53 protein-coding genes (1 of these 53 running past the window's edge) are annotated in these 57671 nt (G+C 41.4%); 17 read left to right on the top strand and 36 right to left on the bottom strand.

Annotated elements, in window-relative coordinates; translation table 11 throughout:
• A protein-coding gene (locus B2727_RS10680) for an AraC family transcriptional regulator (RefSeq protein WP_033134141.1) crosses the window boundary here: on the bottom strand, window positions 1–416 show its 5' portion. It extends 385 nt beyond the left edge of the window; the window shows 416 of its 801 coding nt (coding positions 1–416); it begins with the start codon at window positions 414–416; its stop codon lies beyond the left edge, outside the window.
• Between the two features lie 107 nt (window positions 417–523).
• Here B2727_RS10680 and B2727_RS10675 point away from each other — a divergent pair, with 107 nt between their 5' ends.
• Window positions 524–1429: a DMT family transporter gene (locus B2727_RS10675; RefSeq protein ID WP_033134140.1), complete on the top strand. Its 906-nt coding sequence runs from the start codon at window positions 524–526 to the stop codon at window positions 1427–1429.
• A 26-nt stretch (window positions 1430–1455) separates the two neighbouring features.
• Here B2727_RS10675 and B2727_RS10670 read toward each other — a convergent pair whose 3' ends face one another.
• Window positions 1456–2706, bottom strand: a complete 1251-nt coding sequence (locus B2727_RS10670; RefSeq protein WP_033134139.1) for a YihY family inner membrane protein — start codon at window positions 2704–2706, stop codon at window positions 1456–1458.
• Window positions 2707–2819: 113 nt separating this feature from the next.
• On the opposite strand from B2727_RS10670, the gene wrbA reads away from it, so the two are divergent.
• Window positions 2820–3419: an NAD(P)H:quinone oxidoreductase gene (gene wrbA / locus B2727_RS10665; protein ID WP_033134138.1), complete on the top strand. Its 600-nt coding sequence runs from the start codon at window positions 2820–2822 to the stop codon at window positions 3417–3419.
• On the opposite strand, the gene B2727_RS10660 is transcribed toward wrbA, so the two are convergent.
• The gene (locus B2727_RS10660; protein ID WP_033134137.1) at window positions 3416–3790 is read right to left on the bottom strand and encodes a hypothetical protein; all 375 of its coding nucleotides are present in this window, start codon (window positions 3788–3790) and stop codon (window positions 3416–3418) included. The two genes, wrbA and B2727_RS10660, sit on opposite strands and share 4 nt — an antisense overlap.
• 105 nt (window positions 3791–3895) lie before the next feature.
• On the bottom strand, window positions 3896–4708 hold the full coding sequence (gene lgt, locus B2727_RS10655; RefSeq protein WP_004657788.1) for a prolipoprotein diacylglyceryl transferase: 813 nt from the start codon (window positions 4706–4708) through the stop codon (window positions 3896–3898).
• Between the two features lie 110 nt (window positions 4709–4818).
• On the opposite strand from lgt, the gene B2727_RS10650 reads away from it, so the two are divergent.
• The 4 genes from B2727_RS10650 (at window position 4819) to B2727_RS10635 (ending at window position 9621) form a co-directional block, all read left to right on the top strand.
• Window positions 4819–5601 (top strand): NRDE family protein, encoded by a 783-nt coding sequence (locus B2727_RS10650; RefSeq protein ID WP_033134136.1) that lies wholly within the window; start codon window positions 4819–4821, stop codon window positions 5599–5601.
• 142 nt (window positions 5602–5743) lie between these two features.
• Window positions 5744–7336, top strand: a complete 1593-nt coding sequence (locus tag B2727_RS10645; protein ID WP_033134135.1) for an alkaline phosphatase — start codon at window positions 5744–5746, stop codon at window positions 7334–7336.
• Window positions 7337–7356: 20 nt separating this feature from the next.
• Window positions 7357–8892, top strand: a complete 1536-nt coding sequence (locus tag B2727_RS10640) for an alkaline phosphatase (protein ID WP_033134134.1) — start codon at window positions 7357–7359, stop codon at window positions 8890–8892.
• 78 nt (window positions 8893–8970) lie between these two features.
• Window positions 8971–9621, top strand: a complete 651-nt coding sequence (locus B2727_RS10635; protein WP_033134133.1) for a hypothetical protein — start codon at window positions 8971–8973, stop codon at window positions 9619–9621.
• A gap of 230 nt (window positions 9622–9851) precedes the next feature.
• On the opposite strand, the gene B2727_RS10630 is transcribed toward B2727_RS10635, so the two are convergent.
• The 4 genes from B2727_RS10630 to tatA form a co-directional block, all read right to left on the bottom strand.
• Entirely contained in the window at window positions 9852–11837 is a 1986-nt protein-coding gene (locus tag B2727_RS10630) for a PhoX family protein (RefSeq protein WP_033134132.1), read from the bottom strand.
• A gap of 182 nt (window positions 11838–12019) precedes the next feature.
• Window positions 12020–12784: a twin-arginine translocase subunit TatC gene (tatC, locus tag B2727_RS10625; RefSeq protein ID WP_033134131.1), complete on the bottom strand. Its 765-nt coding sequence runs from the start codon at window positions 12782–12784 to the stop codon at window positions 12020–12022.
• Window positions 12781–13221 (bottom strand): Sec-independent protein translocase protein TatB, encoded by a 441-nt coding sequence (gene tatB, locus B2727_RS10620; RefSeq protein ID WP_033134130.1) that lies wholly within the window; start codon window positions 13219–13221, stop codon window positions 12781–12783. The genes tatC and tatB overlap by 4 nt, the downstream gene beginning before the upstream one ends.
• A 12-nt stretch (window positions 13222–13233) precedes the next feature.
• Window positions 13234–13449 carry a Sec-independent protein translocase subunit TatA gene (tatA, locus tag B2727_RS10615; RefSeq protein WP_004678519.1) on the bottom strand — a complete coding sequence of 72 codons (216 nt, stop codon included), beginning with the start codon at window positions 13447–13449 and terminating at the stop codon, window positions 13234–13236.
• Between the two features lie 152 nt (window positions 13450–13601).
• Between tatA and B2727_RS10610 the strand changes: the two genes are divergently transcribed.
• The gene (locus B2727_RS10610; protein WP_033134129.1) at window positions 13602–14489 is read left to right on the top strand and encodes a permease; all 888 of its coding nucleotides are present in this window, start codon (window positions 13602–13604) and stop codon (window positions 14487–14489) included.
• Window positions 14490–14506: 17 nt separating this feature from the next.
• On the opposite strand, the gene rdgB is transcribed toward B2727_RS10610, so the two are convergent.
• The 10 genes from rdgB to B2727_RS10560 form a co-directional block, all read right to left on the bottom strand.
• Entirely contained in the window at window positions 14507–15130 is a 624-nt protein-coding gene (rdgB, locus tag B2727_RS10605; protein ID WP_033134128.1) for an RdgB/HAM1 family non-canonical purine NTP pyrophosphatase, read from the bottom strand.
• 76 nt (window positions 15131–15206) lie between these two features.
• A complete protein-coding gene (locus B2727_RS10600; RefSeq protein WP_033134127.1) occupies window positions 15207–15647 on the bottom strand; it encodes a hypothetical protein in 441 nt (146 codons plus the stop codon).
• Between the two features lies 1 nt (window position 15648).
• Complete coding sequence (locus B2727_RS10595) at window positions 15649–16230, bottom strand: class I SAM-dependent methyltransferase (protein ID WP_033134126.1); 582 nt, start codon at window positions 16228–16230, stop codon at window positions 15649–15651.
• 156 nt (window positions 16231–16386) lie between these two features.
• Window positions 16387–16974, bottom strand: a complete 588-nt coding sequence (locus tag B2727_RS10590; RefSeq protein ID WP_004804208.1) for a tetratricopeptide repeat protein — start codon at window positions 16972–16974, stop codon at window positions 16387–16389.
• The gene (metW, locus tag B2727_RS10585) at window positions 16971–17564 is read right to left on the bottom strand and encodes a methionine biosynthesis protein MetW (RefSeq protein ID WP_016651551.1); all 594 of its coding nucleotides are present in this window, start codon (window positions 17562–17564) and stop codon (window positions 16971–16973) included. The genes B2727_RS10590 and metW overlap by 4 nt, the downstream gene beginning before the upstream one ends.
• Entirely contained in the window at window positions 17564–18724 is a 1161-nt protein-coding gene (gene metX / locus B2727_RS10580; protein ID WP_004804212.1) for a homoserine O-succinyltransferase MetX, read from the bottom strand. Before metX ends, metW begins: the two co-directional genes overlap by 1 nt.
• A 126-nt stretch (window positions 18725–18850) precedes the next feature.
• A complete protein-coding gene (gene leuA, locus B2727_RS10575) occupies window positions 18851–20548 on the bottom strand; it encodes a 2-isopropylmalate synthase (RefSeq protein WP_033134125.1) in 1698 nt (565 codons plus the stop codon).
• A 457-nt stretch (window positions 20549–21005) separates the two neighbouring features.
• Complete coding sequence (locus B2727_RS10570) at window positions 21006–21689, bottom strand: Fe2+-dependent dioxygenase (protein ID WP_033134124.1); 684 nt, start codon at window positions 21687–21689, stop codon at window positions 21006–21008.
• Between the two features lie 101 nt (window positions 21690–21790).
• Complete coding sequence (locus B2727_RS10565; protein WP_033134123.1) at window positions 21791–24070, bottom strand: TonB-dependent receptor; 2280 nt, start codon at window positions 24068–24070, stop codon at window positions 21791–21793.
• A 272-nt stretch (window positions 24071–24342) separates the two neighbouring features.
• Entirely contained in the window at window positions 24343–26547 is a 2205-nt protein-coding gene (locus tag B2727_RS10560; RefSeq protein WP_033134122.1) for a TonB-dependent receptor domain-containing protein, read from the bottom strand.
• Window positions 26548–26795: 248 nt separating this feature from the next.
• Between B2727_RS10560 and tig the strand changes: the two genes are divergently transcribed.
• The 4 genes from tig (at window position 26796) to B2727_RS10540 (ending at window position 31308) form a co-directional block, all read left to right on the top strand.
• Window positions 26796–28127: a trigger factor gene (tig, locus tag B2727_RS10555; RefSeq protein ID WP_005318089.1), complete on the top strand. Its 1332-nt coding sequence runs from the start codon at window positions 26796–26798 to the stop codon at window positions 28125–28127.
• Between the two features lie 352 nt (window positions 28128–28479).
• The gene (clpP, locus tag B2727_RS10550; RefSeq protein WP_004775790.1) at window positions 28480–29085 is read left to right on the top strand and encodes an ATP-dependent Clp endopeptidase proteolytic subunit ClpP; all 606 of its coding nucleotides are present in this window, start codon (window positions 28480–28482) and stop codon (window positions 29083–29085) included.
• Between the two features lie 42 nt (window positions 29086–29127).
• Window positions 29128–30438, top strand: coding sequence for an ATP-dependent Clp protease ATP-binding subunit ClpX (gene clpX / locus B2727_RS10545; protein WP_004804224.1), 1311 nt, complete (start codon window positions 29128–29130; stop codon window positions 30436–30438).
• 153 nt (window positions 30439–30591) lie between these two features.
• Window positions 30592–31308 (top strand): DUF2846 domain-containing protein, encoded by a 717-nt coding sequence (locus B2727_RS10540; RefSeq protein WP_033134121.1) that lies wholly within the window; start codon window positions 30592–30594, stop codon window positions 31306–31308.
• A 14-nt stretch (window positions 31309–31322) separates the two neighbouring features.
• Here the strand turns inward: B2727_RS10540 and B2727_RS10535 are convergent, their stop codons facing one another.
• The 3 genes from B2727_RS10535 to B2727_RS10525 all read right to left on the bottom strand — a co-directional run bounded on the left by B2727_RS10535 (window position 31323) and on the right by B2727_RS10525 (window position 34508).
• Window positions 31323–31865 (bottom strand): DUF2059 domain-containing protein, encoded by a 543-nt coding sequence (locus B2727_RS10535; RefSeq protein WP_033134120.1) that lies wholly within the window; start codon window positions 31863–31865, stop codon window positions 31323–31325.
• A 107-nt stretch (window positions 31866–31972) separates the two neighbouring features.
• Entirely contained in the window at window positions 31973–33499 is a 1527-nt protein-coding gene (locus tag B2727_RS10530; protein WP_033134119.1) for a fumarate hydratase, read from the bottom strand.
• Window positions 33500–33647: 148 nt separating this feature from the next.
• Window positions 33648–34508, bottom strand: a complete 861-nt coding sequence (locus B2727_RS10525; protein ID WP_033134118.1) for an AraC family transcriptional regulator — start codon at window positions 34506–34508, stop codon at window positions 33648–33650.
• 183 nt (window positions 34509–34691) lie between these two features.
• On the opposite strand from B2727_RS10525, the gene B2727_RS10520 reads away from it, so the two are divergent.
• Together B2727_RS10520 and B2727_RS10515 are read left to right on the top strand one after the other, a co-directional pair.
• Window positions 34692–35606 (top strand): DMT family transporter, encoded by a 915-nt coding sequence (locus B2727_RS10520; RefSeq protein ID WP_033134117.1) that lies wholly within the window; start codon window positions 34692–34694, stop codon window positions 35604–35606.
• A 50-nt stretch (window positions 35607–35656) separates the two neighbouring features.
• Window positions 35657–36265: a class I SAM-dependent DNA methyltransferase gene (locus B2727_RS10515; RefSeq protein ID WP_033134116.1), complete on the top strand. Its 609-nt coding sequence runs from the start codon at window positions 35657–35659 to the stop codon at window positions 36263–36265.
• 53 nt (window positions 36266–36318) lie between these two features.
• Here B2727_RS10515 and pta read toward each other — a convergent pair whose 3' ends face one another.
• From pta to B2727_RS10500, 3 genes are all read right to left on the bottom strand, one after another.
• Window positions 36319–38454 carry a phosphate acetyltransferase gene (pta, locus tag B2727_RS10510; protein WP_005201102.1) on the bottom strand — a complete coding sequence of 712 codons (2136 nt, stop codon included), beginning with the start codon at window positions 38452–38454 and terminating at the stop codon, window positions 36319–36321.
• A 29-nt stretch (window positions 38455–38483) separates the two neighbouring features.
• Complete coding sequence (locus B2727_RS10505) at window positions 38484–39659, bottom strand: acetate/propionate family kinase (protein WP_033134115.1); 1176 nt, start codon at window positions 39657–39659, stop codon at window positions 38484–38486.
• A gap of 295 nt (window positions 39660–39954) precedes the next feature.
• A complete protein-coding gene (locus B2727_RS10500) occupies window positions 39955–41220 on the bottom strand; it encodes a glutamate-5-semialdehyde dehydrogenase (RefSeq protein WP_033134114.1) in 1266 nt (421 codons plus the stop codon).
• 354 nt (window positions 41221–41574) lie between these two features.
• Here B2727_RS10500 and B2727_RS10495 point away from each other — a divergent pair, with 354 nt between their 5' ends.
• Window positions 41575–42885 (top strand): alpha/beta fold hydrolase, encoded by a 1311-nt coding sequence (locus tag B2727_RS10495; RefSeq protein WP_033134113.1) that lies wholly within the window; start codon window positions 41575–41577, stop codon window positions 42883–42885.
• 59 nt (window positions 42886–42944) lie between these two features.
• On the opposite strand, the gene B2727_RS10490 is transcribed toward B2727_RS10495, so the two are convergent.
• On the bottom strand, window positions 42945–43787 hold the full coding sequence (locus tag B2727_RS10490) for a class I SAM-dependent methyltransferase (protein WP_033134112.1): 843 nt from the start codon (window positions 43785–43787) through the stop codon (window positions 42945–42947).
• A gap of 291 nt (window positions 43788–44078) precedes the next feature.
• Entirely contained in the window at window positions 44079–45101 is a 1023-nt protein-coding gene (nagZ, locus tag B2727_RS10485; RefSeq protein ID WP_033134111.1) for a beta-N-acetylhexosaminidase, read from the bottom strand.
• A 249-nt stretch (window positions 45102–45350) separates the two neighbouring features.
• Between nagZ and B2727_RS10480 the strand changes: the two genes are divergently transcribed.
• Window positions 45351–47534 (top strand): carboxy terminal-processing peptidase, encoded by a 2184-nt coding sequence (locus tag B2727_RS10480; RefSeq protein ID WP_033134110.1) that lies wholly within the window; start codon window positions 45351–45353, stop codon window positions 47532–47534.
• A 62-nt stretch (window positions 47535–47596) separates the two neighbouring features.
• Here the strand turns inward: B2727_RS10480 and B2727_RS10475 are convergent, their stop codons facing one another.
• From B2727_RS10475 to B2727_RS10450, 6 genes are all read right to left on the bottom strand, one after another.
• Entirely contained in the window at window positions 47597–48046 is a 450-nt protein-coding gene (locus B2727_RS10475) for a DUF2147 domain-containing protein (RefSeq protein ID WP_033134109.1), read from the bottom strand.
• Between the two features lie 224 nt (window positions 48047–48270).
• Entirely contained in the window at window positions 48271–48717 is a 447-nt protein-coding gene (locus B2727_RS10470; RefSeq protein ID WP_171248670.1) for a DUF2147 domain-containing protein, read from the bottom strand.
• Between the two features lie 84 nt (window positions 48718–48801).
• Complete coding sequence (locus tag B2727_RS10465; RefSeq protein WP_005201086.1) at window positions 48802–49470, bottom strand: LrgB family protein; 669 nt, start codon at window positions 49468–49470, stop codon at window positions 48802–48804.
• 11 nt (window positions 49471–49481) lie between these two features.
• Window positions 49482–49844 carry a hypothetical protein gene (locus tag B2727_RS10460; protein ID WP_005201085.1) on the bottom strand — a complete coding sequence of 121 codons (363 nt, stop codon included), beginning with the start codon at window positions 49842–49844 and terminating at the stop codon, window positions 49482–49484.
• A gap of 43 nt (window positions 49845–49887) precedes the next feature.
• Entirely contained in the window at window positions 49888–51231 is a 1344-nt protein-coding gene (hflX, locus tag B2727_RS10455) for a ribosome rescue GTPase HflX (RefSeq protein ID WP_033134106.1), read from the bottom strand.
• A 74-nt stretch (window positions 51232–51305) separates the two neighbouring features.
• Window positions 51306–51446 carry a hypothetical protein gene (locus B2727_RS10450; RefSeq protein ID WP_164467929.1) on the bottom strand — a complete coding sequence of 47 codons (141 nt, stop codon included), beginning with the start codon at window positions 51444–51446 and terminating at the stop codon, window positions 51306–51308.
• A gap of 190 nt (window positions 51447–51636) precedes the next feature.
• Here B2727_RS10450 and B2727_RS10445 point away from each other — a divergent pair, with 190 nt between their 5' ends.
• Window positions 51637–52467, top strand: a complete 831-nt coding sequence (locus B2727_RS10445) for a lysophospholipid acyltransferase family protein (RefSeq protein ID WP_033134105.1) — start codon at window positions 51637–51639, stop codon at window positions 52465–52467.
• Here the strand turns inward: B2727_RS10445 and B2727_RS10440 are convergent.
• Window positions 52460–54022, bottom strand: a complete 1563-nt coding sequence (locus tag B2727_RS10440) for a phospholipase D family protein (protein WP_374755512.1) — start codon at window positions 54020–54022, stop codon at window positions 52460–52462. The genes B2727_RS10445 and B2727_RS10440 overlap by 8 nt on opposite strands.
• 169 nt (window positions 54023–54191) lie before the next feature.
• On the opposite strand from B2727_RS10440, the gene B2727_RS10435 reads away from it, so the two are divergent.
• Window positions 54192–55202 (top strand): metallophosphoesterase, encoded by a 1011-nt coding sequence (locus tag B2727_RS10435; RefSeq protein WP_033134103.1) that lies wholly within the window; start codon window positions 54192–54194, stop codon window positions 55200–55202.
• Between the two features lie 48 nt (window positions 55203–55250).
• Here the strand turns inward: B2727_RS10435 and B2727_RS10430 are convergent, their stop codons facing one another.
• From B2727_RS10430 to B2727_RS10420, 3 genes are read right to left on the bottom strand one after another with little or no spacing between them, the layout of a single operon-like run.
• Window positions 55251–55730 (bottom strand): OmpA family protein, encoded by a 480-nt coding sequence (locus B2727_RS10430; protein WP_004804266.1) that lies wholly within the window; start codon window positions 55728–55730, stop codon window positions 55251–55253.
• Window positions 55731–55738: 8 nt separating this feature from the next.
• The gene (locus tag B2727_RS10425) at window positions 55739–56962 is read right to left on the bottom strand and encodes a diguanylate cyclase domain-containing protein (protein WP_004804267.1); all 1224 of its coding nucleotides are present in this window, start codon (window positions 56960–56962) and stop codon (window positions 55739–55741) included.
• A gap of 5 nt (window positions 56963–56967) precedes the next feature.
• Entirely contained in the window at window positions 56968–57441 is a 474-nt protein-coding gene (locus tag B2727_RS10420; protein ID WP_004804270.1) for a YfiR family protein, read from the bottom strand.
• Window positions 57442–57671: the final 230 nt, after the last annotated feature.

The following is a 57671-nucleotide window of genomic DNA, read 5'->3' as shown; positions in this document are numbered from 1 at the left end:
AGTAAGCGTAAATATTCTGGATCTTGTTCAGAAAAGGGATGTTTGCGGATATGTTCGAGCAGTGCAGAAACCAAGGGTGCAGACAATAAGATACCTGCCTGCTGAGGCATGTTTTGACAGAGTGATTCATGCACGTACAAGGTGCAATGCGTGACCTCATTACGATTGATGCCACTGTGTTGTAAATGCGGTGGTAGCCAAATCCCATAAGGTGGTGGGGTTAAGTAATGAATTTGCTCAATATTGACTTCTAACACACCATCAAAAGCATAGATAAATTCTCCCCAAGCGTGTGCGTGTTGTGGGTAAAACGTCTCTGCAGGTGCGTCCCGAATCTGTAGCCATAATGGCGCAGGAATTTCATTGTAGGTCGAGATTGGCTGAAAATCTTGAATCCGTTGTGCTGATTTTTTCATAACATGAGAATTGCCTGAAAATACGCATCTATTGTCGTATTTTCACTATATCATGAAAATACGACAGTCTTATATTGGTGCTCAAACCATAAAATCAGGAGCGCGCAATGGATGAGCGTAAAGCATTAGATGCAACGGCATCGGGTCTGATGATCGTACTGTGTATGATCTGGGGACTACAACAAGTCATTTTAAAAATGGCAGCTCCTGATATTTCGCCCTTAATGCAAATCGCGCTGCGTTCGGGCCTTGCCGCCATACTGCTTTTACCCTTACTTTACCTCGATAAAACCAGTCAACTTTTCAATCGCCAGAATTTAAAAGCAGGTGCACTGGTCGCTTTTCTATTTTCTTTAGAATTTTTTTTATTGGCACAAGCTTTACAGCTAACCTCGGCTTCACATGCCGTGGTGCTGCTGTATACCGCACCGATTTTTGTCGCCTTGGGCTTACACTGGAAACTTCCTTCAGAGCGTCTCAGTCTGTTGCAATGGACAGGTATTGGGATTGCCTTTTTAGGGATCGTAGTGACGTTCTTACGTGCTAATTCAGGTGGATCGATTGCGGATCGACAGATGTTGTGGGGTGATTTGCTCGCTTTGGCAGGCAGTATTGCTTGGGCAGCGACCACGATTACCGTACGTTTATCTTCGCTTGCGCAAGCTGCCGTAACACAAACCTTGTTTTATCAATTGGCGGGTAGTTTTGTGCTGTTGTTTGGCGCGGCTCTGGTTCTTGGGCAAGGCACGATTCATTTCACCCCATTGGTGATGGGCAGTTTAGCTTTTCATACCTTGGTGGTTTCTTTCGCCAGTTTCTTGGCATGGTTTTGGTTGCTACGTAATTATTTAGCTTCCCGCCTTGGCGTCTTTTCCTTCCTGACACCTTTATTCGGGATGGCATTTGGTGTGTGGTTATTGGGCGAAAAAATTGAGCTGAACTTTGTGATTGGTTCTGCGTTGGTCTTGCTTGGCATTGTAGTGGTGAGTTTACAGGGCTGGTTAAGGAAATAAAAAAGACCTCGAAAGAGGTCTTTTAGTTACTTCTGTTCAAACAGAGTGGACAGTGGAATGGAAAGCTTGGCTGCTAAATAATCATTACTTTCAACCAAAGAAGGGCCGAGTCGTTCTATCCATTCATCATCCTGATGAATATGCTCAACATCGGGACGTAACGGGAGTGGATAAGGTAGAGCGGTGAAGAAACTCCAGAAATCCACTTGCGCCAAATTACGGACCAACACATATTCGTCTTTATCCGTGCGCATAATCAGGTTTTGGGCTTCCAGTTGCAAGATAAAAGACGGTAAGCGACCGAGTTCACCTCGACCAATAATATTTAACAACTCTTTTTCACTGACACTCTGTCCGATTTGCTGTTTTTTATAAAATAATTCCAGAATATCCAACATCATTAATATTGGATGACGCTTTTGTTCTTTACCTGAATGGAAGGCGGTGAGTGCATAACTGATTTCGACACCCAATAAGATAATGTTCCAAGACAAATATATCCACAGCAGGAAAATTGGGACCGCTGCAAAGGCACCATACACGATTTCATAACTGGTGAAGTTGCTCATCACCCAACCAAAAAAGCGTTTTAAAACCTCAAAGACTGTCGCACTAAAGCAAGCTGCGATGAAGGCAGAAAAAACAGGCACAGTTCGATTGGGAATGGTCCAATATAAAATAAAGAAACCGACAATGGTTAATAAAAATGAAATCAACCACAGAATAAAAGCACCATCGAGTTGATAACCCGCAAAGTTATTACTGAGTACATTGATTGATGCGACGGTCGAAGACAGGACAAAGGCACTGCCCAAAATAATGGGTCCCAATGAAATAATGGTCCAGTAACGCATAAAACCGACCAAGCCCGTTCGAGTCTCCTTAACGCGCCAAATCCGGTTAAATACATTTTCAATCGAGGTCAGCATCAGCACGGTGGTGACAAACAGGAACAGCACACCAATAATGGTCAGGTTACTGGATTTCTCGGTAAAAGCACTTAATGCCTTATCAATGGCAATGGTACTTTTCGGTAGAAAGTTACTATAGATCAGCTGTTGTAGTTGTTGTCTGGCAGGTTCAAGTGCTTTAATCGAGGAGATAATCACTAAAAAAACCGTCAGCATCGGCACGACTGCAAACAGGGTGGTATAGGTTAAACCTCCTGCTTGTTCCCGACAGCGATCGGCTTCAAAACGTCGTAACACAAATACAATAAATTGAAACCATGTTTCCTCTAAAAAAGGCAGTTTTTTTAGATAACGATTTAAGATCATGGGTTCTATCCTAGTTATTTTTAATAAAAATCCTGTCTAATCACAGGATTTACTACAGCTCAAAAAGTAAAAAATGTCGTATAGTGTCCTTTTTAACAAAATTCTTGAAAGTGATGCAACCTTACGTTCTTGTTCTTTATTACAGTAAATATGGTTCAACCAAGCAAATGGCGCATCTGATTGCCGATGGAATTGAAGCTGCAGGGGTGACGGCACGCATTCGTACCGTGCCGAATTTAGCCACCGTTGTGACTGAAGCGGCACCGAGTATTCCAGCAGATGGCGACATTTATTGCACTTTAGAAGATCTTAGCCATTGTTCGGGTTTGGCCTTGGGTTCGCCAACGCGTTTCGGCAATATGGCCAGTGAGATGAAATACTTTTGGGATCAAACCACTAGCCTATGGCTGAATGGTGCTTTGCATCATAAGCCTGCTTGTGTGTTTACATCTTCTGGTTCGATGCATGGTGGGCAGGAAAGCACATTGCTAACGATGTTACCGCCGTTGTTTCATCACGGCATGCTGATTATGGGACTACCTAATTCGATTCCAGCCTTGTCCAATACCAAAAACGGTGGAACACCGTATGGTGCCAGTCATGTTAGTGGGCCACGTCATGATCAGAGCTTAAGTCAAGATGAGAAAATCTTGTGTGAAGCACAAGGCAAGCGTTTAGGTGAAGTGGTGAAAGCGTTGGCCGGAAAATTTTAACTCAGCGAAAGTCGATATTTCCGCCCAGTTGCGACCAATCTCCAGAAAGTAAGATTATCAGTTGGATAGGGAATTGGAGCTAAGGCAGGATTCTGTAGTTGTATTTTTTCTGCACGTTGCTGGTCTGAGATTAAACTTGCATAGAGATAATCGAGTAGATCAACTGCGCTAAACACCTGTTTATAGGCATCTTGTAATTCGGTGTTTTGGTTGGCGAAACATACCTGATGCGGCTCATTGTCGTTGATGAAACTGAGTTCAAGTGATTTTTCGATTTTGCAGACCAGTTGCGGATTGAACTGTAGGGGAGAGAGGCTAAGAACCAGCTCATGCACTTTAAAGTGGGCGAGATGCTGACGTTGTTGCTGCATCGACTCTCTCCTGAAAGGAATAGAATCAATATACGCTGTTTTTGAAAGATTGATAAATAGCTTAAATTATTGGCCTAAAAAAGGGAGCATTCGCTCCCATTTTTATTATTTCTTTAACTGCCAGTCATAGATGTTTTTACGGTAAGCGTACCAGATCATCCACAGACCAATAATAATCATTGGGAAGCTGAGAATCTGGCCTTTGGTCATCCAGCCAAATAAAATGTAGCCTTGGTCTGCATCGGGTTCGCGGAAGAATTCCATAAAGAAGCGAGCAATACCATAGCCGACAAGGAATAGAGCTGAAACGGCCATACGCGGACGAGGTTTAGAGCTAAACCACCACAATACGATAAAGAGGATCAAACCTTCACACAGTGCTTGATAGATTTGTGAGGGATGGCGCACCAAACCGAGTGGATCTGTTGGGAAAATCATTCCAAATGGATAGCTTGGGTCTTGTACTGGGCGGCCATATAGTTCACCGCCAATAAAGTTACCAAAGCGGCCAAACATTAAGCCTGTTGGTACGCAGGGTGCAATAAAGTCCAAGGTCTGGAACCATGTTTTTTGGTATTTTTTACACCAAAACAGCATCGCAATCATCACACCGAGGAAGCCGCCGTGGAAGCTCATGCCTCCAGTCCAGACTTGGAATAACCACAATGGATTTTCTAAAAATTTACCAAATTCGTAGAACAACACATAGCCGACACGGCCACCGAGCACAACACCCAACGCGCCGTAGAAGACCAGATCTGACACCATGTCGCCTGTCCAGCCATCACGTTGTTTAGCACGATACGATGCTAAACCCCATGCGCATAGAAAAGCCAGAAGATACATCAGCCCGTACCAGTGCACTTTGACTGGTCCTAAGCTCAGCGCAACTGGATCAATATTTGGATAGGTCAGCATCGCTGCTCCTCAATTTTATATTTTGAGCAGATTGTAGCGGAATGATGTGAAAAATGTTGTACATTCAATGTGAAAGATCAATGTCCCAAAACGTGGGAGAAAAAGGACTTATGTGTATTGTCGCTTTTGCATGGCAGGTGTTGGATGAAATGCCGCTGTGTTTAATTTCAAATCGGGATGAGTTTTATCATCGACCAAGTGCTGCCTTGCATGCATGGCAAAACAGTAGCATTGTGGCAGGACAGGACTTGCAGTCTGGCGGGACGTGGATGGGCGTGACAGCATCAGGACGTTGGGCGATTGTCACCAATTTCCGTAATGGCCGCGATCAAAAAAGTTATACGACTTCTCGCGGGCATCTAATTCAATCTTTTTTGGAAAGTGATTTAGCCCCGATTCGTTTTGCTCGGCAATTGGAACAACAGCAACAGGAGTATGCGGGCTTTAATCTGTTTGTTGGAGATACTGAGCAAGCCGTTTATATGAGTAACCGAGGTGAAGCCCCACAAGTGCTTGCCAATGGCGTGTATGTGGTGTCCAATGGACTCATGTCAGAAGATTGGGAAAAAAACAGACATTTGCGTAAACGCTTTACTCAAGAATTTTTACCGATGTTGCAACAAGCACAAATTGCTGAATCCGCAATCGATGCTGCCGCTTGGGATATTTTGGAAGATGAGCGTAAAGTCATCGCCAATCTGTTACCCGATACGGGAATCAATCCAGAGATGGAAGCCTTATTGTCATCCACCTTTATTCAAAGTCCAATTTATGGGACACGATGTTCTAATTTCTTAAGATTAACGGACACTGAATGGCACTGGTTGGAGAAATCTCAACAAGGAGAGCAACAGGGACGAGTAGTTGACCTGCATGTCGACTTGAATTTTTAACTTGATATGTTATAACGTAATTATCTATATAAAACAACAAGATGAAATAATACTGTCATCAAGGTGACATAAAAGGGTCACCCAGCATTGTTATGGTGTAGCCAATCAAGTTACGTCCAAACAATACATCTGGGGATATTCTATGTTCTTATCAAAGACGGGCTTTTCCAAAAAGCTATTGGCGGTCAGTTTAATGGCAGTTTTGTCAGCTGGAATGACTGCTTGTAACGATAGTGATAACAATGAAAAAACTGAAGTACCAAAAACACCAACTGCAAAAAATGTAATTTTCTTCTTGGGCGATGGGATGGGGATTACCACCTTAACCGCATCGCGTATTTACTCTGTTGGCGAGGATGGCGATTTGACCATTGATACGCTGCCAGAAACTGCATTTGTCCGTACCTTTTCAGAAGATGGTCAAGTGACAGACAGTGCGCCATCTATGGCAGCCTATATGACAGGCGTGAAAATGAATAATGAAGTCATTTCCATGCAGACAGGCACCATCGCATCCCCACCGAAAGCAGATGGTACCAGTACCTGTGACGATGTTGCAGCCAATAAAGGCAAGAAACCAGCAGAAACATTGCTTGAACTTGCTAAAGCGCAAGGCATGGGCACTGGGCTTGTCACCACAACCCGTATTACCCATGCAACACCTGCTACGACCTATGCGCATGTGTGCCATCGTGATGCTGAGAACGATATTGCAGCACAATTGGTTCCAGCAGGTAAGGGAACAGGATGGGGTGCGTATAACACTAAATTAAACGATGGTGTGGATGTGGTCTTGGGTGGTGGCTTGCGCCAGTTTAAACCAACGACGGTATCGGGTGGTAAACGGGCAGATGGTCGTGATCTGGTCAAAGAAATGCAAGATCAGGGCTATAGCTTTGTTTCAAGCGGAAGTGATTTAACCAAAATTGATCCAAGCAAAACCAAGAAATTATTGGGCTTATTCAATGCCAGCCATATGAACTATGACTTGGATCGTACCAATAAGAAAATTGATGAGCCAAGTCTTGCCGATATGACCACCAAGGCGATTGATGTCTTACAAGCAAAAAACAAAAGCTTCTTCTTGATGGTTGAGGGGGGCCGTATTGACCATGCCCTGCATGACACCAATGCCAAGCGTGCCTTACAAGATACGGTTGCTTTTGATAATGCGATTAAAGCTGCAATTGATAAAGTTAAAAAAACCGATCCTGAGCTCAAAAATACCTTGATCGTGGTCACCGCTGACCATGATCACACCATGGTCTTGAATGGCTATGCAAAACGTACAGGTAAATATGTGAAAGGGGCAGAGACCAGTGTGCTCGGTTTAGTCAAAAACTATAACAAGGCAGGTTTCTCAACTGATGTGAATGGCAACCCATATCCAATTATCGGTTTTGGTACAGGTAAAAAGCGTTTAGACAATGACCGTATCGAAGCGCGTGGGGTATTGACCGATAACGACAGCTGTAATCCAGCCGTAGGTCCAGCGGGTAAATTTACCGATAGTCGTGGTACGGATATTGATAAAGAAGGTTGGTGTACAGGTACCGCTTCCGATGACTTCCAGCAAGAAGCTGTGGTGCAAACTGGTTTTGCGGATAGTGAAACCCATGGTGGTACCGATGTGTTTCTGGGTGCAATTGGTGTGGGGTCAGATAACTTCCACGGCAGCCTCGAAAATATCGAAGTCTTTAACTTAGTTCGCAAAGCCATTGGCCTAGATAAATAACAACAGACTGGAGAACGATGATGTTAAAACAATTTAAATTAGGTCAGTTTGGTATGAAAGCATCTGCTTTAACTGTTGCATTAGTTGCTGCAAGCACTGGTGCACAAGCTGCGGGCGAAGCCAAGAATATCATTTTTTTCTTGGGTGATGGCATGGGCCCAACCACAGTGACCGCAAGCCGTATTTATGGCTATGGTGAATCTGGCAAATTAACCATGGACACCTTGCGTCGTACTGTACGTATCAAGACCTATTCAGAAGATGGTCAAACCACCGATAGCGCACCATCAATGGCGGCTTATATGACGGGTAAGAAAACCCGTAATGAAGTGATTGGGATGACACCTGGGACGATCGCGGTTGAACCAAGTGCGGGTACAGCACCAGATGGTACTAAAGTATCTAATGCCATCAATAATTGCCCAACCCCAGGTTCGAGTGTGGCTGCGGGCAGCCCTGCAGAAACGATTCTAGAATTGGCCAAAGCCAATGGTAAAAAAGTGGGTGCGATTACCACCACAGAATTGACTCACGCAACACCTGCTGCGACCTTCTCTCATGTATGTAATCGTAATGCACAGTTTGAGATTGCACGTCAGGTGATTCCGGGTGGTGCAGGTTATAATACAAAACTGTTAGATGGCGTTGATGTATTGATGGGTGGCGGGCGCAATCATTTCACCCCTTATAATGCGACTGACAATAAAAAGGGTCGTGTTGATGGGCGTAACTTACTGAATGAATTAAAAGCTAAAAACTACACCGTAGGTGCAACCAAAGCAGAGATGGACGCAGCACCATTGAATAAAAAATACATCGGTCTTTATTCTGCCACTTCACATCTGGAATACGATTTAGACCGAGCACGAACAGCGCCAAACCAACCAAGTTTGGCTGAAATGACCGCAAAATCGATTGATTTACTACAAGCTCAAGATACTGCAGGCAAAGGCTTTTTCTTGATGGTGGAAGGCGGGCGTATTGACCATGCCCTGCATGGAACCAATGCCAAACGCGCATTGCAAGACACCATTGCTTTTGATAATGCAATTAAGACGGCATTGGATAAAATCAAGAAAACCGATCCTGAGTTAAAGAATACCCTGATTGTGGTGACCGCTGACCACGACCATACCATGACCTTTAATGGCTATACCGCGCGTACTGGAAAAACCACAACCACCAACCCGGGTATTTTGGGTTTGAGCTATAGCTATCAAGAAGCCAAAGCGACTGATGCTCGCACGCGTGTATTGGCTGACGGCAAGAAGCATGCACCGAATCTGGATGTCAATGGTAAAACCTCAACTACCTTGGTGTTTGGTAATGGTGGCGGACCACGTCCAACCTCACGTATTGATATTACTGACAATGAAGCGGCAGCAGATGATTACTTGCAAGAGGTTGGGATAAAGCTGGGCAATCCTGGTTCTGAAACGCATGGTGGTGGTGATGTATTGTTATTTGCTGAAGGTGCGGGTTCACAAGTATTTAAAGGTACACGTGAAAATGCATGGGTATTTAGCAAGTTAAAAGAAGCATTCGGATTTAAATAAACGCTTTATTGAAGATTTTCATCATATTGCAAACAACCTCAGTCACTATGACTGAGGTTTTTTTATGTAGGAAATAACATGCGTCTAGTGATGAGTGCGGTATTACTGAGCGTGGGAATGACGTCTTTGCATGCAGCCCCAGTATTAAGTGCCAATATTACCCGTGAGACCCAAACCATTGGCAATGATGGAGTGACACGTACCAGTGTGTTTCAGGAGCGCATGTATCGTAATACTCAGAATATTTGGATTGAACGTGTACTGCCTAAACATCACCAACATGGACATGAAAAGGGTGGGCATAAACATTTAGATTTAGCTGAAGCAGCCCAGCATTATTTTATTGATCAGAAAAAACAGCCCAAACTCAATTTGGTGCTGATGGAAGATAAAACCGTTGTACATTTGCAAGATGCCGATGTCGATATGTTAGGACTCAGCAACTGTTGGAACTGTGTGTATTTTTTGATTGATCCTAAAAGTTTAAAGGGAATGACCGTTAAGAAAAAAGACAGCAACAGCACTTGGTATGAAAGCCAGAATAAGAAAAATAAAATGAGCATTGAATGGGACAATCGCAATAATATTGCCAAACGGGTGGAAGTACGCAGTCTAGATGGTTTGCGCTATGACATTCTGAAAGCCAATATCCAACAGGTCAATATTGCAGAACCTTGGAAAAGCTACAGTAAATTCAGCAGCAAAGATTATTCAGACTTTGGTGATTAATTGCTAAAGCCGGATTGGCTGAATTGAGCTCCTTATTTAAAGGGGCTTTTTTATCAGAGAAATAGATCTGCTCTGTGGCCGCTGCCATTTCAATCTTTGAATAAAATAAGCCTGCTATTCGATTCGTTTTACATCAACACCAGCGCTAGCCGAATGATTAGATTGTGATTGATTTAGATAGACAAATGCCGACATGATGTCGGCATTTGTTTTTTTAATAGCGCTGAGATTTAAGCTTTTTTCTCAATTGATGGTGCAACTGGATCAGCGGTGATATAGCCGACACTTGCACTATAACCACCATTGTAGTTGGCTAATACTTTTGCTTTTAATTCAGCAGGAAGGCTTGAGCTATCACCCGCATGTTGGAAATTGCTCATGATATAGGTCCAGCCATTGACCGAATCAACTGCATGTAGACCAGTCGACTCTGCACCTGCTGGTGTAGACAGAATTCGGTCTAAAGACTTGGTCTCAACGTTATAAGCCCAAAGGAAGTTATTGGTATGGTTACCACTATCTTCACCGATGAACAAAGTACGTAAAGTTTCAGAGAATTTTAGGTTGTCTGGGCTGGCAATGTTATTGGGATCAGCCGTATTACCCAAGCTATCTACTGGAATATCTTTGCCCATCAGAACCATATGGCTTTGGTAAGGTGTCCATTCACTATTGATCACATTGTTTAAGTGGTCAACTTGGCTGCCTTTCAGGTCATGCGCAAGTACACCGCCTGCTTTCAATGTATTCTTGAATTTGACATTATGTGCAGCAACCCAGCTCGATTTACCCTCAATCATCGAGTCTTGAATATTGGCAAGTGCAGAATAAGCCACCTTGTCCTTGATATTCACGGTGGTTCCTTCCATCTTGGTGAAGGCCATACTACCGCCTTTGAGGGCTGCATAACGGTGCGTTTCGAGGAAGGCAGCAGCTAATTCGATTTCTGCTTTGCTGAAACCGTTATTGGCTTCTTTTAACTTGATCCAAAGCGTCTTCTTATCTAGGACAATCTGCGTATAACCCGTTAAGTCTGCAGGTGCCGTGGTTAAGCTCTCCATAATGTTTTCAGCTTTAATGCCGCGAACATTGACCAAGTCTTCAATGGTTTTACTGTCGGTATGACCCAGTTTGATCCATTTAATTGGCGCTGTAGAGGTTTCATTCAGCTCAGCAGTGTACTTTGCAACATATAGCGTTCCTGCAGATAAATCTTTTTCCTTATCTGCAACAAACATAAAGAAGCCGCCGTTGGTATAGTCATCGCCCATGATCACGGTACGGTTGTCTGGCATGACTTGAATTAGCTCATGTGAAATACGGCCTAAACAGTAGTGCTTAACTGCAGTACCACGACCTTTACCATCCAGAATGATTTCTGGTAAATGACCATAGTTATAGACATTGGCTGTATTTTCATTGCCATATAGATTTTTACTGTAGGCTCTTAATGTTGCTAAGGTACTACCGATTTGATCAAAGGCATCTGGTTCATATTCTTCACTTGAAAGGTGCGTATTCCAAGGTGAAAGGCTGGCGCCACAAGTAATCCATAGGCCATGAACTTTAGACATGTCGACATTGAAGTATTTTTTCAATGCAAGATGTCCGGTTTTTTGATCTTGGTCTAAAGTGAGTACGGCAATAGGAGAGGGTAACTGACCATACATACTTTGTTTGGCTAAGTTTTGTGTGGTGTATTCGAACTGAACCACATGGAAGACTGGGTTGTTGACACCGTCAACTTTTGCATCTTTGAGATGAATCATTGAAGAGCCATCTGGACAGTCAGAGAAGAATTGACGTTCTTGACCTGCAACCGATGTATCTCTGATCGCTTTGTTATTAATGTCGTAATAGCTACCTGCGATAATTTTGCCGCCGTTGATATTGTCAACTTCCATACCTGTGCGGAAAAATTCTTGATAACCTAATTTATATTCAGTGCTGGTATTGTCTTCCCAAGTCACTGTTAAACTTGATTTAACAGAAGTGGTGGCCATTTCTGCTGTGGTGGTTGGTGCCGCCATTGGCGTAAATTTGGCATTTTTAAATTTAACCAATTTTGCTGGTGGTGTAACAACGTTATTATCGTTGTCATCATTACAACCCGTTAAAGCTGCTGCTGTGCCCATTGCCCCTAGTGGTAAAAACGGAACACCCGCGAACCATTTTAAAATATCACGACGACTTGGCTGATTAGTATTGGCTGTCATAGTAAATCCGTATCTGTAATATATGGTAAATAAATCCTGATCGATTCTATGAAGCGGAGATGACAGTTTTCTGACAGTTTGAAGGCAGTTTAAAGACAATTTTTATTTTGTAAATAATTAATAAATATGGAATTAGAAAAATAATCCCTGAACTATTTTCAGGGATTATTCACCTATTTGAATTAAGCCGAGGCTTTTCTTTTTTCCAGTATTTTTCCGAGGAATAACCCTAGTTCGAATAACATCCACATCGGAACGGCCAGCATAATCATCGACAAGGCATCAGGTGGCGTCACAAACATTGCCACAAAAAAGCAGCCAACAACAATGAAACGACGCTTTTCAACCAGACTTTGGGTGCTGACTACACCAATTAAAATCAAAACTAAAGTAATAATTGGAATTTCGAAGGTAAACCCAAACACCAAGAATAATTTTAGACAGAAGCTTAGATAGCTGTTGATGTCTGTCATTGGTGCAACTGTTTCCGGAGAAACACTAATAAAGAAGTGTAAAATCGCAGGTAATGTAATGAAATAAGCAAATGCCACCCCTAAATAGAACAGCACAATACTGCCTAATAAGAGCGGAATGGCCAAATGACGCTCTTTTTCATACAGTGCTGGTTTGATGAATGACCAGATCTGATAAATGATATACGGCATTGCCAACATGAAGGCGACAAATAGATTCAGCTTAAACGGTGCCATAAATGTTGCAGTGACATCGGTTGCAATCATGGTGGAGGTTGCAGGCAGTTGTTGTCTTAATGGCTCAGACAACCATTGATAGGTGGTATTTCTAAAGGGCAATAAGCAGAAGAAAAGAAAAATCGTTACCCCAACAATCTTAAATAGATATTGGCGCAGCACAATCAAATGCTGCATCACAGGCATTTGCTGTAAGGGTTCATCAGTAGTGACTGAAGTCGATGGTAATTGGCTCATACGGCAATCTTTAATTCTGTATCAAACTGTTGAGTCGGTAGCTTCGGCTCAGGTTTGAAAGGTAACTGCTTTTGATATTCAAGACTGAAAGGAATGGTCGTTTGCTGAGAAAAAAGCGTATAGATGATCGGGGCTTTCGTCTCAGTTTTTACTTCTTCAACTTCAGAAGGCGTTTGTGTATTTTTAAGCGCGTCTAACTGTTGTTGCATCCTGCGTTCAAGTTCAGTGATTTTATCAATTTCTTTTTGCATTTCTTCGCGGAACTCAGAAAGGCGTAATTCTCGATCAATTTCGTTCTGAATGTTGTTGATAAACTTTTTAATTTTTCCATACCATTTGGCTACGAATCGTGCAGCTTCTGGCAATTTATCAGGACCGAGCACCAGCAATGCAATCACGGCAAAGCAAAAGATCTCGGTCATTCCCAAATTCAGCATAATCGTGCTCGCTTAGCTTTTTACTGAGCTTTCAGTATTTTTAACTTGAGCATCAATGGTACGAGGTTCATTTAAAGGTGTCGCAGCTTCTTCTTCTTTCATTGATTTTTTGAAGTCTTTGACTGCACCGCCAACATCTTTACCCAGGTTTTTTAGCTTCGATGTACCGAACAGTAGAATCACCACAATTGCAAAAATCAGTACATGCCAAATTGATAAACCAGCCATCATTCTATTCCTATAAAACTTTGGATATATCTCAACAGCTTGGCATGACAAAGATGTGACACTTATATTGCAGTTTTAAGACAACGCATTTACCCAATGGTAAATAGTGCTAGCATATGCAGCATATCAAGACATGATAAAAACAGATCGACATGACCTTTATTCTCCCCATCAGTGCCTTTATTTTCGGATTGTTGCTTGCTCAATTCAAAGTCGCGGAACAGGCGAAGAAAATCTTATCTTCATTATTGGCACGCTTATTTATTCCTGTGGTGATCATCTACAACATGGTGTTTTATCAGGCAGGTAGCTTTGCACTGATGGGATTTAGTTTCATTACATCGATTCTTCTATTTTATGGTTTTTTCTACTTTTCAAAGGATCGCTTACAAGCACTCTGTGTGAGTTATAGCAATATTGGTTGGTTAGGTTTTCCATTTGCCATCGCCTTATTTGGAGAGCAGGTCAGTGGAGCTATGATCGCGCTATATATCGGGGGTTCACTGTTTGGCAATATTTGGGCAGTTGCTGCCGTTTCAGAAGGGCCGACTAATTACGTTGCAACACTGCATAAAGTTCTTAAGTCACCACCGGTCTTGGCCTTGTTTGCAGCCTTAATTCTATGGTTATTGGGGGCTCATCATTTGCAGGGTAATGGGGTTGTAGAAGGACTGTATGATATTGCCAAATTTGGGATGAGCTTTGCGGGCATGTGTATTTTGGGAATGTGGCTGAGACATACCCGTGTACATATGGCTGATTTGTGGCTGAGTACTCGCACTTTAATGTTCAAGCTCTTGTGTGGTGTTGTGATCTGTACATTGACCTATTATTTTATTGCGATTCCGCAGATTGAATTATTACTCCCTTTGCTGTTTTTCTTATTTTGTTTGCCGCCTGCTGCCAATATCGTTGCTTTGGAAACGCATTATCAAGGTACAGGTATATCAGCTCGCTATATTGCTGCGGGAACCATGGTGAGCTGTCTGGTGATTGTGGTCTATGGTCTATTGCTGCATATAAAAAATGCCCTCATCTAGGAGGGCATTTTTGTGTTTTAAACCAAGCTGGCTTTAAACAGCTGCATGGCTTGACCGCGATGGCTGATCTTATTTTTCTCAGCTTTGCTCAGTTCAGCACTCGAAACATTGAGTTCAGGCAACCAAAATAGTGGGTCATATCCAAAACCATTTTCACCACGTGCTGCTTCTAAAATCTCACCTTTCCAGATGCCTTGGAAAATTTGTGGCAGTGGATCTTCTGCATGTGTGACCAGCGCCAATACGCAGACAAACATCCCTTCAATGGCTTCACCGTCTTTACGCAAAGGTGCAAGATCAGCCAGTAATTTTTGGTTATTGGCTGCATCATTACCGTGTTCACCTGCATAGCGTGCCGAGTAGATGCCAGGTGCACCGCCTAAAATAGGAACACACAGTCCCGAGTCATCTGCAAGTGCTGGTTTACCTGAAAGCTTAGACGCATGACGTGCTTTGATAATGGCATTTTCAACAAAGCTGAGACCATCTTCTATCGCATCTTCAATATCGAGTTTGCCTTGAGGAATAATCTCGACAGGAAGATCAAGTTGTTGAAACAGATGTTCAAATTCGACTACTTTACCTTTGTTATTACTTGCAAGGACAAGACTGCCTTGGTTGAGCCATGGTTGAGTAGACATGCTGAAAATCTCAATATTTTAAATAAAATGAATTGTACTCGATTTGGTGGTCTAAGTCGGTTGTATGTCTTTATGATTAAACGCCAATAATAGTGAAACCATCAACATCTTGTTCTAATCGATTGGTTAAGAAGCGTATAAGATCATCCAACATTTTGATCACATCTGTTTTGTATCTCGGATATTTTTTCTTAAAAAGTTTAGTTTCTTGTTTAAATAAAAGATGAACATTATCGTTATAGCGTAAATATTTTTTAGCTTCTAAGTAAATTTTATAGGTATTAAGTTTTGCAATAATTTGTGCTATTTCTTCTGCATCAAGATACGTATTTCCCCAATGTGAACAAGGGTTATCACTCCCTAAAAATAAGTGCTCGACTAAAGAAAATGCGATTTCATCAATGACAATTGAATGATCACAATTTGGATTTCGTTGCAAATCATAAGGAATGATTTGCATGTTAAGACCTGTATAAATTCCATCTGAATAGGGCGTAACTGTAAAAGAAAATTTCATGCTAAATTTTTTTCAAGATCAGTGTATGGAAATTCCAGAATTTCATTTTTCCGTAAGCATTTGGATGTTCTGTTCTAGTTTCTTGATTCAATAAAATTTCATAATCTTCAATGAACAGTTGTTCAATTTGCTGGCGATTAAATCCTTGCATGGTCTGAGACTGTTTTAATAACCAAGGGTCATCTTGACCTAAAAGTTGTATTAGTAAAATGCCGCCTTGAGGCAAGGCATGTTTCATCTTTGCGAGTACATGATCAATTTGGCTAGGGGCACAAAAGAACAGACTGAATAGGGCAACGATAATACTGGCTGACGGATATGAATAGTCTTCAAAGATATGATTTGAGAAAAAGAATTTAGGATGATTTTTAAATCGATGCTGACACACTTGTTGTGCTGCTTCAGAAGGGTCAAAAGCGTAAACCAGATAATCATGCTTGAGTAAGAAGGCGGCTTCATTACCTGCACCACATCCACAATCAATAGCAACACGAGGAAGGGTCGAATCAACATACGGAAGTGCATATTCCAAGATCGGACGATGTGGCTGATCTTGAGTGAGTTCAGCAAATATCTGAGACATGAGCGCTAAAAAATGAAGAATGTAATATAAATAACAGTTTAAGTTCTTCTTGTAAAAGTGAAAATTGGACTATATTTAAATCAATTTAGAATAAAAGCAATAAAAAACCGACTCTCACAAGTCGGTTTTTATATCACTCAATAGATCTAAACAAGATTATTGTGCTTGAATCCATTTATCAGCACGGTCACGTGCAGTACGAATCTGATCTTGAGTTAAGTTTGCAGCCAATGCTGTTTTCTTACCTTCAGAAAGACTGATCACTTTGGTATCCAACATACCATCACGGGTTGAAAGCTCATACCACTGATAAGCACCAACAAAGTTTTTCTTCTGCTCTTCCATCATCGCAAGATTGAAGCTGGCACGGTTGTCACCATTGCTTGCTGCTTTCTCGAAATATTTACGCGCTAAAGCATCGTCTTTCTTTACACCAATACCATCGGCATACATACGACCAACATTCAATTGTGCTGCAGATAAACCTTGATCTGCTGCTGCTTTGAATAAAGAAAATGCTTGTTTTTCATCTTTAGCAACATCTTTACCAAACTGGTAACGGGTTGCTAAGTAAAACTGTGCCCCAGCTTGACCAGATTTTGCCGCGCTTTGCAATTCATTGATACCCATCACTGAATAACGTGCTGCCTGTGTTGCAACCGATTGTGGTTGAGCAACATAGTCAGCATGCGCTTGTATACTGATCAGACCAAATAAAAATGTGCTGATTAATGTCTTTTTCATAGAGCGCTCACTCGATAAATTGCGACTTCACCAAATAGGTTCGGCATATGCTTACTGAGCATACTACCTTGTTGGTCACCATTAACGGCAAGTCGATTAATAATTTTAATCCGATTCTCAGCACATAAGGCTTCAAAGTCACGGAAAGTACATAAATGAATATTCGGGGTGTTATACCACATATAGGGTAAAGCTTCCGAAACAGGCATTTTCCCTTTCAAGGCAAGAAAAGAACGTGTCTTCCAATGCGCAAAGTTTGGAAAAGTAATAATGGCCTGTTTGCCGACACGCACCATATCACGAAGTAATACATCGGGTGCATCTACAGCTTGCAAAGCTTGTGCCATGACCACAGAGTCAAAAGACTGGTCGGCAAAACGACTTAAACCAAGGTTTAAGTCCTGTTGGATAATATTTAACCCCCGACTGATGGCAATTGCAATCTTTTCTTGATCAATTTCTAGACCATAGGCACGAATATTGTGCTGTTTGCTCATATGAGCTAGCAATTCACCATCACCACAGCCTAAGTCTAGCACGCTAGAGTTCGGGTTAATCCATTTTTCGGCGAGTCGTTGATCTATACGCATTAGTGCTGCTCCTGCGATGTCGATTGCAACTGTTGTTCTCCACCTAAAAATGCGCGTAGCGTTTTTACATACAGTGGAATAGGAAATAAGAACGAGTCATGACCTTGTTCAGCATCAATATCTAAGTAGCTGACAGGCTTATGATTATCAATCAAAGCATCCACCAGTTCTTGAGAACGGCTTGGACTAAAGCGCCAGTCTGTAGTAAATGAAATCACCAAAAATTGGCACTTCGGTTGACTCATTGCCTTCGTCAAAGAATGTTCATATTCACGCGAAGGGTCAAAATAATCCAAGGCCTTGGTCATAATCAAGTAAGTATTTGCATCGAAATTGCGGCTAAATTGTTCGCCTTGGTAACGCAAATAGCTTTCCACTTGGAATTCGACATCAAAACCATACATAAATTTGCCCGATTTTAAATCGCGACCAAATTTCTGTTTCATGGCTTCTTCTGACAAGTAGGTGATATGACCCACCATACGCGCCAAAATCAAACCACGTTTTGGATAACTGTCATTTTCTAGATAACGTCCATGATGGAAATCAGGATCAGATAGAATCGATTGGCGTGCAACTTCGTTAAAGGCAATATTTTGGGCTGATAATTTGGGTGCACTAGCGATGATGGCGCATTTTTGTAATCGGTCTGGATAATCCAAAGACCATTGTAGAGCTTGCATGCCGCCCAGAGAGCCGCCAATCACAGAATACCAAACTTTAACGCCTAAACGGTCAGACAGCATTGCTTGAGTTTTGACCCAGTCACGCACTGTGACTAATGGGAAGTCAGGACCGTAAGGGCGATTTTCATTTTCAGGATTGGGTGAAGTCGGGCCAGTTGAACCACTGCATCCACCGATATTATTTAAGGAAACAACAAAGAAGTGATTGGTATCAATCGCTTTTCCAGGGCCAATACAGCTGTCCCACCAGCCTGCCTTCTTATCATCTTCATGATGATAGCCTGCAGCATGGTGATGTCCTGACAGCGCATGGCAAATCAGAATGGCATTGGATTGATCTGCATTGAGGGTTCCATAGGTTTCAACCATTAAATCGAAACGTGGCAATACGCGGCCACATTCAAGTTCTAAGGGTTGTTCAAATTGAAACTTTTGTGGTGTGACTAAACCCACTGAATCCGATGGAAAAGACACTGGAATGATTCGCCCTATAATAAATCATTAATAATAAAAGGATACCAATTCAGGTATCCTTTCAAAAGTCATTTTTTCTGATATTACAACTCAGCTTTACTGACGATTATGTGATATTTCACCTATCTAAACGGCTGCAGCAGCCACTTGATCGGTGGTTAATACACCTTGTTCAATTAAACGATTGGTACATGCAATAATGGCTTCGATTGATGAAGTCACGATGTTGTCATGTACACCCGCACCAAATGCGCTCTTACCTGTGCCTTTCACTTGAAGCTCAATCAAGGCAAGTGCTTTGGCATTGGCACCTGAACTGATACTGCGCTCTTCATAGTTCACCACATCAATTGGTAACTGTAAGGCATTCAACATAGCTGAGATCGGGCCATTTCCTTCTCCGCGGAGACGTTGAATTTCACCGTCAATTTCAACGTCTAATTCAATGATTTGTGTACCATTGATATCCGACAATTGATAATGTTTGGTTTGATAATGGCTGTTCTTCACATCGACATAGGTATTTTCGAATAAAGTCCAGATTTCATGTGCACTGATTTCTGTGCCATTTTCATCGGTATGCTGCTGTACGATCTGACTGAATTCGATTTGGACACGACGTGGTAAAGCAACGTTATAATTCGATTCCAACAAGTAGGCGATACCGCCTTTACCTGATTGGCTGTTGACGCGAATCACCGCATCGTAGTCACGGCCCAAGTCTTTTGGATCGATTGGTAAATATGGCATATCCCAGATGTCTTCGTTTTTCTGGAATTCGAAGCCTTTTTTAATCGCATCTTGGTGTGAACCAGAGAACGCGGTAAAGACTAAATCACCTGCATATGGATGACGAGGATGCACTGGTAAACCTGTACATTCTTCAACTGTTGCAATGATTTCATTGATATTTGAGAAGTCTAAGTTTGGTGCAACGCCTTGGGTATACATGTTCAAGGCAATCGCAGCAACGTCCACATTACCAGTACGTTCACCATTACCAAATACACAACCTTCTACACGGTCAGCACCCGCCATAATCGCCAATTCAGAGGCTGCGATACCACAACCACGGTCATTGTGACAGTGAACAGAGATAATCACGCCATCACGACGCGCCAAGTTACGGTGCATCCATTCGATTTGATCGGCATAGACATTCGGTGTAGACACTTCAACTGTTGCAGGTAAGTTCAAGATGACTTTATTGGTTGGTGAAGCTTCCCAAATTTCAGTCACAGCATCACAGACATCTTTGGCAACTTCTAATTCAGTTGCAGAGAAACATTCTGGGCTGTACTGGAAAATCCAGTCTGTAGCAGGATATTGCGCCGCATATTCTTTGACTTTTGTTGCTGCGTTAATGGCAAGTTGCTTTGAACCATTGGCATCGACGTTTAAGACTTTCTGACGGAAGGTTGGAGAGTTTGAATTATAGATATGCACAATGGCACGCTTTGCATTAACCAACGCTTCAAAGGTGCGTTCAATCAAATGATCACGTGCTTGCACCAACACTTCGATATACACATCGTCAGGAATCAAATTTTCTTCAATCAATTTACGAGTAAAATCGAAGTCAATTTGAGAAGCTGATGGAAAGCCAATTTCGATGTGCTTAAAGCCGATTTTAACCAACATGTGGAACATTTTTAATTTTTGATCCATATCCATCGGTTCAAAAATCGCTTGGTTCCCATCACGAAGGTCGGTACTCATCCAAATCGGTGCTTGATTGATTTCATTATTCGGCCATTGACGATCGGGTAAATCCACTCGTTGATACATACGGCGGTATTTTTTGCTTGGGTCAGCCAACATCATGAGAAAACTCCTTGTCGTAGCATGGTTGCTGAGTCAAATAAAAGGCAACGTGCTACAGATATATATGGTGTCTATAAGAATTAATTTAAAGCGAATTCGGGGATCGAGCGCCTAAAAATGTAGGCGAAAAATTTATACGCGCGCGAGGCGCAGCATCAGGAGAAGTGCAGCGAGATGTGTTGTATGAGACGGGTGGGTAAAGCCGCGATTTGTTTTCATCATCTACCATTCATATTGGGTATTTAATTTTGCAGTTATATTAGCCATCTAACGATATTCAGTCTAGGCGAAAATACAGACGACTGCAAAGGTCTATAAAACATTTTAATTGGAATGGATGGAAAATATTTCCCTGTTTTTTGCACTATTTAAATTTTAATGGGAAAAATTTCCCGTAATTTTATCAATTAGAGATAAAAAAGTTGTTTTTATCTCTAAGCTTTGAAAAGTATCCGAATTATAGCTCAGCCCACTTTCGCATGAGGTTGTGATAAAGATTGGTCATTTTAATCACTTCTTGATGAGTATCACCAAGCTGCATACGCAGATTTTGGATCGTCTGATCCAGTGTAAATAACATATTACGTTCAGCATCATTACGGATCATGCTTTGTACCCAAAAGAATGAAGCCGTTCGACACCCGCTGCTGATTGCAGTCACTTCATGCAGACTAGATGAAGGGTAGAGCACCATATCGCCCGCAGGTAATTTGGCTTCATGATAGCCGTAAGTATCTTCAATGACCAACTCACCGCCTTCATATTCATCAGGTTCTGATAAAAACAAAGTGCAAGATAAATCGGTACGTAAGCGTTCTTTCGTGCCACGAATTCGACGGATTGAATTATCAACATGGAATCCAAAAGATTCCTGATTTTCATAACGATTGAAAAGCGGAGGGATAATATCCAGTGGTAAAGCGGCTGAGAGAAATAGGGGGTGTTTGCCCAGTTCTTCTAAAATGATGTTACTGAGATGGTGGGTTAAAGGATGATCTTCAGGCAGTTGCTGATTATTTTTCACGGTAGCAGACAGAGTGCCTGCCGTAACTTTTCCATTGGTCCATTCGATTTTATCCATTTCTTCGCGAAAGTACTGAACTTGTTCTTTGCTTAATACATTTGGAATATGGTGGATCACGATAGCTACCTTTGTGGAAACAATGAATGATAAAAAATAGCCTCATTATGAGGCTATTTTTGCAATAAAATCCATAATTAAACTATGGGTTTTATTGAGGGTTAGTATTTGAAGTTGACAGACAATACTGCACTGCGTCCTTCCGCTTCAGTTGCATAGTGCGATGCATAGGCTTTCGTGAAATAACGTTTATCCGATAAATTATTAATGTTTAGTTGTAGGTCAACATTTTTATCAACGTTATAACGAGCCATTGCATCGTAACGAACATAGCCTGGAACCCATTTGGTATTCGCTGCATCACCATAGACTTTATCCATCGCTACTGCACCAGCGCCTAAAGTCAGCTGTGGTAAAACTTTATAGGTTGTCCAAAGTGTTGCTGAGTTTTTCGCAACGTTTTGAACTTGGTTACCATTATTTGGACTTGCTACATATTTACCACTGCTGTCCTTAACGAAGCCAGCATCTACGATTTCACTATCTAAATAGGTATAACCAGCCGATACCGCCCATTTATCTGTGATATAACCATTCGCACCAAGCTCAATACCATCAACACGTGTTTCACCAATGTTTCTGGTGAAACCATCCGTATCTAAGGCACGTGTATTCTCTTTTTCAGTACGGAAAATAGCAGCAGTTAAATTCAATTTATCATTCAATAAATTCCATTTAGTGCCGATTTCATATGTTTTAACTTCTTCAGGTTTTAGGTTGTTAATCGCACGAGACTGTTCATCCGTTGTATTTCGGCCGGGTACGCTAATACCTTCTGAACCGTCACCCGCATCAACACCGACAGGGTTTGCAGAGGTTGCATAGCTGATATAAATCGCACCGTTTTCAGCTGGTTTGAATGTAAGGCCAGCTTGATAATTGAAGAAATCATGACTTGAATCGTACTTTGTTCCAGCTTTGATTGAACCTGAATCCTTGTTGTACTTCATATCAGTTTCAAATTTGTCCCAACGTACCCCGAGGTCAAGTAACCATTGTGGGGTAAGGGTGATATTGTCTAGAACATACACTGATTGCGTTTTTGAGGTGATATTTGTGACATTAGGATTTGCTTTGATATTACCTAACCATGCATCACCTGCATGAGGGTTGTTTAGATCGGTACACCAACCATTGGAACTGCTTAACGAACAAGCATTATTTGCACCGCTACCACCAATTTTTGCAGTGTTTGGATCAGTAACAATATTGGTTCCACGATCTGAATCTTGCTTAGAATATTCAACGCCCGTATTGAAACTATGTTTAAGTGAACCTGTATTGAACTTACCCGTTAATGCCAACTGATCTGTAAAGGTATCTGTATTGGTTAAATTGGTATTGACTCGGCGCCAAACTTGACCATTTACAATATTGCCTTGGCTGTCATCTGGTTGAGTCCATAAATAATCATTTTTAGATTTGCTATAGACGGCTGTATTACTTAGGGTTAAATTTTCGGTTAAATCATGTTCTAACTTGATGGTACCGATCTGATTTTCTTGTTTTTGGAAATCACGATCTTTCCAACCGTAATAGATACCTTGCTTAACATCTACAGGTTTACCAGCAGTTGCTTTTTTGGTCGTATCATATTGATATGGAATACCAGAATCTGGTTCATCATTAGTTTTTAAGTAGTAATAACTTAAGGTACCACGTGTCGCTGTATCTAGACCAAAGCTAATGCTTGGTGCGATACCTGCACGCTTATATTCAGCACCCTCATGTTGCCCAGCTTTTTCATTTTGGTGGCCCATGACCACAACACGGCCTGCAACACCATTACCAAAATCTTTATTCCCGTCTAAAGTAATTCGGGCATAGTTGTCTGTACCACCAGAAATCGAACCTTCTAAAGCATCGCCTTTTTTAGCAACTTTAGAAATCATGTTGATGCTACCGCCTGATGTACCTGCACCACCTAAGGCAGACGCAGAACCTTTGGTTACTTCTACTTGTTCAACTGCAAACATTTCGCGGTTTTGAGATGTTGAACTACGAACACCGTCAACATACATTGAGCTTTCAGAGTTATAACCACGAATAAATGGGCGGTCACCGTTTGGGTTACCACCTTCACCTGCACCGAGTGTAATACCTGGAATAGTACGTAATGCATCACTTAAGGTCGTAACCTGAGTGTCTTCAATCAGTTGTTTAGAAATCACAGAAACTGATTTTGGAGTATCAAGTAGAGGAGCAACAAATTTAGTATTTGCAGATTTATCTACTTTTAGACTTTGTTCTTTTTCAGCTTGAGCATGAATTGTTGGAAGCTGAACTGCCTGATCTTGTGCAATCGCTGGTACTGCAATTACTGAGAGTGAAGATGCAATTGCAGAAGAAACGAGTTTCTTCCGTGATTTAATAAAAGACATGGGGCACGCCTAACAGTGTAAAAATTTATGCAAAGGATAATCATTGTCATTTCTATATTCATTTGTTTTGGATTGTTTTTTTCAATTGTTTCTAATTATTACAATGGAAACTTAAATAATTTTTCATCCTTAATTGTTCAATAATGTTGTTAATTTGTTGATTTTTTTATTTAATCTAAAAAAACGATTGTTTTTTAAGGTTTGACTTTTAATTTGGATAAGTGTTTCACTAGCCATTAGATGATTTCTAATGACTAGTGAAAAGATTGTGTTTAGAAAGAGAAAGTTGTACTTAATTGAACGCGACGACCTTCTTGGGTATTGCTGTAGCGGTTATAATAGCTAGTACCAACACGCTCATAGTCATTGAAATTCTTATCAAAAACATTATACAACGCAACGCCCAAGTTCCAGTTTGGTGTGATATTAAAATTAGAGCCTACATGTAATAAGGCATATTCTTTATAATCACCTAAAGCATCGTAAGCATTTTTTTCTGCAGTGCTCATATTTTGATAAGTTTTGAGGTAGCGAGCCCTTTCACTACGGTATTCACCACGAGCCCAAAGTTGAATATTGTCATCTGCCTGCCATTTAAGTGAAGCATTTGCAATATGTTCAGGCGTATCGTTAAGTGGTGGATTTCCAATGCTCTTATCTTTAATCTCTGTGTTTGTCCACGTGTAGTTGATACCAAATTTCCAATCAGGTACAAACTCCCAGTTAAATCCTGTTTCTATTCCATAAATTTCAGCTTTTTCAGCATTGGTTGGCCGTGTAACGTTCCATGAGCGAGTACCTGTATCTCCATTTTCCATTAGCCAAGGTGTGCCAACGCTTGCCATAAAGTTTTCACAGGCAACTTTTCCTCCGAAAGCATCACTACTGGCAGCATCACAAGTTCTTTCAATTGCCCCAGTTACGATTTTGTCTTTAACTTGGCTATAAAAAGCCGTCATATTGGCATCAAAATTAGAGTCATTACTAAAATATGTTCCGATTTCGAAGTTATTACTTTTTTCAGGTTTTAAATTTGGATTTCCAAAGAGAGGAGTTCGGCCTTGTCCACCAACGTTATAGATACCATCAGTTAAACGCTCAAGTCTTGGTGCTTTGTAGCCCTCGTTATATCCACCTTTAAATGTCCAGTTGTCATTCGCATTCCAGACTAGATAAGCACGTGGAGTCCAGAAGTCTCCAAAGGTATCATGGTCGTCGTATCGTAAACCAAGTGTAAGTGCCAGACTATCTGTGATTGACCATGTATCTTCAGCGAAAAGACCTAGCTGTTTAAAGGAGATTTCTTTATTGGCACGTAAACCATCTTTGATATTAGCTTCCCACCATTGGCCACCTAGAGTGATTTTATGACCCGAGAAATGTTCAGTCGTAAATTTGGTATCAAAAGTTGTATCTTCACTTTCTAGAAGTCTTGGAGTAATGGCTTTAGATCCGTTTTGCGCGCGAGAAGGAATTAGACGACCAATAGTTTCGGTCTGAATATTACTAATACTGGATTCTAAATTACCAAAATCGCTTCTCCATGTATGCGCTAAAATATATTTTTCACGATTATATTTTTGAGACTCTGCATAGCCTCCATTGGCACCTAAAGTACCCAGTTGTCCCTTGCTGTTATCGTACCATTGCTGTGTTTGCTCGTATTCCACTGATAAATCATGGTTATCTGTCGGGGTAAGAGTTAAGCGTGCACCAATGGTTTCAATATCGGATTTGGTTGGGTTATTTCCCATATTCAATGATTCATCAGTTGACTCATCATCCTTTCTAACAACATTGGATTGGTCTCTCTCCGCCTTTCTGCCTCTTAATTGTAAACCTAGTAGATTTTTTATAAGTGGACCCGTAATAAATGCATCGACAGAGCGTTGATTACCAAAATCAGATGAGTTAGGTAGAATTGTGCCTTCTAAAGTTACTGAGCCTGTCCATTCATCAGTTACTTTTTTAGTAATAATATTGACTACGCCACCCATAGCATCAGAACCATAAAGTGTAGAAGCAGGCCCTCGAATTACCTCGATTCGCTCAATTGCAGATATTGGGGGAATAAAACTGTTATTGGATTCACCAAAACCATTTGGCGTAATGTCGCCTGTACTGTTTTGTCTTCTACCATCTACTAATACAAGTGTGTATTCAGAATCCATTCCTCGAATACGGATATTCAAACCACCTGTTTTACCTGCTGTTGGGCTGATATCAACGCCTTCTACATCAATTAATGCATCTGCAATGGAATTAATTCTTTTATCTTTCAAATCTTGAGCAGTAATGACTGTGATACTTGCTGGTGCATTTTTAATATCTTGTTCAAATCCAGCGGCAGATACCACAATAGTTGCAAGTTGGTGTGTGTTGGTATTTTCAGATGCTGTCGTCGTTTCTGCGAAAGCGGATGTGGTCATTGCCCCAAGGAGTGCAAATGAAAGGGGATTCAAATTAAATTTACTCATAACTAGAGTTCCAAAGCTGGACGAGAAAAACAGAACAATTGTTCAAAAAGAATGCAAAGTATAGTGATAATACTTATCACTAACAACAAAAAATAACGTTTGTTTTAAGATTCATTTAAGAAAACTATGATTTTGGTTAAAATAAGAAATATATTTGCTTTTTTAGCATCCGATTTTGTATATCCAGAAAGTTGTCATATAATGTGGCACTTTAAAAATTGTTATTACTAACTAATATCGAGGAAGCCATGCAAGTAACGACTGAAGCGGTTTCGGGCGTTGCCCGTCGTTTAAATGTTTCTGTACCGACGAGCCGTGTTAACGAGCAGTTTGAAGCTCGCTTACAACGCACTGCCAAAACTGTGAAGATCAACGGCTTCCGTCCAGGTAAAGTGCCTTTGAACGTTGTTCGCCGTGAATATGGTGCGGGCATTTATCAAGAAGTTGTGAATGACATCATTCGCGACACAGTATTTGAAGCAATTCAACAAGAAAAAATCAATGCGGTCGGTATGCCGAACATTGAAAAAGTTGAAAACAAAGATGATGCTTTAGTTTTTGAAGCGACTGTTGAAGTTTATCCAGAAGTAGAAGTGAAAGCTTTTGCTGACTTGGAAGTTGAACGTAAAGCATCAGAAATCAACGACAAAGACGTTGATGTCATGATCGAAAACTTGCAAAAACAACGTCAAACTTGGGCTGTAACTAAAGGTATGGCGAAGAAAGACATGCAAGTAACTTTCGACTTCGAAGGTACTGTTGATGGTGAGAAGTTTGAAGGCGGTGCTGCTGAAGACTTTAAACTTGTACTTGGTTCAGGTCGTATGATCCCAGGTTTTGAAGACGGTATCGTTGGTATGAAAGCTGGCGAAGAGAAAGTTATTGATGTGACTTTCCCAGAAGATTACCAAGCTGAAAACTTGGCGGGTAAAGCTGCTCAATTCAAAATCACTGTGAAGCAAGTTGAAAAAGCAAAACTTCCAGAAATCGATGCTGAATTCTTAAAAATCTTTGGTTTAACTGAAGAAGAAGGCTTAGACAAGTTAAAAGCTGACGTTCGTAAGAATATGGAACGTGAAGTTCGCAACGGTCTTCGTAACCAAGTTAAACAAGCTGCATTTGATGCGCTTGTTGCTGCTAACGAAATCGAAGTTCCTGCTTCAATGGTTGCTCAAGAAATTGACCGTCAACGTCAACAAATGATCCAGCAATTCACTCAACAGTTTGGTGCTCAAGGTGCAGGCGCATTTGACAGCAGCATGCTTCCTGATGAATTGTTCAAAGAACAAGCTGAAAAATCAGTTAAGCTTGGCGTATTGGTAAGCAAAGTATTGGCTGACGCTAAACTTGAAGTTGATCAAGCACGTGTTAATGCTTACATCGATGACATGGCTTCTTCTTATGAAGATCCAACAGAAGTTGTTGAATACTTCAAAAATGACCAACAGCAACGTGCTCAAATCGAAGCTGTTGTGTTAGAAGATCAAGTTGTTGATCACATCTTAGCTGCAGCTAAAGTGAAAGATGTTGCGATCAGCTATGAAGACTTATTGAAAGAACAACAAGCTCGCCGTGGCTAATCTTTTAAAAAGTTGATTCAAGAAAAAGGCGCTTAATGCGCCTTTTTCTTTAGGGTTTAGAATTTTGTATTTCATTCTGATTTAAAACAGTAAGACTTTGGCTTGCAGAGCTTTAAGCATAGGTGTGAAATTCCATAAACCATGCTGTGCATCATCAGAAAATCTCCCTTGCTTAAAGTATCGATGTAAAGTCTGCAAACCCTCTGTTAGCAAAGTGTTAATTTGTCGAAAAATTGCCAGATTTTAGTCTAAATAATCGAATATTTCAGATTGAACCTTTTGCAATTTCGTTGATTATCCCTCATATTGTTGGCATAGATCGAGTCACAATAATTTAGGAATAAGTAAACGTATGTATGTTCCAACAATTGAAAATGCTTTAGTTCCTGTTGTCGTTGAACAATCATCTCGCGGTGAGCGTTCATTCGATATTTTTTCACGTCTATTACGTGAGCGTGTTATTTTCTTAACGGGTGAAGTTGAAGATAACATGGCGAACTTAATCGTTGCGCAGATGTTATTTCTTGAAGCAGAAAATCCAGAAAAAGATATTCACCTTTATATCAATTCACCAGGCGGTTCAGTAACTGCTGGTATGGCGATTTACGATACCATGCAGTTTATCAAACCAGATGTTGTGACCTACTGTATGGGACAAGCAGCATCAATGGGTGCATTCTTATTGAATGCGGGTGCAAAAGGCAAACGTTACTGTCTTGAAAATGCTCGTGTGATGATCCACCAACCACTTGGTGGTTTCCGTGGTCAAGCTTCTGATATTGAAATTCACGCACGTGAAATTCTGTTCATTAAAGAGCGTTTAAATCGCTTAATGGCTGAACATAGTGGTCAAGATTACGAGACCGTTGCACGTGATACAGATCGTGATAATTTCATGACGGCACAAGCAGCCAAAGAATATGGTTTAGTCGATGAAGTGCTAAGCAAACGTCCCTGATTTTTTAGGACCTAAGTTTAAGATTTAAGTTGTGGAGTAAATATGTCCGAACATCCTCAAGGACAAAAACATTGTTCATTTTGTGGTAAGACGCAATCTGAAGTTGGAAAATTGATTGCTGGTGAGGACGCATATATTTGTAATGAGTGTGTAGATGTCTGCTTAGATCTCGTTCAAACCAGTCAACAAGTTGAAGCAGGTGATTGGGCAACTAAAGCCCTGCCAAAACCACACGAAATACGTGCTGCCTTGGACCAATATGTGATTGGACAAGATGTTGCGAAGAAAACCTTATCTGTTGCGGTCTATAACCACTATAAGCGTTTAAAAGTAGGCCAGTCGACGCATGGGCATCAAGAGATTGAAATCGCAAAAAGTAATATTTTGCTGATCGGACCGACAGGTTCAGGTAAAACATTACTTGCACAAACACTTGCGCGTTTGCTTGATGTTCCATTTGCGATGGCAGATGCAACCACTTTAACCGAAGCTGGTTATGTGGGTGAAGATGTTGAAAACATCGTGCAGAAGTTATTGCAAAAAGCTGATTATGATGTAGAAAAAGCGCAAAAAGGCATTATCTATATTGATGAGATTGATAAGATTACCCGTAAATCTGAAAATCCTTCAATTACCCGTGATGTATCTGGTGAAGGCGTACAACAAGCATTATTAAAAATGATTGAAGGTACGGTTGCCTCTATTCCACCACAAGGTGGTCGTAAGCACCCGCAGCAAGAATTCATCCAGATTGATACAGCCAATATTCTGTTCATTTGTGGTGGTGCATTCTCTGGTCTGGAAAAAATCGTACAGCAGCGCCAAGAGAAAGGTGGGATTGGTTTCACTGCAGATGTGAAGAATAAAGATGACAGTAAAAAAGTCTCTGAGTTGTTCCGTCAAGTTGAAGCAACGGATCTAGTTAAATTCGGTTTGATTCCTGAATTTATCGGTCGTTTGCCAGTGATTGCAACTTTGGAAGAGCTGGATGAAGAAGCATTAATGCAGATTCTGACAGAGCCTAAAAATGCATTAACACGCCAATATCAATACCTATTCACCATGGAAAATGTAGATCTTGTCTTTGAAGAGTCTGCATTACGTGCCGTGGCGAAGAAAGCACTTGAACGTAATACCGGCGCGCGTGGTTTACGTTCTATTCTGGAAAACGTATTACTTGAAACGATGTATGACTTACCAAGTCGTACGGATGTGGGTACTGTTATTTTGAATGAAGCTGTCATTAATGGTACGGCTAAACCAACATTCAAAGCAGAGCGTTTACCACAAGTGGGTACGCCAGAAGCAACTGAAAAGAAGGATTTGAAGGTGATTGATTCTAAATCAGCCTAATTCTCATTCATCTAAAAAAGCATGAAAGGCTTGGCTTTTCATGCTTTTTTTATTTGCAATTAGGCGTTGAGATGTTAATCTTAAAAAATTGAAAAAATGTGCATAGTTTTGCGCTGTTAAAAATAAATCCAAGAAAACGCCTTGAGGGATGTCATGCGTTATTTAATATTGTCATTATGTTGTGCTGGGGTATTGGCTGGCTGTCAAAGTCATAAGACAGTTGAAGAAAAACCAACCGCACTGACTGCAACCTTACCAGCTGTCGATACTGAAAAAGAACCAGGTCTATTTGATCAATATCATGTGGGTGGCTTCTCTGTTGGTGGTTGGGTTAATCAAAAGTTAGGCCAATATTACGCACCAATCAAACCGCAAAATGAACAAGCTGCGGTGGTCTATTTATATCGTCCAGATACACGTTGGAACCGTCAGGAAATTGCTGCGGCCAATTTATTTATCAATGGGCATCGTATTCCGAGTTTATTACATAATCATTATTACTGGGTTGAACTGCCTGCTGGAACTTATCGTTTGAGTGTAAGCCGTCCATTGGCTGGATTACATTTCCAAAAGCCGAAATATCTCGACTTTACAGTGGATGCTGCACAGACCTATTTCATCAAATATGATGAGGAAAATAAGATTTCTCGTAGCGAGCATACAGGCCCATTTATGATTACGCCTGACAAGGTGGCGCATCAGGAAATCGCATTCACACGGTTAAAGTCTTCCAGCTATAACTTTGTCGCTCAAGATGCATCGGGCAAGGTTCGTTCAAAACCTCAAGAATTAAAACCAGAAAAGTACGATGAAAAGTCAGAAGTGCATTTGGTTAAGCCATTTAAGCTTTGGAATCCATTGACTTGGTAGGTTTGCTTGAGCAGTTACTCATCTTGAATTAAAGGTTTAATGATGGTGAGGAACTGCTCTTTTAATTGCGAGCTCTGTTCTGGATCATTTAGGGTTTTTTGGCTTAAATTACTCATGTACTGAAAAACATGGGTACTGATTTGCAATGTTTTTTGATTGATCGATTTACCTTCAGGTGTTTTTAAGAATTTCAAATAGGCTTGTATTTCTTCTTCGCTCAGGGTGTCTGCATAAATCTTCTCTATTGCCCGAATAGTCTCGGGGCGAGCAAAGACTTTTGAACTGGTTTCTTTTAATAATTGGCTCAATTCCAACACAGCAAGATGTTCTTGTGTTGTGGTGAGTGCTTCTTTTCCTAAGACTCGTAATAAAATATTTTCAGCTTCAAGATCAAGTGTCGGCTGCATTTCATCGAGTGAGGTATTTAAAACATTTTCGAGCTCGCTCAGTTTGATCAGTTCTTTGACGGATTTACTTTGGGCGGGAGTTGCAAAAGCACTTTGTATGCTACCGAGAAGGCAAAGTCCAATCATTAGGTTGAACATGTATTTATTCATCTATAGACCGCCTTATTGTTCTCGTCTTTTTTATAATTTAGCAGAAGCAGTAGGCAAAAAAATAGCCAAATACGATGATTCGGCTATTTGAATTGTATGAATATTATTTATGACGCAGCTGCATCAACCACTGGAATCTTACCGATTTTTGCTTGCCAGATTTTTGGTGCAGTGGCATGGATTGAAGTACCATTGACATCAACCGCAACAGAGACAGGCATATCTTCAACCACGAATTTGTAGATTGCTTCCATACCTAAGTCTGCAAAAGCAACCACTTCAGCCTCACGAACTGCTTTAGACACGAGGTAAGCAGCACCACCCACAGCCATCAAATAAGTTGCTTGATTGTCTTTGATCGCTTCAATTGCAGCAGGACCACGATCCGCTTTACCAATCATACCGAATAAGCCAGTTGCTTCTAACACTTGACGAGTGAACTTATCCATACGGGTTGCAGTTGTTGGGCCTGCAGGACCAACCACTTCATCACCCACTGGATCAACTGGACCCACGTAGTAAATGAATTTACCTTTTAGATCGACTGGAAGTTCTTCACCATTATTTAACATGTCGACCATGCGCTTATGTGCAGCATCACGACCTGTATAAATCGTACCATTCAATAATAATGTATCGCCTGGCTTCCAAGCATTCATTTCTTCTTGAGTAATGGTATCCAGATTTACACGCTTCGATTGAGAAGAATCCCACGTTACAGCAGGGTAGTCTTCAAGTTTTGGTGCTTGAATATGTGCAACACCAGTACCATCTAACTGGAAGTGCGCGTGACGGGTCGCAGCACAGTTCGGAATCATACCCACTGGCTTACCTGCTGCATGACATGGGTAATCCTTGATTTTAATATCAAGAACTGTGGTTAAACCACCAAGACCTTGTGCGCCAATACCCAACGCATTCACTTTCTCGAAGATCTCGATACGGAGTTCTTCCATTTTGCTTTGTGGGCCACGACGAAGTAATTCGTCCATGTTGATTTCTTCCATAAGTGCTTCTTTTGCAAGCATCATGGCTTTTTCAGCAGTACCACCGATACCAATACCGAGCATACCTGGTGGACACCAACCTGCACCCATGGTTGGAACAGTTTTAAGTACCCAATCCACGATTGAATCAGATGGATTGAGCATCGCAAGTTTAGATTTATTTTCTGAACCACCACCCTTCGCTGCAACGGTAATATCAACTTTATTACCAGGAACGAGTTTGTAGTGAATCACGGCAGGCGTATTGTCTTTGGTATTTTTACGACCAAAAGCTGGATCTGCTAAAACAGAAGCACGCAGTACGTTTGAGTTCTCTAGGTAACCTTGGCGTACACCTTCGTTGACTGCATCATCCAAGCTCATGCTTAAATCAAATTTAACATCTAAGCCGACTTCAAGGAAAACGTTAACGATCCCTGTATCCTGACAGATTGGTCGGTGACCTTCAGCACACATACGTGAGTTGATAAGGATTTGGGCAATAGCATCTTTTGCAGCTTTGTTTTCTTCACGATCATAAGCACGGCTCATCGCTTGGATGAAGTCTTGTGGGTGATAGTAAGAAATAAACTGCAGGGCATCCTTGATTGATGTAATCAAGTCATCTTGTTTGATGATCGTTGTCATATCAAATTTCTCTTGAGCGGGCGATTAGCTGGCGGGCTAAATTATATGACAAAAAGGAATGAATGTGGGAGTTTTAGCTTAGATTTGGCTAAAGGTCTAAAGTGATTTTTCGATCTAAATTGCAGCAACAAAAGATGTGCTTTGGATTTTAGTTTTTTCTCAGTTGAGATGGGCTATAGCCAAACTGTTTCTTAAAGCGATGGCTAAAATGGCTGCTTGAGCTAAATCCATATTGCACTGCGATCTCAGTCAGATTCGCTGCGGTCTGTTCAAGTGCTTGATGAGCACGCTCAAGACGGCGTTGCATCACATATTGATGCGGTGGCATCTGCATCGATTGTTTAAACATATGCGCAAAATGATATTCACTGAGTTGCGCTTGCTGAGCCAGATCAGATAAGGTCAGACTCAAATGGAGATGTTGATCAATCCATTCTAATAACTGCTTAAGTACATAAGGCGAGAGCCCCCCTTTGACTTCAGGTGCTTGCCATTGCGCATGACTATAATTTTTAATTAAATGGTTGAGTAATAGCGTTGTCGCCGTACTCATTTGCAAATGGTTTTCACGTTCTTGCCATGCACCATTGAGTAAAAAATGCCGATAGATCATGGAAATTTGTGGGTCAGCCACAAAAATTTGTGGGTTTAAAATGATTTGGCTCGGTTCCCGATCCCAAACTTGTTCCGCCACACGTTGTAAGTGCTGTTCAGTATAGTAAAGATGTACAAAGGTGAGTGGATCACGTAAGTCCCAAGTGGACTCGAAATCTTGTGGCATCAGGCACATACGGTCAGGGCCACCGCCATTGTGCCAGCCTTGCTGGGTTTTTTGATAGCTTTCATAACCGCCCTGAATATACATACTCAAAGTGTGGTGATTGCTACAGACGCTGACACGGTCTTGGTTATTGTGCCACATGGCCAACTGCATACCCGAACCCAGTTCTACCGAGTCGAGCAATTGCGCTTTATATTGCTGTAATTGATCTAGAATCTGATATTTCATCTTCTATACGCAGTGCCAAATATGATCCAGTTTAGTGTAGAACTTTCAGCCAGTTTTGTCATCTGGTCAAAAAAAATCTAGAAAAACGCAAATCCATGACAATCACCGCAAGATGGTGCAAGTAATCATGACCGCAAAAGCAGCAAAATAGTCGTCGAGGTAATTGAGTTTGGTTCTAATGATATGAATGCGCTGTTATATGCTTTGGTTGTGGTGATTTGGGGCACCACATGGATTGCGATCAGTCTGCAACAACAAAGTGGGATATCAGCCAGTGTTGCGGTGTTCTGGCGTTTTTTTATTTCTGCAATGGTACTATTTGTTTTCGTCGCTTTGAGCCGAAAGTTGCAGAAACTAGCAGGCAAAGATCATCTGTTTTGTATGTTACAGGCCTGCTGTATTTTTGGCTTTAACTTTGTCTGTTTTTATTATGCGGTGCAATATATCAGTAGTGGTTTAGAGGCCGTGATTTTTTCCATGGCGGTGATTTTCAATACCATCAACGCTAAGCTCTTCTTTGCCCAGCAAGTATCAACGCGCTTTTATCCTGCGGCATTATTGGGGGTGCTCGGGATTATTGCCTTGTTCTGGCATGACGTGGTGGGCACCACTTTAAACAGCAATACATTGATTGGTATTGGACTATGTATTTTAGGGACTTATGGTTTCTCTTTGGGCAATATGATCAGTACACGCCATCAAAAACATGGGTTGGATATTTTTACCACCAATGCTTACGGTATGTTGTATGGCTCACTGCTGATGGCCTTGATCTCATGGTTTAGACAGGATGAGTTTTTTCCAAGCATGCAATTCAGTGCAATCAGTGCTTTACTGTATCTCGCGATCTTTGGTTCGGTGATAGGTTTTACCGCCTATTTCTATTTGGTCGGACGGATTGGTGCAGGTAAAGCGGCCTATAGCACCTTATTATTTCCTTTGGTCGCACTGGTGATTTCGACGGTATGGGAGGATTATCACTGGCACATGAATGCGGTGATCGGGGTGATTTTGATCCTATGTGGGAATGCGATTTTCTTTGTAAAAGGACCGCAAACCAAGAAAATTCAGACATTAAATAAGCCAGAATCTTGTTAAGATTTTGCTCAATCGCTTTAAAAAAAGAATGACTCATAATAGGCAATGACATGGTACAGGAACATCTAGCGCAGCATATTATTGAACTCTACCAGAAGCATGCTCGTGAATGGATTGAATTACGAGGAAAGCTTCTGTCTGAGAAGGTCTGGCTCGATCGTTTTCTCAGTCTGCTGCCAAACTCGGCGCATATTTTAGATTTGGGCTGTGGTTCAGCGCAGCCGATTGCTGCCTATTTTATTGCTCAAGGACATCAGGTAATAGGTGTTGATGCTTCGGAATACATGATTGAAATGGCACGGCAGTCTTTCCCTGAACAGGTCTGGGTGCAGCAAGATTTTCGGGAGTACTTTACTGAACACAAGTTTCAGGGGATTGTTGCGTGGGATAGTTTCTTCCACTTCACCCAAGATGATCAACGTAAGATGTTTAAACGTTTTGCCGAATATGCACAATCAGGTACTGCTTTAATGTTTAGCAGTGGGCCTGCACAGGGCGAGGCAATTGGTGAACTCAGTGGGGAGCCACTGTACCATGCCAGTCTCTCAGCAGAGGAGTATCAGACTTTGCTGCAAGACAATGGGTTTAAGCTGATTAAAATGATTGCTGAAGATGTTGAATGTACCGGACATACGATCTGGTTGGCTCAATACCGCTAATGAAAAAGCCCTTTCAATCTAAAGGGCTTTTTTATTTCAATCGAATAGTGAATTTAATCCTGCTGCTTCGCCTGAATCGCAGTCAAGGCAATGGTGAATACAATATCATCGACCAAAGCACCACGAGACAAGTCATTCACAGGTTTATTTAAACCTTGTAGCATTGGGCCGACACTCACCACATTGGCAGCACGTTGTACCGCTTTATAGGTGGTATTACCTGTATTTAGATCAGGGAAAATAAATACATTGGCACGTCCTGCTACTTGCGAGTCCGGTGCTTTTTGGCGACCGACACTTTCAACCGAGGCAGCATCGTATTGTAATGGCCCATCGATGAGTAAATCTGGACGACGTTGTTGTGCGATTTTAGTCGCTTCAGCTACTTTCTCGACATCTGCACCAGTACCAGATGTGCCAGTAGAATAGCTGATCATGGCAATGCGTGGATCTAGACCAAAGGCCTTGGCTGAATCTGCCGATTGAATCGCAATCTCAGCAAGTTGTTCTGCATTCGGATCTGGGTTAATCGCACAGTCACCATAGACATAGACTTCATCAGGCAACAACATAAAGAAAATGGATGAGACTAGTGAGTAATTCGGAGCGGTCTTAATCAGCTGGAATGCTGGGCGTACGGTGTTGGCAGTGGTATGAATCGCACCAGATACCAAACCATCGACTTGATCGAGTGCCAACATCATGGTGCCGAGTACCACGGTATCTTGCAATTGTGCTTTGGCTTGTAGTGCATCAAGCTTACCTTTACGCAGTTCTACCATCGGTTCGATATATTGATCACGAATAGTATCCGGGTCAATAATTTGTAAATCATCGGGCAACTGAATACCGCGTGCTTTCGCCACTTCGGCAACCGATTCAGGCTTTGCCAATAAAATACACTGTGCAATGCCGCGGGTTTGACAAATCACAGCCGCTTGTACGGTACGTGGTTCATCACCCTCTGGCAGGACGATACGTTTTTTTGCAGCAATGGATTTCTGTACCAACTCGTAACGGAACGCTGAAGGCGATAAGCGCGGATGTAGGTTGTTCTGGGTATGTTGATCCAGCCAATTGCTATCCAAATGACTCGACACGAAACGGGTGACTTGCTCTGCACGTTCAGTATCATCAATTGGAATTTCATTGCCAAAGCGATGCAGCAGTTGTGCTGTTTCTAAGGTATCTAAAGGCGTGTGTAAGATTGGGAGCCCTTGCTTAATCGCACTTTGGCAGAACTCAAGCACATTGCTTGCTGGCGCAGCTTGCTCGGTTAAAACCAGACCCGCGAGCGGCGTACCATTACTGCTGGCAAGACTGGCTGCCAAGATCGCATCGGTGCGTTGTGATGCGCTAATAATCAATTCACCCGCAACGAATTTATGCAGTTCAGACTCGATATTCGAGGCAATTAAACTGGTATGCAAAATACGCCGTTGCTTCGCTTCACCTTGATGTAACCATGTACCATTGATGATCGAAGCAATATCTAAACTACGTGGCACGCTGAGGGTATTGCTGAATGGCACCAATCCAATAATCGGGAGTTCATCGGTGCCCATAAAGCGGTTATAACGTTGTAATTCTAAGGCAAAAGCATCGATGTGCTGGTCTAGGCGTAGACTTGGATCAAGTGTGACCGGAATTTCGGCCGTGCCCTCAGGCAAGCCTTTGGTTCGCATAAACAACACGCCTGTGGTGCGTGCCGAAGCTGCACCACCAAATTGACGTAAATGTGCATCGACTCTTTCTGCGGTTTTACGTGGATCAGCTAAATCTGCGGTGCTGACCAAAACCACTTGTGCATCCAGTGCTTGTGCGAGTGCAGCATTGATTTCACTGACAAAATGATCTTGTCCATTCGGAACCAAACCTTCAACGATAATCACATCATGATCAGCTGAAATTTGACGGTGTAGTGCAACGGCCTCCTCAAGGAGCTCATCTGTTTCGCCCAAGGCAATCAGTTGAGTCAGTCTTTCGTAGGTGATTGGCTCGGCAGATTTATGCTGAAATAAATGACGATAGAGTGTCGTGGTACGGTCAACCGTAGTGTCTGCTATTTGAGAATAGGGTTTTAAAAAACCCGCATTGATCCCTTTGCAATCTAGTGCATAGATCATACCTAAGCAGGCTGAAGTTAAGCCAACACCTTCACCTGTGGGGATGAGTAAAATCGTATTCATAGTGACCTTAAATTTTTTTAATAGGTTGATTAAGCTGTTGGTTCAAGTACTTGACGGGTTTCTTTGGCAATACGACCTTCTTCATCAGTCGGAATCACCCAAATTTGTGGACCTGTACCATCGTCGATACGACCTTCACTACCGCGAGCCAAGGCATCATTTTTCTCTTTACTAAATTGAAAACCGAAATGTGCTAAATAGCCTAAAGTCTTTTCACGGACATAAGCCGAATTTTCACCAATACCACCTGTAAAGACTAAACCATCCAGATGGGGTAGACCGCAACTCATCGCTGATAACGATTTGGCGAGGCGATAGCAGAATACTTCAATGGCAAGGGTTGCACCATCATGACCATTTTCAGAGGCTTCAACCAAGGTGCGCATATCATTGGATAAACCAGATAAGCCCAATAAGCCACTTTCTTTATTGAGCATGCTGTCAATTTTTTGGATATCCCAGCCGAGGTTACTGGCAAGGAATAAATGTAAGCTTGGATCGACATCACCGCTACGCGTACCCATTACCACACCTTCAAGTGGCGTCATACCCATAGAAGTATCGACACTATGACCATTCCATACTGCACAAGTCGAACTGCCATTGCCCAAGTGTGCACTGAGCCAGCCACCTTCATTTTTATGACCTGCCAATTCGCTGGCACGTTCGGTCACATAGGCATGGCTAGTGCCATGAAAACCATAGCGACGAACTTGGTGTGCTGTATATAAAAATTGTGGTAGGGCATAGCGATAGGCACGCTCAGGCATGGTTTGGTGGAAGGCGGTATCGAATACAGCAACCTGAGGCAATTGAGGGAATAAGCGCATGGTGGCTTCAATTCCAATCAAATGGGCTGGATTGTGCAGTGGTGCAAGAGGTGTCGCTGCTTCAATACGCTCAACCAGTTCTGGCGTGAGTAATTCTGCTTTGGTGATGTCGCCACCGTGAACCACACGGTGTCCAATCGCCTGCGGGTTATAGTTCGCTAAACGAGCCAATAATGTTTCAAGGGCTTTGGCGTGATCTGCATAGGGAATTGAAAGTTCCAGTGGTTCGCCACCCAGTGTAACCCCTTTAATACGGGCATCTGCAGCGCCCAGGTTTTCTGCCAAACCATAAATACGGTCTTCACGACGTTCCGAGACGAGCGCGTATTTGATTGATGATGAACCACAGTTAATTACTAATACAGATATAGCCACGTTTGAACACCTAACAGATTTTAAATTTTATGATGAACACTTTGATCTTGCTGCAACGCATGAGGCAGGGGAATCAAGCGCAATGTTTTAACATGGGATGTCGTCTTGGCGAAGATAGACTTTAGCCTATACGACCCGTTTATAAATCAACCTATTCAGTATAATTAGGAAATGAGTCGTTGTTTTGATTGATCTGTTGGTTTTATCATTATTTTTGTATGCAAATATATAAAAACACGATAAAGATCAAGTGAATGGCCTTTATCGTGTTGTTGTGTTCAAGTCGTCAATGCTGTTATTGACGGATTTGACCATCACCAAAAACGATCCATTTCTGTGAAGTTAAGCCTTCTAGGCCAACTGGACCACGGGCATGGATTTTATCGGTTGAAATGCCGATTTCTGCCCCTAAACCATATTCAAAGCCATCAGCGAAGCGGGTTGAAGCATTGATCATCACCGAACTTGAATCCACACGCGCCAAGAACTCACGGGCTAGACTAAAGTTTTCAGTAATAATCGCATCGGTGTGGTGTGAACCATACTTATTGATATGCTCAATCGCTTCATCCATACCAGTGACCACTTTAATCGCAAGAATTGGACCGAGATATTCGGTATACCAATCCTCCTCTGTCGCCGTTTTCACGGATACACCTAAAATACGTTGGGTTTCAGCGCAACCGCGTAATTCAACCTGTTTTTCAGCATAAAGTTCGGCAATGCGTGGCAAGAATTCCTCAGCAATCGCTTCATCGACCAATAAAGTTTCCATGGCATTACACACACCATAGCGATGCGTTTTGGAATTGAGCGCAATCGGTAAGGCTTTTTGCAAATCCGCTTGTGCTTCAACAAATACATGGCAGTTGCCATCTAGATGTTTAATGACTGGAATACGTGCTTCATTGCTGATTCGTTCGATCAAGCTTTTACCACCACGGGGTACAATCACATCCACGAATTCAGTCATGGTAATCAGGTGACCCACTGCCGCGCGATCAGGGGTATCAATCACTTGAACCGCATGTTCTGGCAAGCCTGAAATCTGTAGACCATGTTGGATCGCAGTTGCGATGGCCTTATTGGATTCAAGTGCTTCTGATCCGCCACGTAAAATAATCGCATTGCCTGATTTTAAAGCCAATGATGCTGCTTCAAGGGTAACGTTCGGTCTTGATTCATAGATCATGCCAATCACGCCTAAAGGCACACGCATTTTTCCAAGTTGAATCCCTGACGGACGATAGGCAAGATCGGTAATCTCTCCAATCGGATCAACCAAGGCAATCACATCTTTGAGCCCTTGCAGCATACCTTTAAAACGAGCAGGGGTAAGTTCTAAACGATCGAGTAAAGCAGTGTCCAATTGACGTTGGCGACCACTGTCCATATCGATTTGATTGGCTGCTAAAATTTGTGCTTGATTATTTTCCAAAGCCGTATAAATTGCAGACAAGGCGTGGTTTTTCAAATGGGTCGATGCACTCGTTAAAACACGAGACGCTTGACGCGCTTGAGTACCAACCTGTTGCATGTAGTCTTGAATAGAGTCTTGCATAGCATTTTGATATTTGCATGTATTTATAAAGATAGTAACAGTCAAATGCTGAACAATGAATAGGCTGAACTGACAATTCAAAAAATTATCAAGCGTTAATTGGCACAAAAGTTTTTATTTTAGTGCGATGAAGATATTGAATATAAAGCCAAGATTACATATTTTGCAAAAGATTAGTGCTTTAAACAAGATAAGTGGTTAAGGAAATGATTGCGTATAAAACGTGCATATGTATAGAATGAAAAAGTATAGGATAAATGTAATACAAATTTTATAAATTTGTTAACTTGCAAGTTGAATTCGCTGAAAATGAGATGCTTGCAACAAAAAAATAAACAAGGATGGAGGAAGGACATGAATTCCATTATCCAAATGGACTCGGATATAAATCATACCTACACAGGCTTTGGTTTTTTCGACATTTACAATAAAAACAGTTTTAAACAGCCAGCGCGTACCACGTGGATCGATGGTTGGAAAATTGAATATATGGCAATTGCAGATCCGAAAACGATCTACAACACGCCGATTGTAATTGTCGGGGGCGCATTTCAAAATTTTAACTCTTATAAGTATTGTGTTGAGCAACTCTTTGAGAGTGGTCCCGTTATTCTCATCGATTTACCGTCAATGGGAGCGAATCAACAGATTCGTAATGTTGATACAGGTGAATCTGCTGGAATCTTGGAGCTGCCTGAATTATCTAAAATGCTTGGTCAATGGCTCGATATTGTTGGACTTGAGAAAGTTTCAATGATGGGGATGTCGCTAGGTTCGGTGGTTGCATCGTCATTTGCACACCAACGTCCCGAATTGATTGACCGTATGGTATTGATGGGTGTGATGCAGAAGACGCGTAAAAGTTGGCGGATGCTGCTGGAAGAATCATTGCATTTAATGCGCGAAGATCGCATGGATGAGTTTGGTCAAGCGGTGATCCTATATTTAGTGAATCATGCCAAGCTTGATAAAACTCGCATGTCGCCAACAGCAAAGCGTTTATTCTTTAGGCAAATGGCAGAATTTAGTGCAACTGAACGTGAGCGTTATGAAATTAACTGCAACCGTTTATTGCGTTTAAGTGATGTGCCAGTACCCCAATGTAAAACTTTGGTGGCTGCTGGACAGTACGACAGTTTTACTTTACCGCATGAAAATGCTGATTTTGCTTTGCAATGCCAAGACATGCAGTTTGCTTTAATTGCAAATGCAGATCATGTACCACAATTGCAGCGCCGTAAAGAAACCATGAATTTGTTTACCTCATTTTTGAAAGGGGAATCTATCGATAATCTGGATGGTATTATCCCGATGACGCGTGAACAAATGCAAAAAATTGAACGTCGGGGTGAAGAACGTATTGCTGTGTTGCAACCACAGACTAAATTGACTCACCGTCATTTAGTGACTGAAGTGGCAGTGAATGTTGTCGATATCACCTTCTTTGGTGTTTATTTAAAACTTAATGATCTTGAACAGCTTGATTTTGTTCGCCAACATCCTCGTGATTTAGCACTACATTTAGCTGATGAAGAAGGTGAGTTTAAAATTGAATGTTTAAACTTTGATGCAACTGAGCAAGGACTGCGCATCTTGTTTAAACATGGCAGTTTTGAGATTGCTGATCGTTTAACGCGTTTTATTGAGCGCCAAAAACAAGCTTAATGAGAACCTAAGATTTGAAAAGGGAAGTGGTGATTAACCACTTCCCTTTTTTATGATCCCTATTTATTGCTCGCCTGAATCACCCAGACCAAGTCACCTAAATGCTGCTGCGTATTTTCTAAAGTTGCTTGTTCAAAAAATTGTTTCGGTTGCAGAACTTCAACTTGATTAAAGCCTGCTTCTTGAAAGAAATTCTCGACCTCGGCTGGGTTTTTAAAATGAAAACTAAATGCACTGCGTGACATCCATTTTAATAAACGGCTGCTGTTCCAGATGATCGTTGCTAGTTTGTTTTGGGTGGGTTCTGGGTAGATGTCTGTTAAATAATGCAGCTCTTTAAAGTTTTGACCGTAGTTGGCAATGGCTTGAATGAGTTGCTGTAACATTGGTTTTTCAAAGTAATTGATGAGTCCTTCACTAATAATCACCAATGGGCGTTGAGGATCAAATACTTCAAATGCAGCAGCAAAGGCATCGGTAAATAAGTCGACAGACAGAACTTCATCCACATGACTTTCAATTTGTTGTAGTGCAGCTTGTTTGGCCGCTGCCATATCGGGTAAATCCAGTTCACGGTATGTGATATTTGGATAATGTTGTCTAAACCACCAACCGCGTGGCGATAGACCACATGCAATTTCAAGCACTTGTAAATCAGGATGTTGCTCAATTAATTCTTTTAAGTGGCTATCCAACATGCGGTGTCGTTGTTTTAGTGTGGTACGCATGCTACCGCCGACATATTTTTCTGCCCAGCTTTCAATTGGATGAACTAAGGCTGCCAGTGTTTTTCCTTTTGCTGTTGCCAGTGCTGGGTGTGAGATCCCCATTTGATACCAGATATAGCCAGTGTAGTGTGCGGTAAATGAAATGTGGCGATGTTTCGAAAGTTGTTGTGTCATCTGTCCTAGACTCTATTTTTCCTAATTGGGATATATAAAGTTAATCTCTTTTTTAAAAATTGAGATTTTTCTACTAAATCCGATTTTAGGTTTGTTATTTACTACCGTAGGGCGGCATGGATGCCGCCGTTGGGCTGGGGTTACAAGGATGTACCCTCAGCCTAACAAAGGATTTTTGCTTACTTTTCATCCCTGAAAAGTAAGTCGAGCCGAAGGCAAAATCTTTCAATCAGATGAGCACTCGGCAAGATTCCATTATGCTAATAAAATAATGAAAAAATCTAAGTAAAGTTAGAACGAATTTTTAAACTCTTCAATGACTTTTCTGACGCTATGCCAGTTTTCATCGTCTAAAGTCAATGTGGTACCGACCTGAATATTTGGAATTTTACCGCGCATACGTTCTAAACGTTGTTGGTTTGGTAACGCTAATGTTTGGATTCCATCTAACGCGGTACATGCAGCTGCACGGTCATTGCAGACTAAGCCCATATCACAACCTGCATTTAAAGCGGCTTGAATACGTGCATCGGCACCACCTGCAACACACGCAGCTTGCATACTCAAATCATCTGAGAATAGTACGCCATCAAATTTAAGCTGCTGACGTAAGATTTCTTGTAACCAGAACGGTGAGAAGCCTGCTGGATTTGGATCGACTTGATCATAGATCACATGGGCTGGCATGAGCGCATCAAGCTGAGGCATCAACTTGATAAAGCTTTGCATATCTTTGTCATAGATGTCTTGATAAGAGCGGCTGTCAATTGCTGCTGCAACATGCGAATCCGCTTTGACTGAACCATGCCCAGGGAAATGTTTGCCCGTCGTTGCCATACCTGCTTTTTTCATACCACGCATAAAGGCATCAGCTAGTGGCACGATGTCTTGCATGTTTTTGGCAAAACCACGATCACCAATCACATCACTCACGTCATTCAGGTCCAAAACAGGAGCAAAGCTAAAATCAATCCCGACTGCGAGGACTTCAATCGCCATTAACCAGCCACATTGTTCAGCCAGTTCAATCGCTTGTTGTGGTTGACTTAGGTAATGTTCACCTAGACGTCCCATCGCTGGAAGTAAGGTAAAACCTTGTCTTAAACGTTGTACTCGGCCACCTTCCTGATCCACCGCAATGAGGATCTCAGGACGAATTTGACGCATATGGTCGGTTAAGGCACGGACTTGTTGAGGGGATTCAATATTCCGTGCAAATAAAATCATGCCGCCGACTTGCGGAGCTTGTAATAGTTCAATATCTTCTTGAGTAAGTTCTGTGCCAGCAATATCTAGCATCAACGCGCCGATCATAAGGATTCCGTTAGAATTTTGATGAAAAATTTGGTGAAAAAAACGATAGCTAAATTGTGCAATGATTTGCTACATTTTGTCAGTACAGAATATGATAAAACTACATGATATTGATGATAAGTGCTTGTTGGTTATTTATTTATAATGACCGATGAGTTTTACCTGTAGCGAAGTGGTTGAGTGAAATATATTCATCTTAATCACATCTGCATGTAATAATTGCCATATCCAAGGAAGTACCAAAATTTTATGAAACTTCAAATGATAGCGTGTGCAGTTGCAATCGCGACTGGTGGTTTATTTTTCTCTCATACCATAAATGAGGCATTTGCGGCGACTGAGGCACCTGTCGTTTCAACGGTAATCAAGCCATCACAAGAGCAGGCATTGGTTGCACGTCAGTTAGCCACATTGGTAGATCGTCAACACTATTTAAATATGCGCCTAGACGCAGCAACTTCAAACCGTGTTTTGAATATGTATTTGGATAGTCTTGATCCAGATCATTCATTATTTCTAAACGGTGAAGTTGAAGAATATCAAAAGAAATATGGTTCGAATTTTGGTAGTTCGTTAAAAGCGGGTAACTTAACTGGACCTTTCGCGATTCATGCGCAATACCGTGATCGTTTGAAACAATTTTATGAGTTTATGTTGGCAGAGTTGAAAAAGCCGCAGAACTTAAATCAAAAAGATGTCTATCTCGATACCGATCGTGAAAAAGCACCGTATTTCAAAACAACGGCTGAGCAACAACAACATTGGCAGCAAATGCTAGTGTCGCAGTTGATCAATTTAACCATTAGTAAAGAAGAAGAGCAGGCGAAGCAAAAAGCTTTAAAAGCAGATCCATCGCTGGCGAATGGTCAGGATTTGACTGGACCTGAAGATCTAACACCAGTGCAAACCTTAACCAAGCGTTATACCCGTCAGTTAGAGCGTATTGGGCGTGTGAAAAGTGATGACGTGTTAGAGAAAACATTGAATGCAATGTTGGCGACTTACGATCCGCACAGTAACTATTACCCACCGATTGATGCGATGGAGTTGAATCGTCAGACTACACTACAATTAGAGGGAATTGGTGTTTCGATCCGTCCTGAACGTGGTAATGAAGACTACACCAAAATTGAGACCATCGTTGAGGGTGGGCCAGCCAGTAAATCAGGTCAGGTGAAATCAGGAGATCGTATCATTGGCGTCGCGCAAGATGGCGAGAAAATGGTGGATGTGATTGGTTGGCCGAGTTCGGAAATCGTCGGGTTAATTCGTGGTAAACGTGGTACCAAAGTTGTGGTCCGCTTATTGGGTGCGGGTGCATCGATGAGTCAAGCACGTAATGTGACTTTAACCCGCGATATTATTCAAGAAGAAGATGCGGGTGTGCGTTCACGTACGGTTGAAATCACCCGTGATGGTAAAAAACATCTGTTTGGGGTGATTGAAATTCCATCGTTCTATTTTGACTATCGCTCTCGTCGTGCAGGTACTGAATACCGTTCAGTTTCTGAAGATACAGCCAAAGCATTAGATTCACTTAAGGCACAAAAAGTAGAAGGTATCTTGGTTGATTTGCGTAATGACCCAGGTGGTTCTCTAGAAGAAGTTGCGCGTATGCTCGGTCAGGTGATCAAGTCTGGTCCTGTGGTGCAAATCCGTGACGGCAACGGTAATGTCAATGTATTTGAAGATACCGATGGTGGTGAGCAAATCTATGCAGGCCCAATGGCGGTATTGGTTAACTTAGCATCGGCTTCTGCAAGTGAGATTTATTCTGCGGCGATTCAAGATTATGAGCGCGGGATTATCATTGGTAGTACCACGACAGGTAAAGGGACAGCACAAGTTCAATTAGACTCTTTGGCTTATGGTCAGGCAACATTGACGCAACGTAAGTTCTATCGCATTACGGGTGGTAGTACCCAAAATAAAGGTGTGATCCCAGATATCAAGTTGGTTGATATTTACAATGAGGAGTTTGGTGAGCGTAAAGCGAAAAATGCCTTGAAGTGGGATACCATTCCAACAGCACCATTCAAACGTGAAGGTTCAGTGCAACCGTATGTTGCTAAATTGGCTCAATCATCTGAACAACGTGTTGCGGCAGATTCTCAATTTAAATATTTAGAAGCACGTAAAGCAATTGCCAAGAAAACTTCGGATCAAAAGAAAGTGGTGCTCGATATTAATCAGCGCCGCGCCGAGTTGATTGATCTTGAGAAACAAACCTTGAATGCAGAAAATCAACGCCGCACTGCAACAGGTTTAGCACCGTATGCAAACTGGGAAAGTTATCAGGCATCTATTGATGCATTGGTTGAATCTCGTGCCAAAATGAAAGCACATTTGCGTCCACCATTGCCTGAAGAAGAAACCTTCATCAATGAAGCGGCAAATGTCTTGTTAGATTATTCGAAGTTGCAAGGTCGTTAAGCCCTTCATCATTCAATCAATAAAAAGCCCTGTATAACAGGGCTTTTTATTTTTGTATCAACTTAATTGACCCGAATCCAGATTTGGCTACGGCCAAGTACAGAGACGCCAACATAGCCACGTAAATGTAAGCGTTGCCCATTGCTACTGAGTTTTGCAGTCAAGCTATAGACACGACCACTGTTCGGATCCAAGATTTTCCCACCTGTGTAGGTGAGGTCCTTTTTATGTTTTAGCTTGGTAATCGCATTTAAACCTAAAATTGGCTTATTGGTATAAGGTGCAGGGCAGCCCGTACATAATTCTTTGGGGGTATAGCCTGTACGTGGGGTAATTTTGATAATTTTACCCGTATAGGAGCCATCGGCTTCTTGTATGATTTCAACCTGTCCTTTGGGGGCACCTGTTACATCATCAACGCTTTGCCAAATCCCAGCAATGTCTTGAGCAAAAGCAAAATGACTGAGTGTAAATAAGAAGAGAGAAGAGATCAATTTTGTCGACATGTTCATGTTAAAGCCTCCTTGCTGCCATGGCTGTCCTGCTATTATTTCGGATTTCTAATTCGAGATTCAATCATTATTTTACGGTTGTATATTTTTAATATTTGAAATTTCAATTATTTTTTATGTTGAAATTAAAAAAGCTTCTTCACGATATGAAGAAGCTTTTAGCTAGAACCGAGATCAATTTGATCAGAGAGAAGTGCGTCTAATGGCTCTAAATTTTATTGATTTTACTCAGCACGAATCCAGATCTGATTACGACCCAATGCCGATACACCGAGATAACCACGTAAGTGCAAACGCTTACCATTGGCGCTGAGTTTGGCTTTCATACTATAAATTTTGCCTGAATTTGGATCGAGAATACGACCGTTGGTATAGTTCAAGCCTTCGCTATATTTCAAACCTGTTACCACGTCTAAACCAATGATTGGCTTATTGGTATAGGGTGCAGGACAATCCACACAGGTTTCTTTAGGTGTATAACCTGTACGTGGCGTAATTTTAACTACTTTGCCCGCATATGTTCCATTCGTTTCTTTACGAATTTCAACCAATGCTTTAGGCGCCCCCGTCTTGTCATCAATACTTTGCCAGAGCCCCGTAATATCCTCTGCAAAAGTAAAACTGCTCACCGCAGATAAAAGTAACGCACTTAATAATTGTTTGCCCATCATTAAAAATCCTTTTAACGTTTAAGCTTACATTATGGCGGATATATGACAACTAGTTCAATCTTTATGTGATATCTGCGGCAAATTTTAAGATAAAGATAGAATAAAGGTCGGTAGCCAAATGGCTGTAAATACACCATTTACTGCCATACCAAAGGCTGCATAACGACCTGTGACAGGACCGCGTTGCCATGCTTGAGCTGTACCAATTGCATGCGCAGCTAAACCTAGCGCCAGACCAGAAGCACGTTCGTCATGGATATGTTTTAAAATCCAAGGGGAGAATGCCGCACCAATCACACCTGATAAAATCACAATCAGTGTCACCATCATCAAAGGAGCATGCAGTAGGGTTGCGATGTTCAAGGCAATTGGAGTAGTCACAGCACGCGTTGCAAAAGCCATAATAGTTGGCTCAGACATGTGCAGTAAATAGGCCAGTCCCATTGGTAGGGCAACCGCACTAATACTGGCAAAGCATAAAATCCCAATCATCGATTTTAGCGGTAGATCATCATAGCGCATTGCGGCTAAGGGAATTGCCAAAGCAACCGTGACATAGCCGAGTAGATGGTTGAAAACGCCATTCACGTTATCCATATACTGTTGGTAAGGAATGCCGAAGATTGCCAAGAAAGCAATCACAATAAACATGCCAAACACAATCAGTGGAATTTGTGGGAATTTTTGATTCAGTGGTTTGGCAAGAAGATAACTAACGAAGGTAATGATGAAGCCATAGATAACCATTGACATAGATCAGCTCCTTATAACCAACGTTTCGCCATTTTGGCATAAATCCATAATGGCAATAATGTACTGAAAGTTAGAATAAATAAAAATGCAGGAATTTCTTTGCCCATATGTACCAGCATGATTAATGAACCTGCACAGATCGGTAGAAAAGCAAATGCACTTTCTTTTAAGATTTTGTTGTTGGTATCAATCAGGCGATTGGAGATTTTTCTAAAACGTCTCCAGATTAACAATGTTGCTAATAAGCTAATCAGCCCAGCCAGATTGCCCAATTCAGGATGACCAAAAGCTTGCGTGATTGCGACAGCTCCTTCACGATAGACGATAATTAATAAAATCGTGCCAAACCAAGCTGTCCAATCAATATTTTTCATTTTCTTTCTAACTCTCGTTTATCGGAACGATGGCTGATCGTAATTATAGGGACGGATGATCTATTTCAAATTCTTCCAAAGGGCGTTGAAATAAGGAAGCTTTTTTTCCAAGAATTTCGTCTAATGGTAAATGGGCTTGTTTAATGATTTGTTCCAGTTTATGAGGGGCAATACACACCGACAAATGCAGATCACCTTGCTCATCATACTGTTCCGATTGAATCACGTTCAGCGTATAAAGTTGTGTGCGTAATTTACCGTAAGCGGGTTTTAGCACTAAGTCAAACTGTTGTAATTGTCCCATCAGACATTGTTGTACGGCTTGACTGAGTAATTCAAGTCCTTGAGCTGAATGGGCGGATACATAGACACGATCAGGGACGTCAGATGTTTTATAAATGATTTTGGCGGCATCACCGCTGAGATCAATTTTATTGTAGACATGCAAAATCGGGGCATCGGCACCGATTTCTTTCAGTACTGATTCTACCGCTTCAATCTGTTCAGGCATATTCGGACTGCTGCTATCAATGACGTGTAGCAGCAAGGTCGCTTCTAATGTTTCTTCTAAGGTGGCTTTGAACGATTCCACCAAATCATGTTGCAGGTTACGAACGAATCCAACGGTATCTGCCAGCACAACGGTACCAATACCGTCCCAATCTAAGCGACGTAAAGTGGGATCGAGGGTCGCAAACAGTTGATCGGCAGCATAGACATCGCTTTTGGCTAAAATATTAAATAAAGTCGATTTGCCCGCGTTGGTATATCCCACTAGCGAAATTGTTGGAATGGCAGCTTTTTGGCGTGCGGCACGTCCCTGTAAACGAGTTTGCTGTACTTTAACCAGTTTGTCTTTGAGTTGAGTAATACGCACTCGAATCAGTCGGCGGTCTGTTTCCAGTTGTGATTCACCAGGGCCACGTAGGCCGATACCACCTTTTTGTTGTTCTAAATTGCCCGTAAAGCCACGAATTAAACGGGTGGATAAATGTTTAAGTTGAGCTAACTCAACCTGTAATTTCCCTTCATGGGTACGTGCGCGGAGCGCAAAGATATCCAGAATCAAACCAGTACGGTCAATCACTCGACACTTGAGAATTCGTTCTAGATTACGTTCTTGCGCGGGCGAGAGTGAATGGTCGAAAATCACCAATTCCGCTTCGAGACTCTCGACTAACTCGGCAATCTCATCGACTTTCCCTGAACCGATAAAAAATTTCGGGTCAGGCTTATTACGTTGCACAATGAGATGTTCAAGGATTTCAGCGCCAGCAGATTGAGCGAGCAATCGAAACTCTTCAGCATCAAGATCGTCGAGGAGCTGGACAGACACACTGACTAAAATTGCCCGTTCACCGCTTTGACGCTGCTCAAAATTTTCCACGTGCTTATGAAATCCTTATATTTAAAGCCTTATTCTAGAATAAACTTTAACTAAAGGGCAAAGCCTTCGCGGATTTATATGACATTACGACGGATCAGCTCAATGAATCCGACTAATGTGCCCATATACAAAATAGACCATCCCAAAAACATTCTTAAAGCATAGCCATAAGGAATGGTGGTTTGGGTTTCAGATGTCGTGCTTTGCGGGTTCATCACATCACCTTTTAATCTGTAAATTCGATTTATTTATAATATTTGATCTGATAAATCTTTTAAAATTGAAAAAATTTATGCTCACATTCGTTTTTTGTTATCAAGGAAACTTCTATAAGGCAATATCGACATGATATAACAGAGTTAATTCAATGCACATGTGCATCTATGCGTACGGTTTTAAGAATTTATGACTCAACAAGCAACAGCAGTAAATAACACACCTTTAAGTTTGTTTTCGAAATTCAGTTTATATAGTAAAAAATTAGCCGCAGGTTTAGAAACCATTGGTGAGGGCTTCTATCTTATTTACCGTCATGGTTTATATAAAGATCCAAATAATCCTGTAAATACCCGTTATGTGCAGTATTTCTGTCGCCGTTTGTGTGAAGTCTTTAATATTGAAGTCCAAGTTCATGGCACCATTCCTCGTGAGCCTGCCTTATGGGTGAGTAACCATATTTCTTGGTTAGATGTGGCTGTGTTGGGCTCGGGTGCACGCATCTTTTTCTTGGCCAAAGCCGAAGTTGAAAAATGGCCTATTTTAGGGAACTTGGCAAAAGGCGGTGGCACTTTATTTATTAAGCGTGGTTCAGGTGATTCGATTCGCATTCGTGAGCAAATTACTGAATTCTTAAAACAAGATATTCCTGTACTGTTCTTTCCTGAAGCAACCACCACCGATGGCAGTAAAGTCAAAAAAGTACATGGCCGCTTATTAGGTGCTGCAATTGAAGCGCAACGACCTGTGCAGATTTGTGTGATTTGCTATGTGAATCAACAAGGTGAACTGGATTTGGTTGCGCCGTTTATCGGTGAAATGACATTTGCGGAGCATGTGCAACGTGTTTTGGAGATGCCTCAAGTCACCGCACATTTAATGACATTACCTGCCATTCCAGTCGAAGGGCATACGGTAGAAACGCTAACCAAGGAAGTCGACCGCCAAATGCGTGCTGGTCTAGAGCGCTTACAGCGAAAAGTATTGTCCGTACTACCAGAAAGCGTGGAAACTACATAAATCCTTCAATCGGGAGCCATGAAATCACTTTCATGCCTGCTCTTTGCCACCATTTCATTTTGGGTTCTTTAGTATAAATCAAAGGACCTTGTGGTGTTTCACGTTGCCACGTAATTTTCTTGTTGGCATCTAAAACCAAGCGATAGGCGTAAGTCTTTAGGTTCTGATCCATGGTCGCATGTACTGCTTGTGCCAATGGCGGGCTATTCAGTAATACGCCAATCTCGGTGTTCAAATAAGCGGAACGCGGGTCAAAATTAAAAGAACCAATAAAGACCTGTTTTTCATCGAGTGCCATCAGTTTGGCATGTAGACTCGAACGACTTAAACCTTTGATATTGACCTTGGCTTTTTTGGCCAGCTCTTCAGTGTGTTTATCTAAATCACTTTTATCAAGTGCAGGTAAAAACTCATATAGTTGTACGCCATTTTCCAGCAGTTCTTGGCGGTATTTCCCATAAAAAGCATGTACCACTGCTACGTCATTGGCTTTAAATGAGTTGGTCAATACTCTGACTTCGATACCATCTTTTGCCAAATCACTTAAAATTTTTGTTCCTTTCTTTTCAGGAACAAAATAAGCAGAAATTAAATCGATATTTTTTTCTGGTTGTTCGAGGTGGTTAATTAACTGGAAGTTGAGATGTTCTTCTTTTTTAGCTTTAGATTTGATTTTATCAGGTGAGTCTTTGACCACTTCTGCTTTGACCCAATCGAGTGAAATATCCCGATCCATGAGTGCGTCGACGGCTTGAGAGTGGCTGGTTAAATCAACATAGTTTTGTACCGTGATTCGTTTATAGTGCTCATCAAGTTGCTCTTTTAAACTTTCATAGCTTAAACGGTGAGTACTTTGTTTAACCACTTCTCGGACATCGTAGGCATATTCATGATTCCAGTAATCATCAAATGATTTGGAAATATCATTTACAGCGGTACCGAATAGCATCACATCCACGTCAGAAAACTGATAGGTATCACTGACATTGTAGTATTGGTTGGTCATATTGCGCCCACCAATCAAAGCCACCTGATGGTCGGCAATAAAGCTCTTATTATGCATACGACGGTTAATGCGCTTTAGATCCAGTACCATATCAATTGCACGATATTTTCGGAAACGGTAAGGATTGAATAGTTTTACCTCGATATTGGGATGTTGTGCCAAAGCTAAAAAAATACCTTCGGTATGCTTGGCATTATTATCATCAATCAATAGTCGAACGCGAACACCGCGATCTGCAGCACGGATCAGTGCATGCAAGGCCAAAGCCCCAACTTTGTCATTGTCCCAAATATAGTATTGTAAATCTAAGGTTTTTTCGGCTTTATCAATTAAACGCAGTCGAGCTGCGAGTGCTTCTAGTGGCTCATACAAAACGTGATAACCCGTGAGCTCGGGGTGCTGTTCTTGTAGGGGGCGAATCACTTGTGCTAAAGATGTTTGTGAGGTGTCGATTTGTGTGGTTGTTTGAATGACAGGTTCAATTTTATGTTTAGGTAAGGTACTGCAACCTGTAACGGTCAGTGCAATTGAACAATAAATCGCAACCATACTTTTATTGTAAGTACTTGTACTTATCTTTGTATGTTTGCTATTTAAATGAGAAAATTGCGTCATAATCGTTACTGATTAAAAGTTGGGCTCGAGTATACCACTTCATCGAAAAAGATAAATATAAGATGAGATGTATGTCCCTAAGGTAAAGTTAATGAGGGCTGTAATGTCGAATTCGGATACTATTATTTTTGGTTTTTATCTTATTTTTGCCGTTCTGGCATTTTGGGCATTGATTCAAGCTTGGGTTCATCAAGCACGTACAGAAACCATCCATCCATTTAAAGCCTTTGTACATTTATTGGCGTTTTATCTGTCTTATTTATTAGTCCCACTCTGGTTTTTTAGTATTTATGCTGGCTGGGTTGGATATTACAGTCTTCATCAAGCAGGATTTGTATTTTTACTTAGCAGTGTGTTGATCTATGCGCGTTTTATTGAGCCACACAAAATTCATCTTCAACATCATCAGTATCGACTCAATTCAGAACGTGAATTTACCCGACCGATTAAAGTCGCTTTAGTTGCTGATATGCATGTGGGTTTATTTTCAGGACATGAGCGACAATTAAAAAGCATTGTAAAGAAACTCAATCAAGCGCAACCTGATTTGGTTGTGGTTGCTGGTGATTGGACCTATGAACCTGAAAATCGCTTGATACAGGAGCTTGAGGTTTTAAAGCAAATTCAGGCACCTGTTTATTCGGTACCAGGTAATCATGATGAACAATATCCAGGTCCTCCAATTCAGGCATTATTGAGTCAGGCACTCGAACAGAACAATGTCATAGATATTGAAGGGAAAATTGTTGATTTTGATGAGTTCCGTTTGATCGGGATTGGAGATTTGTGGGCAGGGAAGGCGAATATGCGTTTTATGCCAGATTTACCACAAGATAAGCCTTGGTTGATTTTGTCACATAATCCCGACACTGTAGATATGGTGCCTGAGTTACCAACGCGCCCATTAATGCTATCGGGACATACACATGGTGGGCAGATCGAATTACCGTGGATTACCAGTTATATTATGAAACGCGTTTCAATTTTGGGACACAAGAAAGGTTTCTATACCCATGAACATGCGGATGTTTTTGTCACGGTTGGAACGGGGATGGTTGGTGTACCTTTTCGATTTCGGGTGCCACCAACGATTGATATCATTGAACTGATTTAAATAAAAAAACCGACTTAATAAAGTCGGTTTTTTTTTCGTGATGAGCATTTATGGGATAATGATGACATTCACTCGACGGTTGCTGGCACGGTTTTCATCTGATGTATTGGCTACAAAAGGTTGGCTTGAGCCGCGACCCACTACAGTTAGGTTATTTTGCTTAAAGCCTTGAGCGACAAAAATTGTTGAAACACTTTGAGCACGTTCTTCAGAGAGTTTCTGATTGTATTCTGGATTACCAATATCATCGGTATGACCAACAATTTTTAATTTTTGTAGGTCATATTTATTTAATTGCGTGGCCAAACGAACAATCTCTTTTTGATGTTCAGGTTTGATCTCTGCCTTATTAAAATCAAATAATAAACGTTCAGGTAGGCCCAGTGTCCAGCCTTCATCTGTCAATACGAAACCTTCTTTCTTCAGCATCTTGACCTGACGATATTTCAACGGGCCAAAACTCAAGCAGCCAGCCAATGTTAGGCAGAGCAACGCAATAAATGAAATTTTAATGGTGTGAGTGCGCATAACATGTCCTAAATTTCTGGTTTATAAAGAAACCAATGTGGGTTTAAATTTTTAGCTTTATACATGGCTTGATCGGCTTGCATAATTAAATCCTCTGGATTCTCTGCAAACTGAGAAAAAGCAACCCCTAAGCTAAAACCGAAATGAATCATTTGTCCGTTAAACGCTAAAGGCTGCTCACAACTTGCGAGAACGCCTTCAGCGATTGTTGTTAAATGATCAGTGTGATGGATTGCATGTAGAATGATGGCAAACTCGTCACCACCTAAACGCGCAATAAAATCCTCATGGCGGACCGATAGCCTTAAACGAGACGCCATTTCTTTTAAAACCGCATCACCGGCTAAATGCCCATACTCATCATTAATCATTTTAAACTTGTTATTGTCGATAAATAATAAGGCCGAGTTGTGACGATATTGCGGGTTTTCGAAGATATTGAATAATTCTTGATAAAAATAATGACGATTTGGCAAGCTCGTCAGTTGATCATGGTGGGCTTGGAATGACAGTTGACGATTTTCTTTTTGCAAATGAGTATGCCAAATTTGGATTTCTTCTAACAGTTCATTAAATACGGTATTTAAATTTTGAAATTCGTGAATATGGTTGTTGGGGAAGCGTAAGTTATAGGCCTTTTGATCACTGACCAATTGTGCAATATGGGTGAGTGGCTTTATTGCTTGCATAATTTGGCGATAGGTAATATTCACCGACCACAATAAAGCAATCACAATGAAGAACATTGAAATTGCAAGACCAATAATAATGGTCTTTAAAAAGTGCAAAATATTCTCGGAGCTACCATAGAGCACCAGTTCGCCTACTTTTTTCTTATGATGGACTACCATGAGTTTAACGGGATCATGTAAAAACCAACGATCCATTAAATCTTGCATCACTGATGTATGTGCAACTTTTTTGGTACTTTCAGCCAATAGTTGTTGCTGTGGATCATAAACATGAATACTGCGGATAGCATGTTCACTGGTGTAATCATCAAGGATCTGATCAATTGCACCTTTATCTCTAAACACCACTGCAGGTTGAACACGTTCCAGAACCGTTTGGCTTAATAACTGTAAATTTTGTTTCGCATAGGTTTCCATAGTGAACATGGAAATTGTGGCGAATGTAAAAGAACAAATTACGAAAGTAATTGCAAAGATCGCAAACTGCGACTTACGGAATAAAGCGTGTAAGGACGTTGATTGATATAAATTAGAAATCATCCTGTTCACCCTGCATTCTTTGCTAAAAGTAAAACACGAGGATCAATATGCACTTTGGAATAACTTAACGCATCCAAATTTACCTTAAAAGTAGAAAAGGTCTTCTTGTTATATAAACAGAAAATACTGCCAATTTCACAGGCTGGGTTATTGGTACTCAATGAAAGCAACGATCGGGACGGATAGGCTTGAATCAAGTTTTGCTGTTGTTGCGGTGACGTTGTTGTGAAATAGGCAACATGACATTCTGTTTTCGGGAAGTCTTTAGCGCTGACTGCCTGAACTTGATATTCATAAGCAAGCTGACGAATATTGCTTTGGAACTGATTCGCAGCATCTTGATTGTCTATGACACAAATGGTTGGCCGATTTGTATTCGACCATTTGCTATAACTTAATATTGATAAAGCCAATTCATAGAAGTTATGCGTTGATATGGCATAGCAAAGCGGGCTCGCAGCAAAAGATGCAGCAAGCAATAAATATCGAGCCTTTTTACCAGCAAACCGTATTTTCAATCAAAAGTGCCAAAAAATGTGAAGCAAGAGACATATTCTACTGGACTTAATTGTTTAAAAAAAGTTCTTAAACACAAAGGAAAAGCATTAAAAGTAACTGTTCAGTTCAAAAAATAGGCGGTCGAAGCAATAATTTAAGATAATTTGAAAAATGGGGTTGTGTTGGGTAGGAAATGCTGTAGAATGCACAT

The organism is Acinetobacter sp. UBA991 (assembly GCF_002292065.1).
In the GTDB taxonomy this organism is placed as follows: domain Bacteria; phylum Pseudomonadota; class Gammaproteobacteria; order Pseudomonadales; family Moraxellaceae; genus Acinetobacter; species Acinetobacter higginsii.
This window is presented reverse-complemented; position numbering and strand designations above follow the sequence as displayed.

What these genes read in the sequence shown, in the direction of transcription:
- rdgB (WP_033134128.1), bottom strand. Translation starts at nt 15,130, where the DNA reads ATGTCTACTCAACCATGGCTCAACCAAGGCAGTCTTGTCCTTGCAAGT.
- B2727_RS10525 (WP_033134118.1), bottom strand. Translation starts at nt 34,508, where the DNA reads ATGAAATATCAGATTCTAGATCAATTACAGCAATATAAAGCGCAATTG.
- lgt (WP_004657788.1), bottom strand. Translation starts at nt 4,708, where the DNA reads ATGCTGACCTATCCAAATATTGATCCAGTTGCGCTGAGCTTAGGACCA.
- metW (WP_016651551.1), bottom strand. Translation starts at nt 17,564, where the DNA reads ATGCGTATAGATCAACGACTCGCCGAAAAATGGATTAACCCGAACTCT.
- B2727_RS10515 (WP_033134116.1), top strand. Translation starts at nt 35,657, where the DNA reads ATGGTACAGGAACATCTAGCGCAGCATATTATTGAACTCTACCAGAAG.
- B2727_RS10470 (WP_171248670.1), bottom strand. Translation starts at nt 48,717, where the DNA reads ATGATGGGCAAACAATTATTAAGTGCGTTACTTTTATCTGCGGTGAGC.
- tatB (WP_033134130.1), bottom strand. Translation starts at nt 13,221, where the DNA reads ATGCTGAATTTGGGAATGACCGAGATCTTTTGCTTTGCCGTGATTGCA.
- B2727_RS10540 (WP_033134121.1), top strand. Translation starts at nt 30,592, where the DNA reads ATGCGTTATTTAATATTGTCATTATGTTGTGCTGGGGTATTGGCTGGC.
- B2727_RS10435 (WP_033134103.1), top strand. Translation starts at nt 54,192, where the DNA reads ATGTCGAATTCGGATACTATTATTTTTGGTTTTTATCTTATTTTTGCC.
- clpP (WP_004775790.1), top strand. Translation starts at nt 28,480, where the DNA reads ATGTATGTTCCAACAATTGAAAATGCTTTAGTTCCTGTTGTCGTTGAA.
- B2727_RS10645 (WP_033134135.1), top strand. Translation starts at nt 5,744, where the DNA reads ATGTTCTTATCAAAGACGGGCTTTTCCAAAAAGCTATTGGCGGTCAGT.
- B2727_RS10675 (WP_033134140.1), top strand. Translation starts at nt 524, where the DNA reads ATGGATGAGCGTAAAGCATTAGATGCAACGGCATCGGGTCTGATGATC.
- B2727_RS10650 (WP_033134136.1), top strand. Translation starts at nt 4,819, where the DNA reads ATGTGTATTGTCGCTTTTGCATGGCAGGTGTTGGATGAAATGCCGCTG.
- B2727_RS10565 (WP_033134123.1), bottom strand. Translation starts at nt 24,070, where the DNA reads ATGTCTTTTATTAAATCACGGAAGAAACTCGTTTCTTCTGCAATTGCA.
- B2727_RS10495 (WP_033134113.1), top strand. Translation starts at nt 41,575, where the DNA reads ATGAATTCCATTATCCAAATGGACTCGGATATAAATCATACCTACACA.
- tig (WP_005318089.1), top strand. Translation starts at nt 26,796, where the DNA reads ATGCAAGTAACGACTGAAGCGGTTTCGGGCGTTGCCCGTCGTTTAAAT.
- wrbA (WP_033134138.1), top strand. Translation starts at nt 2,820, where the DNA reads ATGCAACCTTACGTTCTTGTTCTTTATTACAGTAAATATGGTTCAACC.
- pta (WP_005201102.1), bottom strand. Translation starts at nt 38,454, where the DNA reads ATGAATACGATTTTACTCATCCCCACAGGTGAAGGTGTTGGCTTAACT.
- B2727_RS10660 (WP_033134137.1), bottom strand. Translation starts at nt 3,790, where the DNA reads ATGCAGCAACAACGTCAGCATCTCGCCCACTTTAAAGTGCATGAGCTG.
- B2727_RS10425 (WP_004804267.1), bottom strand. Translation starts at nt 56,962, where the DNA reads ATGATTTCTAATTTATATCAATCAACGTCCTTACACGCTTTATTCCGT.
- B2727_RS10430 (WP_004804266.1), bottom strand. Translation starts at nt 55,730, where the DNA reads ATGCGCACTCACACCATTAAAATTTCATTTATTGCGTTGCTCTGCCTA.
- B2727_RS10530 (WP_033134119.1), bottom strand. Translation starts at nt 33,499, where the DNA reads ATGACAACGATCATCAAACAAGATGACTTGATTACATCAATCAAGGAT.
- B2727_RS10440 (WP_374755512.1), bottom strand. Translation starts at nt 54,022, where the DNA reads ATGGTTGCGATTTATTGTTCAATTGCACTGACCGTTACAGGTTGCAGT.
- B2727_RS10600 (WP_033134127.1), bottom strand. Translation starts at nt 15,647, where the DNA reads ATGAAATTTTCTTTTACAGTTACGCCCTATTCAGATGGAATTTATACA.
- B2727_RS10475 (WP_033134109.1), bottom strand. Translation starts at nt 48,046, where the DNA reads ATGAACATGTCGACAAAATTGATCTCTTCTCTCTTCTTATTTACACTC.
- B2727_RS10560 (WP_033134122.1), bottom strand. Translation starts at nt 26,547, where the DNA reads ATGAGTAAATTTAATTTGAATCCCCTTTCATTTGCACTCCTTGGGGCA.
- tatA (WP_004678519.1), bottom strand. Translation starts at nt 13,449, where the DNA reads ATGGCTGGTTTATCAATTTGGCATGTACTGATTTTTGCAATTGTGGTG.
- B2727_RS10610 (WP_033134129.1), top strand. Translation starts at nt 13,602, where the DNA reads ATGACCTTTATTCTCCCCATCAGTGCCTTTATTTTCGGATTGTTGCTT.
- B2727_RS10500 (WP_033134114.1), bottom strand. Translation starts at nt 41,220, where the DNA reads ATGCAAGACTCTATTCAAGACTACATGCAACAGGTTGGTACTCAAGCG.
- B2727_RS10640 (WP_033134134.1), top strand. Translation starts at nt 7,357, where the DNA reads ATGTTAAAACAATTTAAATTAGGTCAGTTTGGTATGAAAGCATCTGCT.
- B2727_RS10480 (WP_033134110.1), top strand. Translation starts at nt 45,351, where the DNA reads ATGAAACTTCAAATGATAGCGTGTGCAGTTGCAATCGCGACTGGTGGT.
- B2727_RS10520 (WP_033134117.1), top strand. Translation starts at nt 34,692, where the DNA reads ATGAATGCGCTGTTATATGCTTTGGTTGTGGTGATTTGGGGCACCACA.
- B2727_RS10465 (WP_005201086.1), bottom strand. Translation starts at nt 49,470, where the DNA reads ATGTCAATGGTTATCTATGGCTTCATCATTACCTTCGTTAGTTATCTT.
- B2727_RS10460 (WP_005201085.1), bottom strand. Translation starts at nt 49,844, where the DNA reads ATGAAAAATATTGATTGGACAGCTTGGTTTGGCACGATTTTATTAATT.
- B2727_RS10535 (WP_033134120.1), bottom strand. Translation starts at nt 31,865, where the DNA reads ATGAATAAATACATGTTCAACCTAATGATTGGACTTTGCCTTCTCGGT.
- B2727_RS10590 (WP_004804208.1), bottom strand. Translation starts at nt 16,974, where the DNA reads ATGAAAAAGACATTAATCAGCACATTTTTATTTGGTCTGATCAGTATA.
- B2727_RS10670 (WP_033134139.1), bottom strand. Translation starts at nt 2,706, where the DNA reads ATGATCTTAAATCGTTATCTAAAAAAACTGCCTTTTTTAGAGGAAACA.
- B2727_RS10630 (WP_033134132.1), bottom strand. Translation starts at nt 11,837, where the DNA reads ATGACAGCCAATACTAATCAGCCAAGTCGTCGTGATATTTTAAAATGG.
- tatC (WP_033134131.1), bottom strand. Translation starts at nt 12,784, where the DNA reads ATGAGCCAATTACCATCGACTTCAGTCACTACTGATGAACCCTTACAG.
- B2727_RS10595 (WP_033134126.1), bottom strand. Translation starts at nt 16,230, where the DNA reads ATGTCTCAGATATTTGCTGAACTCACTCAAGATCAGCCACATCGTCCG.
- leuA (WP_033134125.1), bottom strand. Translation starts at nt 20,548, where the DNA reads ATGATGTTGGCTGACCCAAGCAAAAAATACCGCCGTATGTATCAACGA.
- B2727_RS10450 (WP_164467929.1), bottom strand. Translation starts at nt 51,446, where the DNA reads ATGAACCCGCAAAGCACGACATCTGAAACCCAAACCACCATTCCTTAT.
- B2727_RS10635 (WP_033134133.1), top strand. Translation starts at nt 8,971, where the DNA reads ATGCGTCTAGTGATGAGTGCGGTATTACTGAGCGTGGGAATGACGTCT.
- B2727_RS10445 (WP_033134105.1), top strand. Translation starts at nt 51,637, where the DNA reads ATGACTCAACAAGCAACAGCAGTAAATAACACACCTTTAAGTTTGTTT.
- B2727_RS10490 (WP_033134112.1), bottom strand. Translation starts at nt 43,787, where the DNA reads ATGACACAACAACTTTCGAAACATCGCCACATTTCATTTACCGCACAC.
- nagZ (WP_033134111.1), bottom strand. Translation starts at nt 45,101, where the DNA reads ATGATCGGCGCGTTGATGCTAGATATTGCTGGCACAGAACTTACTCAA.
- clpX (WP_004804224.1), top strand. Translation starts at nt 29,128, where the DNA reads ATGTCCGAACATCCTCAAGGACAAAAACATTGTTCATTTTGTGGTAAG.